The sequence below is a fragment of the Lapidilactobacillus bayanensis genome, assembly GCF_003946695.1.
In the GTDB taxonomy this organism is placed as follows: domain Bacteria; phylum Bacillota; class Bacilli; order Lactobacillales; family Lactobacillaceae; genus Lapidilactobacillus; species Lapidilactobacillus bayanensis.
In genome coordinates this window covers 57,672-115,342 of sequence record NZ_RHOX01000001.1, presented here as the reverse complement: position 1 = coordinate 115,342, position 57,671 = coordinate 57,672, and the positions used below count along the sequence as shown (strand labels likewise).

Genomic DNA, 57,671 nt, shown 5'->3' with positions numbered 1-57,671 from the left:
GACTTCGATTTTACCAGTCTTCATATTGTCGTTAATCGCCTTTTCGCCACGAGCAGCGACTTTGCCGTGAACACTAACCACGTATTCAGAACGCAAGGTTTCAGCAATCGCTAACGCGTCAGCATTGATCTCTTGACTGAAAACTAATTGGACGATACCTTCACGATCACGAAGATCAACGAAAACTAAGTTACCTAAACTACGACGTTTTTGGACCCAACCTGCTAAATCAATCTCTTGGCCAAGATATTGTTCATCAACTAAACCAGCATATGTTGTACGTTTTACCATAATAATTCCCCCAAACATTTTGGAAAGCTCTTTAAATCTTTCAACTTATTTTTGTAATTTTGCCAACACATCAGCAAAGTTATTTTCAAACGCAGCAATTTCAATTTCAATTTGTTCGCCAGTTGCTAAATTCTTGACGGGCACGTTACCTGTCTCCACTTCAGTTTCACCAACCGTAATCACGTATTGTGCATGCAGACGATCCGCATTCTTAAATTGACCTTTAACTTTGCGGGCTAAGTAATCTTGATCAGCACTATAACCGTTACGGCGAATCGCTTGTAATAATTTAAACGCTGAACTTTCAACGGCTTCACTCGTTTTAACCAGGTAGAAATCTAATGGTTTTTCTTGTAAAGCAGCATCTTGATCATCTAGTAGTAGCAACAAGCGTTCAACACCAATTCCAAAACCAATCCCAGGTTCATCCGGTCCACCGAATTCTTTCACCAAACCATCATAACGTCCGCCACCAATCGCCGTCATTTCTTGATTGTTAAAAGCTGGTGACGTCACCATGATCTCAAAGATTGTGTTGGTGTAGTAATCTAGTCCCCGCACCATCGTATGATCGATTTCGTAATCAATCCCTAAATTAGTTAAGCCAGTTTTGACCGCTGCAAAATGTTGTGCTGAATCTTCACTAAGGAAATCAAGAATCGTTGGTGCCTGGGCAACCAGCTCTTGATCATGCTGGTCTTTGCTATCCAGAATTCTTAAAGGATTGCTGGTTAAACGCCGCTGAGAATCCGCGCTTAACTCGGCTTGTAATGGTGTCAAATAATCAACCAAGGCTTGATGATAGGCTGCTTGTGTTGCAGCATCGCCCAGACTATTGATCACTAAATGCATGTCTGTTAATTTTAAGCGAGCTAATAATTGCATTGCCATGGCGATTGTTTCTACATCTAAGTCAGGTGACGTTGACCCAAAAGCTTCGACGCCGATTTGATGAAATTGACGTTGTCGTCCAGATTGGGGACGTTCATACCGGAACATTGGACCATGATAATAAACTTTATAAGGTTTAACCTGTTCAGGACCAAATAATTTGTTTTCGACATAGGCTCGAACGACGCCGGCCGTGCCTTCTGGACGCAGGGCAATATGGCGCTCACCTTTGTCATTGAAATCATACATTTCTTTGGACACGACATCCGAAGATTCACCTGAGGAACGTTCGAAAACATCATATGATTCAAAAATCGGTGTTCGAATTTCATGATAGTTATAAGTTTCAAAAACTTCTTGAGCAATATTTTCAACGTATTGCCATTTTTTAGCTTCAGCGGGTAAAATGTCTGCTGTCCCTTTGGGTTTTTGATAATGCATGCTAAACTCCTCCTAAATAATAACTGGTCATTACTCGATATCAATCTGGTTGCGAACAAATCATCACTTGACGATTGTTTAGGCAACTGTCAAGTGATGCCAGTCGCTTTAAAAAATACCAACAATATGGTGCAGTCGGTCAATTGCTACCCTAAGTTAATTCTGCTGTAAATAAAAAGCACCCTTAATCACAACTAAATTGCGATTAAGGGTGCGCAGTGGGCACGGTACCACCTTAAATTAACTATTGGATAACGTCGAATCGACGGAGCGATGCTCAACCTCGAAATGGTCGCTTCGTTCAATCCACCCTCTCAGCACTAGGCGGTCTCTGTTGTCTGAACTACTTCTCATTTGTCATTGGTTTAATATTCTCTCTTACTGTAACTGTCGATTTTCAGAAAGTCAAGGGCAGAATCATTATTTTTGCAACAAAAGCAACGATTCAAGTGATTAAGTTTTAGTATTTATTTAAGATTTAAATTAATGGCTAAGATTTAGACCAAATCAGACTATAATGAAGTATATATATACATAGCCACGAACTGTCATTTGTTCGATTCCAAGGAGTAATTTAATGTGATCAAAATAATCTTAAAAAAGATTTGGAAATGGCGTGTCGCGCTAACAATTTCTTTGGCAATTATCTTGTCAATCGGGACAACATTTGTCTTAGCAACTAGCCAACAAGTTGAAGTCCAAGCGAGCGTCTTAAATATTCGTAAAGGTCCTGGCCTGGCCTATGATGTCAGTGGACAAGTTAAGAAGGGGCAACGCTTAACGATTATTAGTGAGCGTAATGAATGGTATCAAGTTCGAATTAGCGATAACCAAGTTGGCTGGGTCGCCAGTTGGTTGGTTAAGAACACCGAAGTTAGTGCGACAACTAATCAAGTTGCCAGTGTCATTAGCGGTGGGACACCAATTTACCAGAGTAACAGTGAATCTGCCAAACAATTGACTAGTTTAGCGGCTGGTGTTAACGTGTCAATTCTATATCGTGAGAACGGCTGGTATGAGATTAAGTATGGCACTTCAGTTGCTTGGATCAAACAAAGTGCTGTTAAACTTTCGAGTCAAGTTGAAAGTGACGCTCAAACGGAAAATAACATCATCACAACCAATACCTCCAATGCCACACAAGTCGTCGTGATCAATGCCAATAACACCCACCTACGCACTCAACCAAATGCTAACGCCGCGGTTGTAGCTAATTTATCAGCCAATTCAACACTCACTTACGTTAAAACGGTCAATCAATGGTATCAAGTCAAAACTAGCTCTGGCAAAGTTGGTTATTTGGCCAGCTGGGTTGTCACACTCAAGGATAAAGGCACTTCAAGTAGCACCATGCCTAAAGTTGCATCCAACCTAGCCGAATCAACAATTGTCCTGGATCCTGGTCATGGTGGTAACGATTCTGGCGCCCTTTCTCAAACCAATCAATATGAGAAGACGTACACCCTAGAGATGGCTAAGGCAATTGCAGCGCGATTACGCTCTGCTGGCGCAAATGTCATTTTAACACGCAGTAGCGATGATTATGTTGGCTTGTCACAACGTGCACGAATTTCCAATAAGCTTAACGCTGATGCCTTCATTAGCCTTCACTTCGATTCTAATGACAGCGCCAACTCTGTCAGCGGCGTGACGACCTACTACTACAACAAAACGCGAGACGGTAAATTAGCTCGTTCACTGGAAGGACAATTATCAGCGTTACCACTAACAAATCGTGGTGCTGAATATGCCAATTACGAAGTTCTTCGTGAGAATACTCGTCCGTCTGTTTTACTGGAATTAGGCTATATCAATAACCAAAAAGACTTTAGTCAGATTAGTTCTACAAGTTACCGCCAGGCAGTCGCTAATTCAATCGTCAACGGTTTAACCGCCTATTTCAATAACTAAACCTAAAAAGAATGAGCCAATAGCGCAAAAAAACATCGGGACGTTTTCGTCTCGATGCTTTTTTGTGTTGTCGTTTATGTCGGCGTGTGTACGTTTTGCTGTGTACAAGTTGCTGCATGATGTCAGGGACGTTTAGTTCGGGGCCGTTCCTTACGCAAAAAGGAGCCCAGTTTTTCAGAGCGATCACTCAAGAAACGATACTTCCGCTCATGTTCATCGCCAACATAGAGTACCGGATTAAACGATGCACTCTGTAGCTTACCGTCCACAATCAGATCATCGCGAACTTCTCTCTTCTCAATATGAGCGGTGAAATTCGCATAGCCTTGGTAAACGCGTTCAAAGTCAATTCGCAAATACAGTGTCAACAGTGCCTGATCAATCACGGGTAGATCAGTTTGCTGATCAATGTGATACGGAATTGTCGCATTCAACTTTGCACGTGCATGCCGGAAGCCGGCTTTTTCGACGACTTGGAGTGCTTCTTCAGGCAGTAAGTTTAAAGTGCAGCGTTGATAGTGAGAGATCTGCGTTGCCGCATTGGTGTCTGCGCCCAAGCCGAACTGAACCATGCTGCCTAATGAATAGGAAGAACTGCAGGTTGTGATATTGTACTGATTTTGCGCATCTGGATAACCCAGAACAAAGATTGGGAAGCCATAATAAAGTTTACTGGTATTGATTACTTTCATTACTTAACCTCATTTTAATTAGCGTTAACTGGGTGTATTGCCACTCTCCTAGGCTATTAATTAATATCGTTCATTTTTAAAACTTAGATTGTCGTACTTGAGTGCAGGGCAACCATTGCGAATTTTGCTATCTCAAATTTAAGAGTTGCTGCAACATGTCGGTCTTGAATTAAGCGTTGTCTTGCGGTTTCAAATAAACAATCTCGGTTTCATCGACCATTCCTGCGTGCAAATACAAATGATGTGCAATATCATTCTCACCCTCAACTGCTAATTGAAACGGCAAAGGTTTTGCCCGCGTGACTTTTGCCATAATGCCTTGAATGAGTGCTGTGCCAATTCCTTGGTGACGGAAGGCGCGTTTCACGAATAGGCCGAAGAAATAATAAACGTCCGTCACATCTAGTGCAGTACTGGCCAGAACGTCGTTATTCTTATTCACTAACACGTATTGATCGACGGCTGGATCTGTCAGTGCAGAGCGTAAATAACGCGCTGCCATCTCAGGTGTACTGTCGAAGGCTTCCACTGAGGCACCAACTAAGCCTGCAATATCGGCTTCTTCTAATAAGCGTAACTGATATTGATTTGGTAATTGATACAGCTTGTTAGTTCCCGCTGATGCCGAGAGTTGAAATTCCGTTGTCAAATCTGTAAGCTGCCAATTTGTCTCAAAATCAGGATGTGCCGCCAAAAAAACTCGTTCTGTCACGTAGGTTACTTGCTGATAATTAAACTGTGCAAGCTCGCTTTTAGCAGCCGCAATCAACTTCGTGCCAATTCCTTCACGTCGCCTTTCGGGTGTCACGATCACACTTAACTCAGCCGCTTCATCTGGTCCTTCATCTGCATAGATCATCAAGAGGCCTAACATTTCCCCAGCCTCTTCTGCAATAAAAAAAGCTGCCATTGTTGGTTCAACGTTGAACTGATTGCTTAAATAAATTTTCTTATGAGTGTCATCGTATTCGTGAACCCGACGTTGAAGTGCCAAAAACGTGGTGATCTGCGCATCCGTCAACTTTGTCGTGCTGGTAATTTGCATGTATGTTTTACCTTCTTAATGTTTTGATAATTTCGTTGCGTTCATTTTTAAAATAATAAGTGCCGAGTATCTTAACCATACCCTTTTCAAGACCAATAAGTTTTGCGGCTGTCACTTTTCCAGAAAGATAATATGTTTGACGTACTAAATAAGTCATTGCCAAACTTGTTTGCGTCGTTCCTTGATGATTCATTAATGTCACGTGTGGTATAAATGGGTGTTGCTCTGGTAAAAGAATGTCACCATTAGCAAAGATTTTTTGGCGTAAATTTTGAATTGTCTCAATTTCACCAGGACGCAAAACAACGGTATCAGTGTTGGTGAATCGATCCAAAATGTCGAACGCCACGTCAAATTGGTATACATCATTGAATAAGGAAATTAAATCCTGATTAATATCCTGAATTGGGCGTTCACAAATATTTCCACCTAGCGTAAGGTGCGGAAACTTATCTGATCGGTTATGATAAGTGGATAATTTGCGTACTGCCAACGATTGCCAGATTCCTTCAAAGGATTTTGTTAGTGGTTCATCAAATGTCAAAACAACTCCTAAGTCCATTGCTAACTACCTCTTGATTCCTCAACATTTTGTCACATATTATCGCTGCAAAACCAAAATAATAAATTTGAATCAGACTTATCTACCTAAATTTTGTCATCTTGTTCGTAACCTCAACTTTACGCGAGCAACGCTAAAATATCGGCTAACTGATTAACTTGATAAGTTGCGTAAGGCGCGTCATTATAGCCATCGACGTTGAAATAAATTGTCTGAATCTGCGCGTTAAGACCAGCATCAATATCTAAGCGACGATCGCCAACCATCACTGTCGTTGCTGGATCCAACTGATATTGTTTAATGATCGCATTAATGGCGCTAGGATCAGGCTTACGGGGGAAATTCTGACTTGCATCTATCCCGCCGCTAAAATAGCCAGACAACTTGTTTTGCGCTAAATAGTCATAAACCGTCTGATCACGATGAGTATCTAAGAAATTACGACCACCATGTGCAATTACTGTTTGTAAAACCTCAGCTGCGCCAGGATAAGGTTGTGGTGTTTGCTGCGCTTGATGTTCAATTTGATGATAAGTTGTCGCTAAGTCAACAACAGAAAGTTGATTTTGATCGGCAATCGTTTGTTGGGCTGCGCGAACGGACCGGATTTTCAAATCACGGTAAAGTGCGCTCACGTCAATTTTAGTAACGCCAAATTTGTGCAAAGTCGTGACAAGAGCCTGAGTCATTACTGGATAAGTATCGTATAATGTGCCATCAAAATCCCAAATGAAGTCTTTTAATACCATCAAATATCGCCTTTCTCAATTGAACCATTCAACATCACGTTTAATTCAGTGAAGGTTCAATTAAAACTTTTCCTTATTTTACCACATTCACCGATCGTGTTTACTGGTTTATTTATCCGGGATAACAGGATGTGCGTTCTGATACTTCTTTTGATAAGCAGCCGTATAAAATGACGCTACCACGACTAAGAGCGAGCATGCCGTAAAAATTAGCCACGAGAACTTCGGTGTCATTGCATTGGCAATTCCGAGAAAGACGATCTGACCAACGGGGCCGCCAATCACAGACATGGTGTTTAGCACACTTAAAGTTGCGGCTAACCGCTTACGTTCAATTTTGGCAATAAATTGCGCAGATAATCGAGGATTAACTTTTCCTAAGGGATAACTAGCAGCGGCCATCAAAACAATCATGAGATAGCGATTCTCCCACCAGAACATATTGATGGCAAATCCTGTCACCCAAATCATGGCGATCCCGACCAAAACTGGAATTGAGACATCTTGCAAGCCATCGTGAGTAATTAGTGCGCCAGCTGTAATCGCCACCGAACTGACAATACTAATCAACGCCACGGTATTGCCAAAGTTCCCGAACCACAATGATTTCGTATTAACCAGCAGCACATTACTTAGGCCGTCCATGCCGATGCCAAGTGTATTCACCAACACAGCCAGAATCGTAATTGAAAAGATCAACTTGTCTTCATAGAAGAGCTTGAGTGAATGTTTCATGCTTTGAAAAAAGTTTTCCTTAGACTGTTGTTTAACTTCTGTTTGAACTGCAGCTTCATCTTCGGCAATTTCTTCTTGATCAGCCTGCTTAAATAATTGCTTCTGCTGAATTAAGACAATCCCCGCAAGTAAGAAGCTCAGCGCATTGATGATGCCAAAGAGGCTATAATTGTGATGAAGCAAAACGATTAAACTGGCACCTACACCCTGGAACACAATATTAATCACATTGTTAATACCCGTTTCAAAACTCGTTGCATCGTTGAGATCGGCATTAGCTACGAAGTGTTTGAAATATGGCAACACCAAACTACCGGTGAAGCTGGAAATAATATCTGATGCGACGTTGATCACTAACAGAATTGCAAAAATCCAGATCGACTGATTAAGCCCAATTAGAAGTGATAGCAACAAATATAGGCCAAACTGAACGAACTTGAACCGGAACATTAGATTGATCCGCTTCTTACTCTGATCTGCTAAGTATCCCATTGGCATCATGAAGAAAGTGGGAACCACCGTCGCAAAGGACACCAGTGAAACTGCCAACGTCTTATAAGGTAAACTACCAGCATAAATAATAAAGACGATATTGAACAATACTGACCCAATCGAACTCAAAAAACTCGAAAGTGTTAAAGTTTGATAAGGTTTATTTTTTAAGAAAACATGCATTTAAATCGCCCCTCATGTAAATTGACTTTTATTTGTGGTCAAAGACTTGTTAAGAATTGTAATTAACAATAGTCATCTTACCGTCAATTTATGCTAGACTAGGCATAAGTTACATATATGAAACTCAAAGTTACCGTCATTTCAATCAGGAGTTGTTCAGCTATGCCAGAAGAAAACTATGGTCAAGTTTATCGTCAGCTTAGACAGAATCGTGAGATCACATTGGCCGAAGTTGCCCATGAAACCGACCTATCGAAATCTTTTATTTCACGCTTCGAACGTGAGCAAACGGAAATCTCACTCAAAAATTTTTTGAAGCTTCTAAACGCAATCAATGTCGGTTATCTTGAGTTTTTTACGGAGACAGTTCTTAAGGATCGTCCAGAAGTTAAATTAACTATGAAAATACTTGATGATGACCCGCTTAAGTTAGCTGTCGGGTTACAACAAGCTCCATTCATGCAAGGATTTGCCAAGATTTCGACTGTTAGTGCGCTCAATCAACAGAATTATCGCCAGATTTTGCAACCACTAATTGACGAAAGTGAACAAATTTATCGCCAACATCCGAGCAAACAACATCATTTCGAATGGTTATTTTATCGCTGTCTTTATGAAGTCAATCGAACAGGACGAGAGCCGAACCAAACTGGCATACTAGCACAACCAGTACGTCACTATTTGCAGAACGTCGATAATTGGGGATTGTATGAAATCTATTTATTCCAATTCTTTGCGATGATGCTTCCTGCCGCTGAGAATTTACGTCTACTCAAAATTGGCATCAAAAAAAGCCGCCGTTTGTCGGTCGTTCGTAATTTTGAACACATCCCTTTTGCATTGTTGATCACTGATTTCACAATTTTTCTCTTCCACGAGAACTACCAGCAAGCTAACGAAGTGCTAACCATGATGAAAGAACTCCCCACCGAAAATGCGACTAATAAAATCAATCTTTATTTCTACGAAGGTTGGTATGAAATCAAGCATGGTCAACCAAAAAAAGGACAGCAACTCTGTCAAAAAGCGATTCAATTATTTCAAACCCTCGATTTGAACGAAACAGCAAAAAGTTTGCAAGCCAATCTTGATGTGATTTGCGACGAAAAAAGAGGGATGCTGATCATTCTTAAACTGTGATTAAAACTAGGTCAAGTTGATAACTGCCGCAATAAGCCCCATCAAAAGTTGGCCGTTTCTAGCACATTATTTTTAACCAATATCTAAACAAGCCAACCGCTATTGTTTTTTCACGAAGAGGGCTACTACGCAATAATTTCCAGTGTTGACGAAAGCTCTTCATCAATCCTGAAAATTATTAAATTTTTTGATGAGTAATTTTGTAATCGAAAACCTTAAGAATTTTGAACAAATCGATCACGACACGCTCTATTTCAAAATCTCAGTTTTGGTTATGCTATACTTTTGATATTCATCACAAATAATCTCACATCAAAAGAAAGTTGGTTTATCATGCTAAAAGCAAAAAATTGGAATATCGTCGCTGCAATCTGTCTTCTCACCGCACAATTTGGTGCTTCTTTCGTTTCTTTAAACTTGTTATTGTCAAACTTCACCCTCAGTCTACTCAGCACTGGAAATACGTCCAAAACGAATCTTATGACCGTCTTACCAGAATTGTTTTTGGACGGTATCGCATTGATTATTTTAATCACTTCTTTCAATTATGCAGCTAAGGCCCAGCGCAGCCACTTGGGGCACATGATTGGTTTCTTCGGTATTGGCTTTTCTTTCATTCGCATCATTTATCTGCTTGGCTTTGCCCCACAAATTACGACAAATCTTCATGATAATGCTAGCATAATCAATGCAGGTATTTCTTCATCGATTGGGTTGATTAGCTTCACACTAATTATCTTAAGTGCGATCTTCTTGTTCATGAATCAAGAAAAAGTTGACCAAAACTAACAGAATTGATTTATCTTATTTGAAATGATTATTCCAAATACTGATTGTATTGCGAAAAAATAATAATAAAATAAATGGCGCTGGGATGATTATCCCGACGCCATTTATTTTGTATTTTGAAACGTGCTACGAAGCGCAGTTAGTTCCGGTTAAGTTAAACCAGTTTAAATCTTAAAACCAAGATTTTAACTGGTTTGAACTTAATCCTCACTAACTACCCGCGCTTCTCAGCACTCTGATTTGAAACGTGCTGCGAACAACTGGCGGAAGTGACTTTAAGCGTGAATCTCCTTGCATTGACACGCAATGATCTTCCCACTTAAAGTCATACCGCCAACCCGTTACCTTTCGCACTCTAAATTAATCGTCACTGGGCCGTCATTTAGGGTGGTTATTTGCATGTTAGCACCAAACTTGCCTACTTGTACTGGTTGTCCTAATGCTACCGTTAGGCGTTGATTAAAGGTGTTATAAAGTGGCTCGGCCAAATCTGGTTTGGCTGCGTCTTGAAAACTGGGGCGATTGCCTTTGTGGGTATCGGCATATAAGGTGAATTGGGAAATTGACAAAATACCGCCATTAATTTGGTGAATATTTAAATTCATCTTTTCGTTTTCATCTTCAAAAATCCGCAGACTGACAATTTTATGGACCATCTTGTCCACTTGTTGTTCTGTATCGGCCGGACTAATTCCGACGAATAGTAACAAGCCAGTTTCAATTTGCCCGATAACTTGTTCGTTAACCGTGACTTGGGCTGATTTAACCCGTTGTAAAGTTACTCGCAAACGTCTTTACTCCAAACTATCTTTTAATGTAAACACTGAATTTAATCGTACTTAACCTTGGGCTCGTTTCACTTCATAAACATCTGGAATATTCTTAAGACCATCAATAATTGATTCCAAATGAGTCTGATTACGAACACCGACACTAACATAAATATGAGCCATCTTATTATGATCAACGCGACCATTGACGTTGTTCAAATTCTTACTCTTGCCGTTTAACAGTTGTAAAACTTCATTTAACAAACCATTGCGGTTATAGCCATAGATCTCCAAGTTTGCAAAATATGATTGTGAGACATCGTCATCTTCATCCCATTCAACTTCAATTAAGCGACCAGCTTCTTGTTCATGTTGAATATTGGGACAATCAGCACGATGAATCGTGACACCCCGACCTTTAGTGACATAACCGGCAATCGCATCTCCAGGAACGGGATTGCAGCACTTTGCCAATCGAATCAATAAATTATTGACGCCTTGAATGACCACGCCGCCTTCATGTTGAATCTTCATCTTTTCTGGCGTTTTCTGCTGCTTAGGTTGCGACGTTTCGGATTGCGTTAGGATTTGGTCTTCGTACTGGCGCTGTTCATTCTCGGCCTTTTCTTTACGCTCTTTTTCAGTGAGTTTGTTGGAGATAATTAAGGCAGAAACTTCACCGTAACCAATCGCACTCAATAATTCGTCTTCCGTATTGAAATTAACTTTACCAGAAACGGCCTGCAAATGGTCTTTATCCATAAATTCTTTGGGACTATAACCCATATCTTGCAGCTGCTTCTCTAAAGCCGTGCGGCCTCGCTCAATATTGACAGTCTTCTCTTCTTGCTTGAAATAACGGCGAACTTTATTCCGAGCACGACTAGTAAAGGCGATACTCGTCCAATCTTTACTTGGTGACGCCGAAGTGGATGTTAACATTTCGACAATGTCACCATTTTTCAATTGATAAGTTAGTGGAACAATCTTGCCGTTAACTTTAGCACCGGTAGTATGATTACCGACTTCGGTGTGGACTAAATAAGCAAAGTCAATTGGCACGGAACCTTTGGGCAACTCATAAACGTCACCCTTAGGCGTAAAGGCATAAACCCGATCACTGAAGATGTCGCCTTTGACGCTATCCATGAATTCTTTGGCGTCTGTTGATTCGTCCTGGATTTCTAAAATCTCACGAAAAATATCTAATTTCTGATCGGAGTTGTCTAATTGAACTTGTTCTCTGATACCTTCTTTGTAAGCCCAGTGTGCTGCCACACCATATTCAGCGACTTCATGCATTGCTTCGGTACGAATCTGAACTTCCAGGGGCTTGCCTTTGGGACCAATGACAGTTGTGTGCAACGATTGATAGCCATTAGCTTTGGGCATGGCAATATAATCTTTGAAACGGCCAGGCAATGGCTTCCATTTCGTGTGGATCGCACCTAAAACAGCATAGCAATCTTTAATAGAATCAACGACGACTCGAATCGCTAATAGGTCATAGAGCTCGCTAAATTGTTTATGTTGATCGCGCATTTTTTTATAGATTGAATAAATATGTTTGGGGCGACCATAAATTTCATAGTTAACATTCAAATCTGCAATCGCAGCTTTGATCTCAGTAATTGCTTCAGAAATGTAGCCTTCGCGCTCGCCACGTTTAGAATTCATTAAGTGCACGATTCGATAATATTGTTGCGGATTCAAATAATGTAGCGAAATATCTTCTAATTCCCACTTAATTCGGCTAATACCTAAACGATCAGCTAACGGTGCGTAAATTTCTAAAGTCTCATCAGCAATTCGGCGTTGCTTATCAGGACGTAAATGTTGTAGCGTGCGCATATTATGCAAACGATCAGCCAATTTAACCATGATGACTCGTAAATCTTTAGCCATCGCCAATAACATCTTACGGTGATTTTCTGCCAACTGTTCCTGATGTGACTTGTATTTAATCTTACCTAATTTAGTCACACCATCGACAATGACGGCGACATCGTTACCGAACAATTCTTGAACGTCACCGAGGGTAATGTTGGTGTCTTCAACAACATCATGCAAATAACCCGAGGCAACGGTCTCAGGATCCATTTTTAATTCTGCGAGAATTCCGGCGACCTGAATTGGGTGAATAATATACGGTTCACCTGACTGCCGCTTCTGATCGTGATGGACATAAGCGGCAAAATCATAAGCCTTGCGTACGAAAGCCAAATGATCCTCATTCATATATTCTTGGCAAAGTGCCATCACTTCATCTTGAGTTAAATCTTTCTGTTGAGACATGTTCAACACCCCTAGTAAAAGTAAAACAAAATTTAGTTATCACAAAGCTACTTAGTCCTCAATTTAACGATGCCTTCACCAAAATTCAAGAATTCCAGTCTCAGTTTTAATGAGTGACGGTTTTGGATTGACTTACTGGAATCAGCAAATAAGCAATTAAGCCTAAAATCAAGTAAACGCCAGCTAACCAATAATTGTATTGGGCAAAGCGCCACCAAATACTAATTGCAAAAACAGCCGGGAAGAAAAAGAGCCAGGCAAAATTCAGAGTAGCACGACGGATTAACCAGCCGCTTAAAATGCTAAGTAACGGATTGATTACTAAAAATAAATAGATAATACGATGTATCTTACTAATTCCCACGAAGCTAGAAAGCAGCGGCAAGGCAAAAGAGACAAATAAACCGGTCAAAATAATCAGTAACACTGGTTTAGAAAAAAGCTTTTTCATCTTATTCATATGTTCATCCATTTCGTTCATTTTAAGTCAATTATTAATCATTTTAACAATTCTAGCGCATAACTCAAGCTACTTAAGAAATAAAGTGGTGCTGTTTCAGTTCGTAAGATTCTCGGACCTAAGCCAACTGGCTGCACCGCCGCAGCTTTTAGTGCCGCCACCTCAGCAACACTCAACCCGCCTTCCGGACCAAAAATCATGCGCACAGTTTGCGGCTGTACTTGCAGTTGCTTAAAGGCTTTGACTAAACCAAAATCTTCATGCTGCTTCACTATCTCTTCATAAGCCACTAAGTTTAGACCGTGAGTGGGTAATTTGGCCAATAATTGCGGCCAATAAACAATTTCCGGTACTTTACGGCGATGTGATTGTGCTGCAGCGTCGTGGGCAATTTGTTGAAGGCGCATTAATTTCTTCTCGACCTGATTGGTGCGCCATTGCATAATCGAACGATTAGCAGCGAAGAAAATAATTCTAGTCGCACCTAATTCTGTCGCTTTTTGTACGATCCAGTCTGCTTTTTCACGTTTAGGTAAGCCACAAATAATTTCTGCTTGAAGCGGTAATTCCGTATTAGGCAAAGCTGGACCGTTAATTTGCGCAGCAATCGTTGATGTCGTGGAATCGATTTGGAAGATTATCGCCGGATACGCTGTGCCAGCATGATCAGCAATTTGAATCTCAGTGCCAACTTTCATCCGTAAAACTTGGACCGCGTGTTTAAAATCAGCTGCGGTTAGGGTAACCAATTGTGCGGGGTCAACCACGCTGTCAACAAAGAATAATTGCATCTATGCGTCCACCTCAACTTGCTTGAGTCGTAAGCAATACCAATCAGCCAACTTCAATTGTAGATCCACGCTGAAATGATGGGCAGTTACGGCGGCTTCAATTTTACCTAATTGAGCGGCAATTATCCCTGTTAAAATGACAGTACCATCTGCTTCAAGATGGGCAGCTAATTGTGGAATCAGAGGCAGCAATGTTTCAGGCAACATGTTGGCGACAATCAAATCGGCTCGACCGACAACGGGTGTTAACAAACTGCCTTGAATTAACTTAATCTGGTCGGTTAAGTGATTTAAGGCAATATTTTCTTGAGCAAAGGGTAAAGCAGCGGCGTCGTATTCAGTGGCTGTGATTGCATCTGCACCAAGTTTAGCGGCCGCAATGCTTAAAACACCTGAACCAGTTCCAACATCAAAAACTTTTTCGCCACCGCGTAAAGTTAACTCTAAACAAGATAAGGCTAACCGCGTCGTTGGGTGCATACCAGTACCAAAGGACTTACCCGGATTCAAACGAATGAGCTGCTCAAGATTAGACTGCGGTTGATAATCTTGCCATTGTGGAACGATTGTCAAATAACGGGTCACCTGCACTGGTTCATAATAATCTTGCCAGCTAGTGGTCCAATCATTTTCGTCAATATTTTTCGTCAAAATTTTTAAGTTAGGCGCCAGCCAACCTGCTTGTTGTAATTGCAAGACTCGCGTTTTAAGTTGGGTAATGAATTGCGTTTGATCAATCTCGGTTGTTAAATAAGCGCTGACGCCAACTTGACCATCGTTAAGATCCAGATCAGTTGCCACATCGTCACTAATTTGAACGCCACCTGCATTTAATTCCTCAAACAAGTTGGCCACGATTTCCATTTGCGCTGCTGGCATAATAAGTTTAATTTCTAACCAATTCATGATTCAATTTCCGTTCTCAATTAATATTTAGGATAACTTAAATAACCAGTAACACCGGCAGCAACAGCAGCTTGAACGGCTTGTTGATAAACATCCTCTTGCCAGGCCAAGATGAAGGTTTCAACACTCATCTCTGGATCAAGGAAGTCCATAAAGTTACTCATTCCGTCGGCGAGCCAGTCTTTGAGGTAAGCGAACAAACCATCCGCCACACTCAGCGGTAAACCTTGGCGGCCGTTAAAAGGAATCGTTGCGACGTAATTTTCGGCGTATTGTTTACCATCAACTTTAGTTTCGTCATAAATCAAAATGGCATCATCGTAACTAACCTCATCGTCTTTAAGCGCACCCTCTTGATCTTCGATTTCCATCTTGTTGGTCATGCCAGTCATGGTAATCTCTAATTCAAAAGAACGAATATCTTGATCCCAGTTCACATTAATGTCACCAGGAAAATCAAGTTGGTCAATCTGTTGGTCAAAATAAGTCATCATATCCATTAGAATTATCTCCATCCTTCATGTCTTACGATACTCAAAAAGCCAACAGAACAGCCTGTTCTATTGGCGTCAGAATTTCTGCACGTCATATCTTATATTATGACACAGAATATTTAGCTTGTATACGAACACAGACAGCTTAGGCCAAGTGGTTCGTAAAAGTTTAACCGGATAAATTAGCCGAAAGAAACCGTACTAATCTGTTGCAAATATTGATTAAGTTCAATCTTGCAGTTACGAATGTATTGTTCAGCTACACGTGCTTGGGCGTGGTTAATCCGATTATGCTCTGAATCAATTGCTGACAATAAATAATATTGACCCACTCCATATTTAGTTAGGGCCGCCGCAATCTTCTTTTGGAACTCTTGATAATGTTTATCAGCTAACTGAGGCACTTCATGATCAATAAAATGTTTAAAAGCGCCAAAGTTTCGCAACCAATCCTCTTTCAGAGCGGGTAAAGTTTCGGCGACAAGACAATCTCCTATTTCAATGCGCTCACTTGTTTCTGCAAACTCATGGAAAACATTATCGAAGATCAAAAATCTCTCCAAGAAATTATTGAATCGAATATAATAATTACCAATTTTAAAATTCTTTACTTGTGCTGCCATTACAACCACCTTCTCTTCCATTGAGGTAAACGCTTAATCTGAATCTTTATTAAAAGTATAACAAGTCTCAAATAATAATCAATATTATTTAATAGTTTTTATAAGAATTTTGTGTATTTATTTTTTTTGAGTTTTTTTTGGCACAACATCTCTGTAAAATACGCAATAATTTACAGATAACTGCTACCCTTATGGCAGATTTTTTTGACAAAAATAAAAACAGCTTATAAACGCGAGTTATCGACGTCTACTGGCTGCACTTAAGTCACATCTATTTTAAAATAAGATCAGACAAATTCAATTATATTTTGACGAGTTAACAATATCTGAAAAAATTTAAAACATCTTTCAGCGCAAAAAAGGCGAGCAGATTGAGTGCGATTATCATCAAGAAGACAATTAGCATCGGCAACCAATGTTGTTTAATCCGCCGCCAAGTTTCTTGGGGCGCTAAACTAACCCCTGCAATAATGAGTAGATCGATGCCTAACGTCATGAGCACAATGAAAGGACTGATATAGTCTAACCCTAGCTCCGAAAAAGTGGAGTCGATTTGCCAATTACTCTGATAACCGATTAAGCCCATCCACCAATCCAAAAGGCCATCCAATACAAATGGTCCGATCAGACAAATGCCAATTAACCGCGCATAGATCGGATGTTCCCGACTTAATTTTGATTTTGTTTGCTTCGTCATGGGGCGCACCTTCTTCGCTTGAGTTTAGCTGTTTAATTTGAACCACCCAATTTTAATCCACATCGTGATTCACAGTAGCGGCATTTTTTTGCCAAGTATCAGTGATCAGGTTTAAAAAAGTTTGTCGGTTAATGCCGAGGCGGTCAATGGGAATCATTAACACAACACCAGCAAATTCATTCTGAAAGTATTCTGGCCGAATGCCATGCCACCAACGTGCAACCTGTTCTTTTCCGCGTGCCGGCAGCAAACGTGTATTCAAATATTTTGCTGGATCTTTGGCAAAAACTAAAAGACAGGCCGCTTCTGTCTGACCACTCGGCACGAGGACGTTGGCAAATTTGACAATATCTGCCCAGGCAACAAAAAATTGTTGCCGCTGTTTTCGATAATAAATTCCTGAATGATCAAGCACCACAATCGGCCGTGCAACCCACTTCCAGATTAACCAGACAAGCACATCGATCATCACAAAGAGAACCATTACCAAACCCAGCGAAATAAACATGGGCGCCGTAGTTCCTGGTTGCGCACTACTCCTGGTGGTAAACCAAATAAAGAGATAAACACCGATAGTTGTAAAACCAACGATGGGAATTAACTTCAAAATAGAATCAGTATTGAAATAAAAACCAAACGGTAAGGTCGGGTTACCACCAGTCATCAGGGCATTCAGCTGCTTTTTTTCGACTTCATAACCATCTTTAATGCCAGTAATTTTTTCTTGTGGCTGCAGGCTTGTCGTTGCAACTGGTTCTAACTCGTCGCGCTGCTTCGGTCGTAAGAGCAATCGGTCTGCAACGAGCAACAATGGCGTAATGATAAAAAATAAAGTCATGAGAACGCCGGTTGAAATCATAATTGTGCCAATCAACGCTAAAATAGATCCAGTTGTCCGAAGGTTGTGCTTTCGAGACGAAATTAGTGAAATGATGGCTAACACCGCGCCAATGACTCCAGCACCGAGCAATGAATATAAGGGAATATTGAACCATTCACCACCGATTAGGATTGCAGACAAAAAGATGATGGGCACTGCAACGGCCAGCAAGAAGGTATAAAGTGCTAAAACGAGGTTGATCGGCAAATTTTTTACTGAAATCTGTGACCGATTTTGATTGACGTTTTTAGTTATAATTGGCCGAATGTAATGATCAATGCTGTCATTGGTAAATAATTCTGCTTGCAGTCGTGTCCGAATTTGTTCTATCACCTGGGCAGTCAGCATTTCTAAATCAGCGGCTGCTAAATTAAATGGCACACTAAACACAAACGGCTTACCGACACCGACGCGCTGGTGAATTTGTGCAACGTCTGCTGGTAGATTGACAAAATTCACTTGGATCGACATTGCTTCACTGGACGCGGTCACAACTTGACAATTTTCTGTGACTAATCTTTGCCGCACGCTGCGTACTAATGCACGGCTGTGACGATTCACCAGATAATAATCGAGAGTGTCAGTCGCGGCTAATTCCGGCTGTAATTTAGCTTGAATCTTACTCAAGATCCGCTCGGCTTCAGCCTCCCAATCGCCGTCCTCTAAATCATATGAAACGTTAAATGATATTGATCTGAGATGATCGCGATATTCTGAAGTTGTTTTCGTATAGGCAGCAAGATCCACAAAACTTATCTGAATCGTCAAGGTAGCCGCAGAATAGTAAAGAATTTGACAATTTTTAGAATTCAGTGATTCTTTTAGTCGATTAATAAAGTAGCCGAAATTTTCGTCTTGCATTGTAGCCATTTAAAGTCATCTCATCTTTTGTTGGTTTTGTTAGAGCGTAAGCTAGCACTTCGACGCTTAACGGGTAAAAACCAATTTTTTTGCTGGCGCCCTTTTTCTGTACACGCCCAATGACGATTGAACCAATGCACATAATGATCAATACCACGTAAAATTTCCAGCGCGAGCACCCACCAAGCTAATACACTAATGATCTGTGCGAGCGAGTTGAGCAAAGCATTTGCACTTCGAAATCTCGGTAATAAATAGACGATGACAATAGCATGACCATCAATATTCAATAACCACCAGCCAAATAATGTTGGTAACCACGAATAAAACGGTTCGTTAGTCGCTTGATCAGATTGTTGCTGATGATATCTTGTATTTAGCAAAATATTCATAACCGCCCATAAAACGGTCAAGCCAGCAATCCCCAGATAGAACATCGGTGAAAATTGGCGCGGTCGCCCGGAAAGGTCATCGTTTGCCACCAATGCCGTATTCAATAGCCAGAGTAGACCATACAAGATTCCTAACAGGCAAAAGAACCCACTTATTACCAGCAGTAGCACGATCATTGAATTGGTCTGATGTTCTCCTTTACGCCAGTAATCAAAGCGATAGGTTAAGACAGGCAAAAAAACAGCTAACAGGATGATAAAAAGCCAAGGAATCGCGTCAAAAAACATTGGGACACTTGTCATGAAGATCACCTATTTCAAGAATTGAACATCAGAAATATTGGCTTGAAGTAATAATCTTAAGTCCTCTAATTGCGCAACAGATAAATCAGCTTTAGAAAACATCTGGACTAATCCTGACGGTAGTTGCAACAAAAACAGCGCTTTAGTCTCGACGACCTTGCTGTATGCTGTCCAAATAACATGACGACTACCTGTGCTATCTTGGCTAAATATCCCCTCCGCGTTCATCTCAATCCCTAATTGCCGCGGAAATCGCAGGATTATGCTTAAAACCGCGCCGAGCTTTCCAAATACCATTAAATTTTACAATCAAGAATAAAACGCTAAATAAAATAATGTCAAAAATTAAAGTTGGCAGTTGCCGCTCGGTAATACTTTGTGCAATCGTTGCGCAGCCGATAACACCAACTACACCTAAAAGAATGTGTCTCAGTTTAGAACTTTTGCTGTGACGTAATGCCCAGCGATATCCCTCTAAATATTCTGCTTGAGTAAGTTTCGAAGTGAATTGCATTTTGAACCCTCTTTGGTTGGCTGGATTTTCTTGTTAATTAAGCGTGCTTCGTTAATTATTATACAATGACTTTAGACTTTTCGATATCACTAAAAACGCACTGAAACAAAGCCAATGCCACTGATTTTAGTGTTGTCGAGTGACTAAAAATTAAGTTAGTTCTTCTTTCACTCCAACCAGTTATCTAGCGGCAGTTTTGTTGACTTGAACTTTTCAATTGACGGTTTAATTCTATCTGCTACCTCATCCGGCAAATTCGCACTGAGAAACAACAACGAACTTTTCATCGACACCATAAACAAATTCTTACATAAAAGTAGTTGTATGTTTATGCACAGGTGGTTAGTCAAGGATGCATTGCAACGTTAAATTACCATTGCAAATACAAAATAGTTTTATCGCTGGGTTTAATCACCGAGTGAATGGAAGCAGCAACTGAGGAAAAAGATCCTAGGAAAAATAGAATTAGATAGTTGCTAATCCAATTCGGCCCTTCGAACTTGTAGAAAAACTTGTAGTGTTTCTATGGAATAAGCACTGACATACCAAGGCTTGTAGCACTAATCAATCAATAATAGAGTATTAAAATGAAAAAGTATTATTTAGTTATCAGCTCGTACAAATTTTCCTACAAGTTCAGTTTAGTCAGCATGCCATATCATGCAAATTAGAGTAGACAAAAACCGTATCAAGTCGGCATTTCTGCTAACATGATACGGCTATTTTTAATTCACAGGAGAGTACAGGAAATAAAAAACGACTTCTTAAAATTTAAAACGAGCTATAAATAGCGTCATAACAGCATTTTTCTATTAGGTTAAACCATAGCATTGAACCATACGTCATTGCAATCTACAACAATATCTACAACAAAAAAGTGCATGTCTGGGGTACATGAGTGAGTCTTCTCTAGCTGATTAGTTGGGGAAGACTTTTTACTCTGTAAGTCACTGCATATTGATAAGTTGATGAGGGTCTATGTGTCGAAACACAAGTCCTGACAATGTAACTTCAAATCGCATTGTTTTATTAGAGTGTAACTGATTATACTTCACGACAATCGTATAATCGGCATCTAAATCAAGAATTCGATTGGAATCAATCATTTGACTGGGAAACATTGGGATACTTAAATTCTTTAGACCATCACTTATGATTTGGTCACTAATATTAGTATGCTTGACGATTCGGAACTCCTGAACAATTGCTGTTGACTGACCAATATTTCTTAGCTGTACTACTTTAACTGGTGGTTTTTCAAAGCGAGACAAGGAAATACTATTGACTACTGTTGCTACCATTTGTGGTTTCTTATCATTCACCCGTTGTCGCCAATTAATGAACCAGCCCCCCAACGCAATAAATAAAGAGACAATAATTGTAATTGTTTGAATAATCTCTGATAATGACATACTATTCAGCCACCTCAAACTTGGGTAACTGCGAAACTAAGTCCAGCGTTTCCAGCGACACCGTAATAATCCGCAACAATAACTTATAGATATACTGTGGGTCATCACTATATTCATTTGGGTCATCAGTAATCTGGGAAGCCTTATCAGTTTTCACTTGGTACTGGTCCATAATCCATTCGATGGCCGAGCGTCCGTTCACCACATAGTCATAAGCGCGTTCAGGAATATTCGCAATTGTGATGTCTGAATTGAACTTAATCACACTGTGGTCAGCACGTGACTTGAACCGCATTTTCTGGACTCGATAGCTTGGCTTATCTGCGTGCATGGTTATCTTGCAACCAGAATACGGTTCAACATCTTCGTAGTTAATGTGTAGATCCAGCAACTGTTGACCAACCTCTACGTACTGGCGCACATTCTTAACCACGGGAATTCGGGCCAAATCCTTCTTAAGGTCGTTGGCATACTTCTGTTGATATTCGGGTGAGTTGAGCAATCCATAAACGTAGGCGTACGTTTCATCAGTAGTCAGGCCTAACCTAGCCGCAAATTCAGTGGAAACATTGTCGCGGTCTGGTTCAAGGATATTCTCGACAGAATTATTTTCTTCATTATTGTAGCGCATAAACCCTTGTGCTTTTTCAAGACAGTCCATGTTTGGAATCAAGTCAGTAGCAAGTGCTGAAAAGTCTTTCGACGCCCCGCGGCCAGTGGTAAAAATAACTTCATTGCTGTCCCCAAATTGAGTATAGTAGCGCCCCACACGATGAATCAGAGGCTTATCATAATACAACCATTTTTTCACAAACGGTCGATATAGGCCTAATTGTAACCGCGTGTCATCAAAACTAAGTTGCGTCCCCTTTAATACCGTCCTTTTTAACTCACTTGTCCATTTTATTTTTGTACCATCATTTGATAATTCTTGTGAACTAGTTATTTTCCCTGACTGAATTAGACTAGTTTGGTTATTTACATTTGAAATAAGTGTTTCAACTTTTTTAATCAACTTTAACTTCGAGAATCCATAAACCCATGAGTCTCGATTCGTCTGTATTCCTTGACCACCCGGAACAAATAAACCATTGTTCTCCTGGCTAATTGAAGTGAACCCTCGGTACTTCTTGTCTCGTTGGTTTATCCAATCATTATTGTCATCTGGTGTCAACTCTGTCCAGCCAATTCCATTAACCGATACGGCATTTGTAATTGAATCAAGCTTTTGCTGACGAGAAAGATTATCGCCTATATCTTTGTAGTACAAGTGATGTTTTTGAGATCCGTTCTTTACTAAAATTGAAATACAAACACCTGTTAATATATTAAATACGTTACCTCCTTCTTTTTTAGCTAAATCTCCATTTTTTCCACGCACAGCTCCTCTTAAGTTGTAAATGTACAGATAATTGAACTCATTGAAAAGGGATTTGCGAAACCCAGTTGCGGATCTAGAATCAAGCCAGCCTCCATTTGTAATAAATCCAATCACTCCTTGGTCACCTAGCCGATCGCTGGCCCAACGGAATGCCTTAATGTAACTGTCCATCAAGGAACTGTTATTCTTAGAGGTACTACCACTTGAATAAGTATCGCGAATTCTCTGCTCAAGTTTATCGTAATGCACATTTTGGTTGTTATCATTTTCGCTACGTTGCCCAACGGAATACGGCGGGTTACTTATTATCGCAGTGATCGGTACTTCTTGTTGTTTTTGCAGGCGCTTGTTATTGCCACCAAACATGTCTTCATCAAGCACCGAATTAGTTTCCGTGGACGCGAAGGTGTCAGCCAGTACAATCCCATCAAACGGAATGTAGGCTTCAGGACCATTGATTTCATCAAAGACAGATTCAATGTTAATCGCCGCGATATAATAACTCAACAACACAATTTCATTGGCGTGCAGTTCCTGCGTATACTTGCGGGTAATGTCAGACAGCGTAATCTTACCGGCTTGTATTTCTTGATTCAAATATTCAAGGGTACGCGCAATAAACGTCCCTGTACCGGTGAACGGATCCAAAATATGCACGTTCTCCGCATCAAGACCACGGCCAAAGTGTTCTTTTAACACCTCGTCCACGGACTTCACAATAAAGTCCACGATTTCCACCGGTGTGAAAACAATCCCCAACTTTTCGGCGGTGGCACTAAATCCGGTACTAAAGAACTTATCATACAAGGTGACGATGAATTGTTGCTTCGCCGCTGCGTTATCAATCCCCGTTGCCCGTAGCCTTACCGATTCGTAGAAAGGTTCCAAGGCTGCCTGCTCTTGGTCAAAGCCAGCCTTGGTCATCTGCTGAATCATGTCTTCCATCGCGCGCGAAACCGGGTTATCGTTGACGAAACTATACTGATCGAACAGCGCTTCAAAGATGGGCTTGGTAATCACGTGTTGCGCCAGCATTTCAATTGCTTGCTGGTCATCAATATCGCTATTAATGTTATGTTTCAGACTCTTCACATAGCGCTTAAACGATTTGGCGAATGGAGACTGCTTATCTGCAATTAGGTTCTGAATCCACCGAATGTGCCGTTCTGCCAGGGCTTGCACATCAGCCGTCCAGTCTTCTAGGTAACGGCGGTCACCCACTTTTTTAACAATGCGGCCATAGATGGCATCTTGAATTTCATGCCAATTCAGTTCCAATTCGGTTTGTTCAGCGCCGTGGCGGTCACCTGTGTATTCGTCAGAGCGGTCAAAGCCGTCATCTGGAGCGCCACCAACACCTATGACGTTCAGATTGCGTGGTTTCTTCTTATTTAGATCGAGCTTATTAACCGAGGCTTCAAAACGTTCGTCAATAGAGCGAAGGGCGTTCAATACTTGCCAAACCGCTTGATAGGTTTTGTTGTCATCTAATACGGTATCGGGATCTTGTCCAGACGGAACGACCACCGGTAGAATAATGTAGCCGTATTCCTTATCCTTATACTTGCGCATAATCCGGCCAACCGCTTGCACAATGTCAATCTGGGACTGTTTCGGCGCAAAGAAAATGATGGCATCCAGATTAGGCACATCAATCCCCTCGGTTAAGAACTTAACGTTAGATAGTACCCGCGCTTCATCATCGGGCAAATCAGCGGCTAGCCAATCAATAGCATCTTTCTTCTGCAAGGCGTTCATACTGCCGTCAACGTGCTTTACATCAACGTGAAAGTTATTCGAATTATCCGGCCCCAGATACTCGTTGACGACATGGCTGAACTCTTGTGCAATCTGTTTAGAACCAACTTTACCCGCACCGTGGCCGCGCTGATTATCAATCACGGAGGCAAACGCGATGGCTCGTTGCATTGGATTGCCCACAGTCTTGTTCGAGAAACTTTCGCGCTTCATCATCGCATTCCAGACGCCAATGATTTTACCAATATCATCAATGTTCAAGCCGTTTTCGGTGGCGAGACTGCTTTGTAGATCACGCTGAATCACGGCTTCATCAACGGCTAATACTTCTACTTTGTAATCGGTCAGAATGCCCTTAGCCACGGCGTCACCAAAACCAAGTCGGAAGATTTCATCACCGTACATATCCGCGTCATCCATGGACGCAATCACGATATTTTCTTCCTGACCTTTTTTCTTCGTGTCTTGGGAGTAAATCTTCGGAGTCGCCGTTTGATAGAGCCGGTGCCGCGCTTGCACAATCTTGTTATTGTGTACCTTAGTGAATATGCCAGCTTCTTCATTAGCCGCGTGTGAGCCAGTCGTGCGGTGGGCTTCATCCGCGATAATTAAATCAAATTCAGGGTAACCGAGTACTTGGGCTTGGTGAATGACGTCAATCGACTGGTAAGTACTGAAAATCACGGTAATTCGTTGGTCGTTAGTTGGTGTGAGTGCCTTGAAGTTCGCCATCAACTTATCAGCATTGGTTGAGGCAGGGAAGCCAATATCTTGAATGTTGATGTCACTGTCATCGTCATTGCTATATGTTCGCTTCTTAGACGCGTTTCGGTCAGAAGTAACGGCGAACGATACCAAATTCGTGGTTGGCGTCACGTCACTATTCCAGCTAAACAAAGTCTGCGACAACAACTGAATGCTTGGTACCAGATACAGCACAAAATAGTCTCGTTTCTGTTCATGTGCAGCCATAGCTTCCGCAATCTTGAGACTAGTGAACGTCTTCCCAGTCCCAGGGGCCATAATCAATTTTCCGCGTTCATGCTCATCAAAATAAGCCACGGTCTTATCAATGGCCTCATCTTGGTAAGCCCGTGGTTGTTTGTGACTGGCAGTGATTGCCTTGGCCGCATTACCGAAGCTAAACTGCGACCAGTCAAAGCTAGAGTGTTTGAGATCAGACAAACCGATGCGGTTAATATCTTTGGAGCCGTCATCTAAGGCCGCTTCGGCGTTCTTGTTCCAGTCGTCCGTGGTGGCAACTAATAAGCCGTCCGCATAGTAATTTTTGTTCAGTTCGGCAACATAACTGTTAATGGTATCCTTGCCAACTTTGCCGCGATAATACTTAACTTGTACGGCGGTTAATTCGCCCGAATCGCGATGCCGTGCTACAAGATCAACGCCAAGGTCTTTTTTAGGTATATGGTATTCGGCCGGAACTTCCCTTAATAACCACACATCATCATATAAGTTTTTGTATGCTGGTTCGTTCAGCAAATAGGACTTAACGACTTCTTCAAACATCGTGCCACGATCGCGCTGTACGCCGTTTGCACTAGTATCAATTTGGGAAATTAAATCGTCAAAATTACCTGTCTGTCTGTCTGTCTGTCTGTCTGTCTGTCTGTCTGTCTGTCTGTCTGTCTCATTATTAGAACCCTTTCACTTTTGTCAAGTAAATTAACCTTTTTATGTTTAATTATACACTTGAAACTCGATATAACTCAATAGAAACGTTGACGCGTTTTATGTAATAACACCCGTCATACGGGCGTTTGTGACTACCATGTGAGTTTATTCGGTCACTTGATATTTTCGTTTAGAAGTTCAATGCCCTCTGCTTTGTAATACATTGGATTGCCGGTCATTGAGGGCTGTAATTCTTGGAATTTGCATTTTGCACTGGCACGCTTCATAATTTCCTCATTGGTAATCGGCCGATTCAAATTGTTGATGGTCACTTGGGTAGACTTTTTACGAAATGGACCGTCCAGCATGGTTACCGAATATTTGTAACCCACGATTTCTTCGGTATTAAACTTACGCGGGCGGTTATCCTGACCCATGATTATTTTACCCTGATTGTCGACTCGTTCCTCGGTTTGAAATTTTGGTGTAACTTCGTCCAGTTCAAAGACATTACCGATATTTGAGAAATCAAAGTCGCGTAGATTTAACATTTTAGCCATAGTGTTTTCCTCAACTTTCGTATTTGATATAATTTAGTTGTAAATATTTTTTGTTAGTCGTTCACTTTTGCGGAGTGGACGATTTTTTTGTTCTGTCATGAATCAATGGAATCAGATCCATGCGTTTTCCCTTCGTTACAAAACCGATCAACTTGTTTGCCAAATCTTGATTCCAACAATATTCATCGCGTCTGTCTAACATCAGTGGCGGTACTTTGATATTTTCATTCGTTCTAATTTCAATGCCATTATTTGCCAAGAAGAACAGTGCTTGGGTGACCGCATACGGCCCCTGTACTTCAAACCAATGTAGTGTATCTTCAAAGACTGATTTTTCGTATCGCCGATGTACATTAGGAATAAAACTCGGTTTAAGAAAGTCCGACCAACAACGACAAATTGTTTGATAAGTGGTATCGCTATAAAAGTTCACTTCGGTACTGATGAAGCCACGAATTAAATTGGTCAAGTTTTCGTCCTTTGCCAGATAAGCAATCGTCATAAATAAATCACTCGCTGTATCTTTACGTGTTTCAGCTTCCAAACGAACTTGCGGTGCTACCCGCAACATTTGCTCCCGTTCAATTCCATCAAGTCCTAAAGCTAATTCTTTCCCTTTTTCATAAAAGCGAAACAGACACTCAGAACCACGCGATCCAATCTGCTGTGTTTTTGCACGCGTCTTTTTATCAAACTCACTATCGTACACGGTATTAGTACGGCCCTTTGAAAGAAATTGCTTTCGTCTGACTTTACCAACAATTAAGTCCAAGTCCCAAAATGGTCTTCCGTTATAATCGTCCAAAGCCAAGTCCAATCGTTTAACCTCAAAGCTGATGGTCGTGGCATTGGCTAAGTCGATAATCCGCAATGCTAATTCTTGAAATACGTTGCAATGAATATCATCAGCAAGATTGGCCCATTCATACATTGTGCAGGCTTGCCCACTTAAGACTAACGTACCGCGTTCAATCTGTTTTGCCGAATCGCTATACGTGAAGTACCGAATTGGCCCACAGCTGTATACAATATCGTAATCTTCATGTTTGAGTGCTGCCAATTCGATTGTGACACAGTCTAAACTGATTTGTAGTAACTTGGCATATACCGTTTGCCAGGTCACATCTTTAAGCACAATTTGCAGCCAATCAACTTTTCACAAAACATTATTTGAAATTGGCTTTGCTGTTGTAATTTTGTCCACCTCCTAAATTCCTACGGCAGACTCAAAGGCAACAAAATTTCACGCCGTCTTCGATATGTGGAAAGAAAACTACGAATACACGATTAAAGAAAGTACATTCGTCAAAACTGTTCTGCAGTACGAGGTACACATTCTATCCATATTTGGTGACAAATATATCGACAAAATTACGGTAGCGGAGCTACAAAAATTTGCCAATAAGAAAGTCAAGACCTATAAGAACTACCGCGACCTAATCAACGATATTTCCCGTATTTACGAGTACGCCATCAAAATGGAACTCATCAAAGACAATCCAACTAAACATATTACGATTCCACGGCGGAAAGAAGACGTGGGCATTGAAAAGCGACGTAATTACTATACTAAAGAAGAACTGAAACAGTTCTTAACTTTGTGTCAGGAACAGCAACCTTATTACGTATTTACCTTTTTCCAGTTGCTTTCAGCGTCAGGCTGTCGGCAAGGTGAATTGCTAGGTTTGGAGTGGCGCAATGTTGATTTTGAAAACAAGTGCATACATGTTGTCCAAACCCTAGCGCGAGGTAAAAATGACCGTCTTTACATGGAACAACCTAAGACGAAACATTCAAAGCGCACTGTTAGTTTAGATGACTATACGCTGTTAATTCTCAAACAGTGGCACATCGGTCAGAAAGAACGACTGGTCAAACTGGGTCATAAATCAAAAAAAGAACATCAGCTAGTTTTTGCCAATGAAGAAAACGAGTGTTATCAGTTATCCAGCCACGAGCGTGGATGTTGCAAAATATTTGCAAGAACGACCTATACGAGATCACCATTCACGGTTTCCGGCATACCCACGCTACCTTGTTGCTAGAGGCTGGTGTTGCGCCAAAGGTTATTTCTGAACGCTTAGGTCACGCCTCAATTCAAATCACACTAAATCTCTATGCGCATGTGACCGAAAAAATGGAGACTGCTGTACCAAATATTTTTGCAACCGTCATGGGAACAACAGCAATCTACAACAATCTCTACAACAGTCCACAAAAAAAGAACCGGCAAACGCTATAGTCCCTAACAAGTCAGCGTTTACACGGTTCTAATTTACAAATCAAAGGAGAGTACAGGAATTGAACCTGCGCGCCATTTTACTGGTTCGCCGGATTTCGAGTCCGGTGCATTACCACTCTGCCAACTCTCCACAACATTAGCTAGTATAGCAAAAATCATTGCTGAATTTCAATAGGTGTTTTGCAAAATTATGTCATGATCCTCTTGACTACTTATCCTGTGATTGACGTAATGAGATTCTAACATAGTTTTTTTCCAAATATCTGCCGTCTCTGTGACACACATTATATTTTGATCATTGAAGTTGATCATGGCATCATCTGTTTAAAAAACGCTATTAGCAATAAAATACTATTTATCTTCTGAGGCCGATTTATAGTTTTTGTTTAATTGAACGGTTCTTGATTATTTTTCCTTGATTTTGTGCTCCCCTCAAATTATACTTTGTGTACACGAAGTAAGGGCTTACCCCCTTACCTTGTTACTTTTTGAAGAGACCTAGCAGAGTGCCAATTGTCTGTATAGCGCCCAACGTTATCATGACTTTTTCTGGCTTTGCGAAGGTCTCTTTTTAATACTTGGATAGCAACTTTATCACGGTGCGGAATCGTAATAAGACGACGATGTTCAGTCACAATGTTACTAATTGTTAACGCGGAGTTTTCTGATTGATCTAATTGATCAACGTCATAACCAAACCAGTCTTCATGAGTTAACTTGATTGTTTCTTTGTCGATACCAATGTTTGAACGCGCGTTATCTTGATTGCGCTTGTATTGAGTTGCTTCAACAAAGCCGCTCATCTTGTTAACTCGCACTTCACTGGCACCAACGAAATCAGCTGCTGTAATGCTCTTGGCACCTTGACCTAATACGTCCCAGGCCTGAAAATCTGCACGTAACTCTTTATCGATTGTTGCTAAATCTTTGCTATCTAATACTAATCCCATATTACTCACCTAATCTTTCTTGAATTTTTTCTACAATCGTCTTGCCTGTTGGAGCACTTGGATTAGGATTACCATCAACGACGATATCAGGCGGTGTCGGCTTACCGGTGCCTGACTGGAATAAATAAGTCGTTATCTTTCTGAACGGCTTCTAATTGCTCCTTAAGGCCCGTTAACTGACCTTTATCGTCCAGCGTAATCTTTTCACCGTCGAGTAAAGCTTTGACATTCTTTGCACCAGCTTGCGTTAGGGCTAAGTCAGTTTGATAACCAACCTTAGTTTTGGCTAAATCTTCCTGATATTTCGTGGCAGCATTCTTATTTTCAGTTTGAAGTTGTTCAATTTGAGACTTCAGGTCCTCATCACCTTTATGGTCCTTCTTGATCGTGTCCAACTGACCATTAACGGTATCGAATTGAGTTTGTAAGCCATCGCGCTCACTAGTTAGCGTAGTAACTTGCTCCTTCAAACCATTAACATCACCACCGTGCATCGCCATCACACTACCGATTTGTTCGTCTGTTAGTCCTAATTCTTTTAAATCTTCTCTTTTCATTTGAAACTCTCCCTCACATTTTTTTACGTGGAACGACCACGATTTGGGCATAAAAATAAGCAGTTTAACGACATACTTAGGTCGAACTTGCGTATAAAAATAGCAACCGACTAATTAGCTGATTGCTTCTCGCTTTCATATATCTTCATTACTTCATCATAATCATGTTGCAACGCCTTAAAATAGGCCGGTGTTGCAATTCCATACTCATAACCATCAACCGTTAAACCGATATCACCAGTTAGTAACTTGTCAGCAGTTTTAGGATATTCTTTTTCAATCGTACTAGCCCATTCAGCAAGTAAATCAGGCCACTCAGCTGAGAAATCACTGACATTAATCTTCTGATGTAGTGCATTGTCAACCATTGTGAGTAACATTTCAGTTTTAGTCAATTGATTCCCACCGTCCTTTCGGCTTATCTAACTTGGTGATTGTGACAATTCTGCCGTCCACTTCTTCGATAAGTGCTAACCGATTATAGAAATGGATCAACCGACCGTCTTTCTTATCACGATAATTCGCTGGGTTGCTATGATTATTGATAATCGTATTGAAATTGTAATTTAGTTGACCGTTCTTACACCGAGAATGATAAACGTATTGTTCTAATGCATGGTCACTAATATTAACATCATGCTTCTTAAAATTAAGATATGTTTCAATTGCTGATTCACGTTGTTTAACAGTTTTTAAATTCGACTTGTTGCTATTAGCAATTGTGGTATAAACGTTTGCTTCTCTACGATTAGTATACTTCATTTTGCTGTATTCAGACAACGACTTAGGTGCGTATTTACCTAGGTTAGAAGCGATTGTATCATATTCCTTTAGAACCTTGGCACTTTCATTCTTAACCTTGTAGGTTGCTCTCTCTGATGCAGGACCATAAACTTTCTCACGACCATAATCACGTGCTAGAAAATCGTGATCGTTAACAAGCTTGCGCAATGCTGATTGATACTTACGTTTATCCAAACCATACTTCATACGACCGACATCATCGTCTAACTGATTGGCCAAATCTTCGTTACGTTTAAATTCGCGCACCTTGCGTTCCAGCCCACGTTGCTTCTGTTGCCACTTGTAACGTTCGATGGACTCTTGTGGATCGAATTGTTCTTGATCATTTGTATTAACACCAGGAATATACGGCCACATCATGTGATGGCAGTTAATGCCAAACGTGCCACTTGGTTCTTTATAGCCATGATTATCAAGTGGTTCAAACCATTCACCACTTTCAGGAGCAGTGAAACCAGTTAAACGCGTTGTAACCGTCTTACCTTGAATTGGCGCACACGCAGGACGACAAGCAGCGTGACTACTCATCACGAATGTATCAATGCCATTATCTGCTGCCGCAGTATTACGAACTGCTTGGAAGGCTCGATTGGAAGTTGTATCAATGACTGTACGCGTGTATCCTTCTAACGACCACTCATGACCGCCCTTATCAATTAATACTGGCGTTATTCCTTTATCCCGCCACTTGTATATCGTATCAGCTAAGGCGCGTTCAGGCGTCTTGCTACCAGCAATAACACTTGCAGTAGTCTCTTTGATGATTTGTTGATAGGTTTTCATCACCGAGTCGTGCGGGTAATTGAAACCAGCGAAGCTTAATCATTGTACATCAGAAATATCGTTTTGCGTTCATTCATGATAAGATGTTTGTATATACTTATGATTATGTATTCCCTCCAATGGTTGTTTTTACAAACACCATTTTACGGGGATTCAAATCATGAGTCTCTTTGTTGTGCTTTAAGTATAAATTCATTTGCCACAACGTTACTTCATATAATGGTACGTGAACTTGGCCATATCATTTTGCACGAAGGACTAAATAGCTACTATACTGGTATCACAAATGGGCATGATGAGCTGGAAAATGAGGCTAATAAGTTCGGTATTGGTCTAATGGGATTGCACTCTGTTGAAGATAATGATCGGTTGCCAGAAATAGTCGATGAGATTCAGCACGAGTGTAGAATTTATTCGAACACAAAAATATTACGTATGTAATACGTTGATTTACGTAGAAAATACGTGTATTATTATGAAAGTGGAAAGGAGCTAGCAGTGCAGAGAGATAAGTTTGAACGCAAGTTGCGTAAAGCAGGTTGGCATTTCGTCGAGCACGGTGGCAACCACGACATTTGGACAAATGGAACCGTCAAGATTCAAGTTCCGCGTCATCCAGATGTGAAAGAAAGTTTAGCACGCGGTTTGATTAAAAAATACAATCTATGAGAAAGGTGGGCGTAATCCCCCTTTCCATGTACTCGCATTACCCATACTGAAAGGATGGTTAGCATGAAAGATAAAATCGTAACATATCCGGTTATTATTCGTAAGGATGGTGGTGAAACAGACACGATGCCCTATTTGGTCGATATTCCAGCATTAGATGGTATGACAGAAGGCAGCAGTATTGATGATGCTTTAGCAATGGCAGCGGATTATATTGGTACGTACAGCCTTGACGAGGTAACTATGCCGGAATCAGTATACAAGTTACCTGCTCATAACGAAACAGATGTTGTCAGCTTAGTTCCAGTTAACATTTCCGAGTATCGACGTAAGAATGATAGCAAGGTAATTAAGAAAACTCTTTCTATTCCTAATTACCTCAACGAGCTCGGCAATGAACGTGGCGTTAACTTTTCGCTCATTCTAACGAACGCATTGAAGAAAGAATTAAACGTATAACTACCCAGTTCTCTGGGTGTACATAAAAATACCTCACTCATGGGCCGAGTAAGGCATTGGTGATCGTTCACGTAAATTAATCATACCAGAATAAGTCTGATGCTGAAGGAATTCTTGTTGATCTGCAGAAAGATGGACATGAACTTGTTGATGTCAAATTAGGCGTAATTCAGGATCAAGGTATTTCCAAATCTGCAGAAGGCTTCTACACAATGATTTTGTATAAATAAATAAATAGAAAAGTCATATCCTCCATTCGCCAAAGTAACAAGATATGACTAAACGGCAAATAAGTGTGAGAGTGACAAATGTGAATATCGAATTAGTTTCACTGATCGCAATGGTAACCGAATTTCAAAATCTCGTAGCCAACATTCTGTAATAAAAAAATAAGCCTACTCAATCCGGAGTAGGCTTAATAGTTACGTGATCAGCTTCTTGCTGATCGGCAACTGTCTCAACGCTTATGAGTATAACATACTTTCTCGCTTGTGAGCGTCGTTTGTCCTAAAATTTATTACCCTGCTTCAAACAATTCCGTTGCACACCATACTTGTGCTCGCCTAATCATGATCAACAAGTCAGTTGATAAACCATTCGTACTTCTTAATTATTTCACATCAGTAGTGCAAGTAAAATTTGGTTACACACAATAATGACTCAAGCTGCGTTGACCAACCGGTTTTTAGTGCAAACAAACAATATCATTAAGACACTCAAGTTGGCCCCCCTACACGCATGGCAATACAAATAGATAGCACTCAAATTTTTATCGTCGTTCTTTGACGCGATATCTTAGAGCATGGCTGCTTCCACAGACGCTTTTCTTTTTTGAGTAGATATGATATAAAAGATTGTCCCAACAATTAGCGACGGGCATGTTGAGATACTGAAACAACTGTGATTTTGAAATTGTCGACTTACCAGTAGTGATGTTGGTGCGGCTATTTTGCCATCAAATCAGCCATCAAATTCTGGTTGCGAACGCCAAACCTACTTAACTATTAAAACGATCAAATTTAACTTAAAGGAACACTCATGAGCTTAAAACAAAAATTTGTCAAACGGATCATCGTGATCATAATCGGCTGCCTATTAGTGGGCGTCGCGGCATGGTTCTTTAACCGACGAGCGGCCACGGCTCTAACACCAGCTCAACAAACACAGTTAGCCGTTTTCAGCCAAGTGCATTCTAAAGACAAGGTCACATCTGCGACGGATCATAAAAAAGAAATCGACATTAACGGTGACCTAACCGTGCCCAAGCATGTGATTAATGACGAGTATCCGTTGCTATTCAAAATGTGGTATGAATATAATGCCACGACGGCGCAATTGACCCTGCAAAGCCGTGATAGCAATGATTTATTGGTCTATGAGTTTGTCTTCGACTTCAAGCAACAACGGGTTTATTTTTATTATGATTATCAAGTGGATGTTGACGATGAGCGTGGCGTCGACTTTAAACGAACCTATCGCTTAACCGACAGTGGTACTAAATTGGTTGCTATCAAGAGTGAACAGCAGATTAATTATCGGTCCGCTAAGCAAAAAGCCGCAGCCAAAGCAGACATACAACAAGTGACACGCGAATATGAACGCGCGCTGAACTGGTTGCTTAAGAATCAAGCTAGCTATCCTGTTTTAAAAACCTATGCCACTACACTTGCTCACGACACCGACCAAGAAATAGCAGCCAAGCAGTCAAAGGCAAGCAAACAAAAGAAGCAGGCCAAAAAGGCATCGCGGCAGGCGCAAGCAAAAGAAGCAGATGATCAAGCTGCAGCGGATGTGCGTTCCTATCATGCTCATTTCACTGATACTCAATGGCGCAAATACATTTTATTACGCGCGCAATCACTTAAGTTAACCAATCCCACAATCACCGTTAAAACCTTGAGTGCGGCGGAAGAAGCGCAGTATTTTTCGGCATGGCATAATGGCACCGGTGGCGTTCCTAGATCGACCAAGCTGCCCTATGGCGCGTATTATTGGTTGCACGCTGCGGGTAAGGACTATGTCGTCACGCTCCCCACGATTTTTTACAACGAATCCTATTTGAAGGATCTGAATAATGATGCTTGGTATCCGCAAAAAATCACCGCCGACATGTTTGCCGATTATTTCAGTAACGCCGATTATCCCGATGATAGCTTGGATTTGCAGCCAACAAATTTTGTGCCGAAAACGCGTCAGCCAACAGTCGATGAAATTGTCTTAAATATCATGATTTGTGCGCCGACTAAAGATTCAGACTAAGTTGTTGCTTAGTGCAGTCAACAATTCGATTTAAGCAACGCTGGCGATGTCAAATGGCAACTTGCTAAATAAATAGGTCACCAGTAATTCCGAGAGTGTCAAACGGCGCATTGTTGAACAAAATTTCTAAGACAGCAACTATGCAGAATATTTAGACGTCAAACTTATCGGCGAACCAACAACGCTGAGTAAACTGCTTCAGAATGAGTTCGTTAGTGTCCGAGACAAATAGCAGACACACAAGAGGGGAATCAGGATTTATATCCCGATTCCCCTTTTGTGTGTTGTTATGACAAAAATTATTTTAACCACCCTGTACCGACCAACTAAAAGTTCTGACTGAACAGAACCAACTAGCCTAATCAGCAACGTAACACCACTTTTGTCCGGTATTTTTGAATTATTAATACTTACGCTATTTTTAGCGATTGGTTTAAGGCCGCCAGTAATTCGTCACGTTGATCCAGATCTTCATCGCATTCCAAATATGAGGCGTGTTCTAGCTGATTTAGTGGATCATTAAGGTCTTTATACTGTTGATCATAACTTTTAATACTAGCGGTCTTATTTGCCGCCGAATAATGAACGAGCAAACAACCGTCTGCAGGTTTATGTTGATGACTGAAGTCAATAATGAAAATATAATCCGTTTGTTGATTAGCTGCTTGAGAAATCTCGATTGAATGGGCAACTGTATGCGCAATATTTTTAATATTCATCGATAAACTACTTTCTAGATTAAGTCTGTTAATCTGCTTCTTGAGGTAATAGAATCGTTTGCGCCTGACCATCGTCGTAAACAAACAATGTTTGGGGGTAATGATTTTGATAGGCATATTCCGTATCAATGGCAATTGTGGCTTTTGTTTCATCGTCTTGATAAACATACTGCAAATGATCTTTTTGATCAGCTTGCAGTTTGAAGATTAAGACATTACCTTTCAGTGGGAAAACACCCTGTAAATTTTGGTCAATGATCAACCAGATTCGATCAATTAATTCATCGGGCAAAGCCGCAACAACACCAAAGCTGGCAAAACGATTAGCTGGTGCTTTAAACATCATCATTCCCCCCTGTTTCATTTTTAACGACTAAATCAACCACCGTTCCGTGGACAAAATCAACTAAATCTTGCGGGGCTAGTTTAACCGAACGTCCCAACTTACCCGATGAAACCATCATCGCAGGTAAATTTACAATCGATTGATCCAAATAAATTGGAAAGTGATCTTGATCATAAATACCGATTGGCGTATTAGCACCGTGAACGTAACCGGAAGTTTCTGCCAATTCTTTCAAAGGAATCATCCGCACGCGCTTATTACCTGAAGCTTCAGCCAATTTACGTTCATCTAAGTGATCATTTAACGGAATGACACCAACTAAAGGGCCAGTTTTTTCACCATGTAAGACCAGCGTTTTATAAATAATTGCTTGATCAGCCCGCTCAACTTCAGGGTGATCCAAGTTGAATTCTTTTTGCTCATAAGTAATCTTGGCGCGATCAAGAATTTTTTCGACCAATGTTTTTTGCAATTTAGCTTTCTTTTTGGACATGACTTTCACCTGATTCAATTAACTTAATATGTAAAAAACCGCCTAGTAGAATTTAGGCGGCTTAATTCTTGGCTATCAGCCTCATTGACTGTTTAAGCAATCAAACACGAAGCTGATGCCTTGAGCATCGAACAATTAGCCAAAAGACATCACCTCCCTTTCGTTAATTATCATAACAACAACTAACTGGAATTGCAAAAGTTTGATTTAGCTCAACTAACTTGTTGATTGCGGATCCTAAATTCGGCCACACAAAAAGCCTGACAGTCTTTGCCAGGCTTACTGAATCCAATAGTAAGATGATTTGCTCATTAAAGTTGGACTTTTTTTACAGCTTCTTGAATCGTGATGCCTTTTGCAGACTTCTTTGATTCAATATCAATAGCTGTAAAAATTTGCGTGTTCGTATTTAGTTGAATACGATATTTCATATGAAAAACCTCCGTTCATGTTTCCTAGATCTCGAACGGTCTTGGTAGCGAATGTCATTTACTATACGCGCAAACAGGAACAATGTCAAAGAAAAAGTTTTGGCCGCGTTTCGTCAATACATCACTTCTCACTTAGGTCGGCTTAAAGACGCGCTCAACGTTGCTAAAAACGTAGCTTTTTCGCGCCGATTGTGTAAAATAACCAATTTTTTAGTGGGCGCGTATTTTTGATAATAATCTTGCACCAACTGATAATTACGCCGTGGATAATCCCAGACAAACTTTAGAAATTGCCAGTATTCAACATTGAAATGCTCACTAAAGGCGGCTGCCATATCTGGACGTTGTTTATTAAACCACTTCTGACCCAGCGAACGCTGCACCACACGCATGACCGCCACGATGCGGGGAATCTGAAGCCAAATAATGAGATCTGCTCGCTGCAGGCGATCCGGCATTGTACTACTGTAATTACCATCGACGATACAATCCTGATGATCCTCTAAAAAACGATTTTGTTGCGCATTCAAGTTCAGTTTAGCTGCAGGACTATAATCCGTTTGATGCCAATGCTGGTCCAAATAAAAAATTGGATAATTAAGCGCTTGACCGATTGCCCGACTATAAGTAGATTTGCCACTTCCCGGCGAACCGATTATCATAATTTTCACTTCTTAGACCTCCAAACATTTCGCTAAGGCAGTTGTAAGCATCTACAGAATGCATTAAAATAAAGGTAATTTAAGTATTGGGTGTAGGTTATGAAATTATTTATTAAAAATCATTTATACGCTATTTTTGTAATTTTACTGATACTACTTGCTGGTGGTGCCTATCTCGTCAAGACAGACGCACCAATTGTTTCGGTTAGTAGTCAGCAGCGTCAATTCGTTCGTCATGAAAAAGACGAGAATCAATTAAATGCCGTCGAACGCTATTTTGAGAAACAACTCGCCAGTCATTTCACTGAGCAAGAGCTTAAAGAGATCGCCATAACCGTGATTGTGGCTGCTTTAATTCTCTTAATCTGTGAGCCGCTAATTCTCTGGTTCATTTATACTGGGCGTAAACCCAAAAAGCATGGCGCTGACGAATCTGCTGATCAACAACATCATCTGATTCATCACTACCAGAATCCCTACCGAATTGATCACGACACAGACAAAGATTTTAAAATATTCTAAACCAGCGATTGAACAATTAGCAGTAAAATAGCGTTGAGTTGTAGCAAAATTAGTCACTAAGTTTGTTTAATGCCGCTCACTTCAACAACAGAACATGCTGCAAAAATCTGATTGATCGGCCAAATTAAAATAACGAAGGAACTGGGACAAAAAATCCCAGTTCCTTTTTATTTTACCTTGTTGTGAAAAATAGTGTTGATGTTGGCTGATCTCAATTACGGCATTTTTTATTTGCAAAAAGTTTGATCAACGTAGCTTGCTAAATTGATTAGCAAACCCAACGCGCTTTTCATCTAGGTCTGATTTTAAATTGCTTAATATTTAAGTAATGAGAAAATATCGTAGTTTTTGATCTTGTCGCGGCCGTGTAACCCTTCTAATTCGATCAAGAAAGCAGCGCCAACAACGATGCCACCTAATTGTTCAACTAAATCGATAGTGGCAGCTACTGTCCCGCCAGTTGCCAATAAGTCATCAACGATCAACACTTTTTGCCCTGGTTTAACCGCATCTTTGTGCATGAATAATTCTGCTTCACCATATTCAAGTTGGAATTTAACGGAAACTGTCTCTCGCGGTAATTTACCTTTCTTACGAGCAGGCGCAAAGCCAACACCTAATTGATTAGCAACTGGACAACCAACAATGAATCCACGTGCTTCTGGCCCACAAATCATTTCAGTACCACGCGTCTTAGCAAAGTCAGTAATCCGATCAGTAGCCTCTGAATAAGCTTTACCATCAGCCATTAATGGCGAAATATCCCGAAAAATAATACCTGGTTCTGGAAAATCTGGAATTGAAGCCACATATTTCGAAAAATCAAAATCTTTATTTGCCATGATCTACATCCTATCTACCTTGACTTGATTTAAGGAACGTCCTGATCTGCGTCAAATCGCCAACTGCTAACTCACGATAACTCTTCTGCAACGCTTGTTGTTTCATGAAAGTCTTTGAGTCAGAAAGTTGCTGTTTGGACATTTGCGGTTGAGCGGTGATCTGTTCCTTATTTATTTTAACAAAGTTCAACTCAGAAAACACGCTTAATCCGAAACGCAGTTGCTGCACGGTAATGCGACAATGTTTGGCGAACTGTGTTAACTCAGAAACCGAAATCGTTTTCTGCTGGTATATTTCTTTTAATAAATTTCTTAATTGAGGGATCTGCATCTGTAGCCGTTCTTTCATTGCCGGCGAAGTATAGAACATTAAATAAATTCGCCGCGCGTTGGTGCTACTCAAATAACGCGTAAACAATTGAATGTCCGTTGGCAGATCAACGAACAGTAAATCTTGATGATCCGCTGCTAATTGAGTCAAAGTCGTGATCCGTGCCGAATCAGTATAGCGTTGCGCCAATTGATCTGCTAGTTTAGTGTTAAAGCAAACATATTGTCGTGGTGTTTGCCAAATCGTCTGGTCAAATTTTTTCTGACGCCAATCAATCAATTCCGCGTCAGGACTGGGCTTAACTGCCGACTTTGGCGCTGGTGTTGTTAAATCAACTGTAGTTTGTTGCGCAACTGGTTTGACAACTGCTGGTAAAATAAAATCTTCAATTTGCAATTGAACCGTTGTTTTACCTTGCCAATGATTTAACCCCAGTTGACCGACCGTCGTGACTCGGTTAACTGTCTGTAATTGTGCGGCCAGATCGCCTTGATGAAAGGCAATCCCACCAATAGCATTATTAAATGTTCCTTTGAGCGTTTGTTTAGTTTGCCCGATTGCCTGCCATTGTTGCCAGTGCAAATCTTGCAGCGCTACAATCGGTTCAGGATTGTGTTCACCATAAGGCTCAAGAATTTCACTGATTGCCGTGACCGACTCAACCGTGAGTTGGTCAATATTAGCCGCCGTATAAACAACATCGATTTGCTGGCGACTAGTTGCTTGAACCTTAGTCTCTTGCTGAGTTGCTTTCGTTCTTAAGTGTTCCCGTAGCGCTGTTACCTTATCGGCAGCTACTGTTAAACCAACGGCGCCTGCGTGACCGCCGAAATTAATCATTTGTGCGCGAAAGTCATCAAGTGCCGCAAATAAATCAAACTCGCCTACCGAACGGCCAGAGCCTTTCGCCTGTTGCGTCTCTGGATCAATGCTCAAAACGATCGTCGGACAATGATATTGATCAACTAAGCGACTGGCAACAATCCCTAAAACGCCTTCCGCCCAATTGTCACCAGCAATAACTAAAGCTGGTGGCGTCGTCGTGGTCGCTAATTGTGTTTCAACTTTGTCAATCACATCTTGAACCAACTTTTGTCGTTGCTGGTTGGTCTGTTCCGTTTCTACGGCAATTTTGGCGGCTGTTTCATCATCAAACGTCGTCAATAAGTCAACGGCTGGCCGGCCGCTTTTAACTCGTCCCAATGAATTTAAACGCGGTGCTAATTTGAAACCAATATCGTGAGCCGTGACGGCTTGTAAATCTAGCTTAGCTTGTTTTGCCAGTTCAACAAGTCCTAAACGTTCGCCGGTTCGCATTTGCTGCAAGCCATTAGCAACTAAAATGCGGTTGTCTGCGACTAACGGCATCACATCAGCGACAGTACCAATAGCGACCAAATCTAATAATTCAACTGGCAATTCACCGAGTAACCCCCAAGCCAAATAAAAAGCCACGCCGGCGCCGGCGAAATAACCAAATTTACAATCTGATTGGGGATGACGCGGATGAACGACGGCAAAAGCCGCTGGTAACTCAGTTGGTAGATCATGATGATCAGTCACAATCACATCAACACCATGACTTTGTGCATAGGCAACCTCGGTAGCACCAGAAATACCATTATCGACCGTAATCAATAATTGCGTACCATCAGCGACAATTTCGCGATAACGGTCCATATTAGGCCCGTAGCCGTCGGTAAAACGACTGGGAATATAATAGGCCGCTTCAATCCCCAACGTCGCCAGAGCCTCAACCATGATTGATGTACTGGTGACACCATCTGCATCGTAATCACCGTAGACGGTTATTTTCTCATTATGCTCAATGGCACTTTCAATTCGTGCAACCGCCTTATCTAGATCATAGAAATGATCTGGTGTTGTTAAATCAGCCAGATCGGTATCTAAAAACTGTGTAATTTTCTCAGCCGTGTCATAACCGCGCGCTACTAAAATAGACAGCACAGATTGGGGTAGTGCCAACTGTGCTGCTAAATTAGTGACAAGTTGCGGTTGTACTGCTTGTGGCTTTTGCCATTGTTCTTGCAAACGTAAAACTCCAATTCCGTTATGAAATCCCAATATTTTAGAAAATAGCTAACTTACTTTTGGTAGCAGTTGTCACCTTTTGTAACGTTCCTTGAACCGCCCAGCGCTTAGTCCCTGATTCAGCGCAAGTGATTAAGGTGATCATCTTCTTACCAGGAATATCACTGATAATGTTAATGCGTGTTGGTATAATGACTTGTTTATGGTCAATTCGATAAGTATAAACATGTTTTAAATCAGTCACATAGATTTTTTGACCAACTTTAGTTCTGGTAACTGGTGAGAATAAAATATTAGGATTAATCATGTGATGACCGGCCAGCGCGTAATTACCAACCCCCATCTTTTCGTTCTCTTTCATTGTTCCTGCACCAGTGGCTAGAGCCGACTTACTAACACCTTTAACGATCGGTAATTTCAACTTGACCGCCGGAATGGCGATTTTACCATAGTAGGCCAGATTAGCATCTGTTGCGGCCGCGGTAATTTGTTGAGCGTCGATACTACTAACCGCATCGAGATCATAACTAGCCTTCGCATTTTTAGCTTGTTTGATTTTTTGGCGATCAATTTGTGCTAGACGATTATTCGTGTTGTAACCAACAATCGCGTCCTTGATCTGCTGCCTAAAAATCAGCGTTAGACCAATGATTAATAATAAAGCGATCAAAACGATGCGTAACTTTTTTTTCAAAACTGCTGCCCCCCAGAAATAGCAAATTTCAAAAAGTTATTTATTCATTAAACGTTGTTAAAACTTCACTTACCTTTAATGTCATCGTCATTGATTTTTAAAATTGTCATAAAGGCTTCTTGTGGTACTTCAACATTTCCAATCGCCTTCATCCGCTTCTTACCAACCTTTTGCTTCTCAAGTAATTTACGTTTACGCGTGATATCTCCACCGTAGCATTTGGCCAAGACATTTTTACGATAGGCTTTAATCGTTGCTCGAGCCACAATTTTGGTGCCAATGGCAGCTTGGATTGGAACTTCGAACTGTTGTCGTGGAATAACTTCCTTCAACTTAGAAACAATTAAGCGGCCCCGTTCAGCAGCAAAATCGCGATGAACAATGAAACTCAAGGCATCGACTGCTTCACCGTTGAGCAAGATGTCCATTTTGACTAACTCACTGGCCCGATAACCGCTGATTTCATAATCAAGCGAGGCATATCCACGTGTACTGGATTTCAAATCATCGAAGAAATCATAAATAATTTCTGATAGTGGCAATTGATAAGTAACGTTAACCCGGTATTCGTCTAAATAATCCATCGTGACAAATTCGCCGCGCTTCTTTTGAGCCAGCTCCATAACAGCACCAACATAATCATTGGGTACCATAATCTCTGCTTTAACAAACGGTTCGCGAATTTCTTTAAGCGAACTCATTTCTGGTAGTTGAGCCGGATTTTCAATTGTTTGTTCAGTACCATCAGTTAACACGATGTGATAGTCAACCGATGGTGCGGTCATGATTAAATCCAGATCGAATTCTCGCTCCAAACGTTCCTGAATCACATCCATGTGTAACAATCCTAAGAACCCACAACGAAAACCAAAGCCTAAAGCTTGCGACGTTTCTGGCTCAAACTCTAAGGCAGCATCGTTTAGGCGTAACTTCTCTAAAGCTTCTCGTAAATCGGTGTACTTAGCATTATCGACGGGATACATCCCTGAATAAACCATCGGTGTAATTTTACGATAACCTGGTAATGCTTCTGCAGTTGGTTGATCCGTACTGGTAATCGTATCCCCAACATCGGTTTCTTGAACAGACTTAATCGCGGCAGTTAAATAGCCAACATCACCTGCCATTAAATAATCGCGCTGTAGTGCTTTGGGCGACATCACACCAACCTCTGTAACTTCATATTCACTATCATGGCGCATCATCTTAATATGATCACCAGGCTTAACCACCCCATCAAAAACACGAATGCTCAAAACAACACCACGGTAACTGTCATAGACGGAATCAAAAATCAACGCCTTTAAAGGAGCATTTAGATCACCAATTGGTGCTGGCACATCGCTGACAATCCGTTCCAATAACTCAGGAATACCCGTACCCACCTTGGCACTGGTTAAAACGGCATCTTGCGCATCAATCCCGATCATATCTTCGATTTCACTTTTGACCCGATCAGGATCGGCAGATGGTAAGTCGATTTTATTAATGACAGGCAAGATTTCCAAGTCATTGTCCAACGCTAAATAAACATTCGCCAGAGTCTGAGCTTCGACACCTTGGGCCGCATCAACCACCAGAATTGCCCCTTCACAGGCAGCCAATGAACGGGAAACCTCATAGGAAAAGTCCACGTGTCCAGGCGTATCAATCAGGTGAAAAATATAAGTTTCGCCATTTTTGGCCTGGTAATGTAGTTCAACCGCGTTTAATTTAATGGTGATTCCGCGTTCACGTTCAAGATCCATGTTATCCAACAATTGCGCTTGCATATCACGTTGGGCAACTGTATCGGTCATCTCCAAAATACGGTCGGCAATTGTTGACTTGCCATGATCGATATGAGCCACAATTGAAAAATTGCGGATATGTGTTTGACGCGCTTTCATTTCTTCTAAATTCATCTTTACACCAAACCTTTTAGTCTCAACAACCAGTATAACAAAAAAGCAGCTATGAAAAAAGCTGAACTGCTTTAACCATAACTACTTTCGTTTTGCTCAATTGTTAAATTTATCTTTCAAACGCGTGAATAAATTACTGTTTTGCGGATCAATCTTATCGCCGCCAGCTTGGACAAAATCCATTAAGGCTTGCTTTTGTTTGTCGTTTAAATGCTTAGGTGTCGTCACAGTGACAGTAACTGTTTCATCACCCATTTGCTTACTCCGCAAATGAGGAGCACCTTTGCCGCGTAACCGGAACTTAGTACCAGATTGTGTACCTGCCGGAATCTTCAAGCTAACTGGACCGTGGACGGTGTCAACCTTAATTTCATCACCCAAGGTTGCTTGGGGAAAACTAATCGGCATCGTCAAATAGATTTCAGCGCCATCACGTTGATACTTATCACTAGCCTGTACTCGGAAAACAATATACAAATCTCCGTAAGGGCCGCCATTTTCACCAGCTTCACCTTGGCCTTCAAGACGCATTTGTTGCCCATCTTCAACACCTGCAGGAACCGTCACTTTGATTTCGTGCGGTTGTTTTTCTTTGCCAGTACCATGACAAGTCTCACAAGGGTTCTCGATAATCTTACCTTTACCACCACAACGATCACAGACTTGACGTGAACGAATACGGCCAAGTGGTGATTGTTGTTCAACTTCTATAAACCCGGTTCCTTGACATTTCGGACAAGTAACCGGACTTGTTCCCGGTTTTGCGCCCGAGCCGCCACAAGTATGACAAGTTGCGTTACGTGAATAAGTAATCTTAGTTTCTTTACCGAAAATTGCTTCTTCAAACTTTAAATCCATTCGATATTGTAAATCTTCACCTTGACGCGGTGCATTTGGATTGGCTTGACGTGAACCGCCGCCAAAAAACTGACTAAAGATATCACCAAAGTCACCAAAACCACCACCATACTGCCCGCCTTGTGAGTATCCGCCACCAAATGGATTCCCACCAGCACCATCCATGCCGGCCTGACCGTATTGATCATATGAGGCCCGTTTTTGCGAATCAGAAAGTGTTTCGTAAGCCTCATTTACTTCTTTAAATTTTGCCTCAGCATCTGGTGCCTTATTAATATCAGGATGATATTTCTTTGATAATTGGCGATAAGCCTTCTTAATATCAGCCTCAGATGCATCTTTGCCGACACCAAGAACGTCATAATAGTCCCTATCTGCCATGTTGTTCCTCCTTGTCGGCTACTGCCGAATAATGTCCTGAGAAAAGGATAGCATAAACAAGTTAATTTGCAAAATCAGAGTGCGGAGAACAACGGGTTGGCAACATGACTTTAAACGGGAAGATCATTGCGTGCTAACGCAAGGAGATTCACGCTTAAAGTCACTGTTGCCAGTTGTTTTTCGCACGATTTTTCGTAGTCAGCCTGACGTTTTCCAGAGATTGATGCCACACTACAAAATAAAAATGCGGTCGGGACAAGATTACTTATCACCAACCCCATTTTTTTGAATTTTGCAATTCTAGTGATTTAACTGATTATTTCTTATCCTTATCAAGGTCTTCAAAGTCGCCATCAACAGTATCGTCATTTCCTTTGTCTTTGCTATCAGAGTTAGGTTTGGCATCACCAGTATTAGCATCGCCTTGAGCTTGTTGAGCCTCTTGAGCTTGTTGATATAATTTAACGGTTAAATCTTGCACGATTGTGTTTAATTCATCACGTTTTGTCTTCATATCTTCAATGTCATTAGCTTCTTGAGCTTTCTTCAATGCTGCTTTTGCATCTTCAGCTTTCTTGATTTCTTCATCAGAAACTTTGCCTTTAAGTTCACCTAAAGTCTTGTCAGTTTGGAAGAGCAATTGATCAACATCATTCTTCAGATCAACCTCTTCTTTACGCTTCTTATCTTCTTCGGCGTTCTCTTCGGCTTCTTTCTTCATCTTGTCAATTTCCTCATCAGAAAGGCCTGATGAACTCTTGATCGTAATCTTTTGTTCTTTTTGTGTACCTAAATCTTTGGCAGAAACATTAACGATACCGTTCTTGTCAATATCGAATGTCACTTGGATTTGTGGTACGCCACGAGGTGCAGCAGGAATGTCAGCTAATTGGAAACGACCCAAAGTCTTGTCGTCAGCAGCCATTGGCCGTTCGCCTTGCAACACATGGATATCAACAGCAGGTTGATTGTCAGCAGCAGTTGAGAAAACTTGAGACTTGCTTGTTGGAATGGTCGTGTTGCGATCGATTAACTTAGTGAAGACGCCGCCCATTGTTTCAATACCTAATGACAATGGTGTCACATCAAGTAAAACGACATCCTTAACATCACCGGTAATGACACCGCCTTGAACAGCAGCGCCGATAGCAACGGCTTCATCAGGGTTAATTGAATGATCTGGTTCTTTGCCAGTCCAGTTCTTAACCGCTTCTTGAACAGCAGGAATACGAGTTGAACCACCATTTAAAATAACTTTGTCAAGATCTGAATTTGATAAACCAGCATCACGTAACGCATTGTCAACTGGAACCTTCGTCCGTTCAACCAAATCAGCAGTCAATTGATCAAATTTAGCACGTGTCAAAGTTTCTTCCAAATGAAGCGGACCGTTAGCACCTGCAGAGATAAATGGTAAGCTAATTTGAGTTTGAGAAACACCTGATAAGTCTTTCTTAGCCTTTTCAGCTGCGTCCTTCAAACGTTGCATCGCCATCTTGTCCTGTGATAAATCAATGCCATTCGCATTCTTAAATTGAGCAACTAACCAGTCAATGATCTTGTTATCAAAATCATCTCCACCTAAACGAGTATCGCCGTTTGTTGACAAGACTTGGAAGACACCGTCGCCTAATTCAAGGATGGAAACATCAAACGTACCACCACCAAGGTCATAAACGAGCACCTTCTCATCAGCGTCACTCTTGTCCAAGCCATAAGCCAAAGCACTAGCAGTTGGTTCGTTGATAATTCGAGAAACGTTCAAGCCAGCAATCTTACCGGCATCTTTAGTTGCTTGACGTTGGGCATCATTGAAGTAGGCTGGAACAGTAATAACAGCATCTGTGACAGGCTCGCCAAGATAGTCCTCAGAGAACTTCTTAATATATTGTAAAATCATGGCTGAAATTTCTTGTGGTGTATAATCCTTGCCACCAACGTGAACCTTATAGCCTGCTTCACCCATGTGACGTTTGATTGATGAAACCGTATCAGGATTAGTAATTGCCTGACGCTTAGCAACTTCACCAACTTGGATTTCGCCATCTTTGAACGCAACAACTGATGGTGTCGTCCGATTACCTTCTGGATTTTCAATAATTTTGGGCTTGCCGCCTTCAAGAACTGCGACGGCAGAGTTCGTTGTACCTAAGTCAATACCAATAACTTTAGACATATTATTTACCTCTTTTATTTAAAAATTAATTTAATTATTTTGCAACAACAACCATTGCTGGTCGAATAACACGATCTTTTAATTGATAACCTTTTTGTAACACTTGCGAGATCGTATCCGCAGGGTGATCTTCGTCAGCAACGCTGGTCTGAACGGCTTGATGCTTCGTTGGGTCGAACACTTCGCCAACCTCACCTAATGGCTTAATGTCATTATCAGTTAAAGCGGTTTGGAAATGTTCTAACGTCATCTCAACACCCTTGTGAATCTGTTGGGCCTGTTCATTATCAGCATTAGCTGCCAAAGCACGTTGCAGATTGTCAACAACTGGCAAGATTGCCGTTGCCAACTTTTGCGCGGCATACTTCTGCAAGTTTTCTCGTTCTCGTTGATGACGCGTGTGCATGTTTTGAATCTCTGCTTGGGAACGTAAAAACTTGTCATCAAGTTCACTGCTTTTCTGTGTTAGATCAGCAACTTGTTGTTTTAAATCTGCAATCTGCTTTGCAGGATCACCTTTTAGTAGCTCATCTAAATCAGCCGTATCCTGTCGATCAACTACTTTCTTAGTTGCGTCTGGATCAGACTGGGCAGCTTTAGATGTTTCTTTTGCTTGCGCTTCTTTTTCCGCGAACTTCGGATCTTTTTCTGATGGGAAGTCTTTATCAATCTCTTTAGCCAAGTTGTTCCTCACTCCTTCGATTAACTATCATCATGAAATTTATTGTAATACTCAAACATCTTTTTAACGAGTTCATCAGAGAACAACTGCATTAACCCAATCAACTGTGAATATGGCATGCTAGTTGGACCAAGGATTGCAATGACACCACTACCATGATGACCAACATTATACTTCGCAGTAATCAAGCCGTAATCGCTGAATAATGAATTGTCGAATTCATCACCCAATCTGACCGAAATTGGCCCTAATGGACTATCTTGACTAGTAGTTACCCCATCATTGTCTAAATCCAACAATGAAGGTAAAACTGAATCTTTATCCAACAATTGATAGATCGACTTCAGCCGATCTAAATCGTCAGGTTGCACAAAGTTTAAAAGATTGGAACGACCACTAATGTAGAAATGTTCCGTTGCAGCATGACGTAAAACGTCGCCAAACAAATCAACAAAGCCATCAGCTGAATGCAAATACTGCGTCAATAACTGAGGAATTTCACTCTTGAGCTGTTGTTTGACTCGCACCATCGACATCCCCACTAATTGGTCATTAATAATCCGAACTGCTCTTTCTAAATCTTCTGAGCTTACATCTTGAGAAACATGATAGACACGGCTCTCGACGGTGCCCATACTCGTTGCTAAGATAGCAATAACCTGATCATCACCAAGCGAAATCAATCTGAACCCTGTCAACGTTACATCCGAAGATTCAGGCCCTAAGGAAATCGATGTGTAATTAGTCAAATTTGAGAGGATATTGGCAGATTGTTTAACGATGTCATTAATTTCATGATACTCATGATTAAAATCTTGAGCAATTGCAGAAAACGTTTGGGGTGAAACGGTACTTGGCTGTAATAAGTAATCCAAATAATACCGATAACCGGCAGTTGAAGGAACCCGACCTGATGATGTATGATTCTTCATCAACAACCCGGCCTCTTCCAATGCGGCCATTTCATTACGAATTGTCGCCGAACTGATTTGCATAGGTAATTGATTCATCAACGTTTTCGAACCAACCGGCTGACCAGTTTCATTATATAACCGGACAATTTCTGCTAAAATCAGTGCCTGACGTTTAGTTGGCATGATCATCACCTCTTTTTTAGCACTTAATGCTTATGAGTGCTAACAACAATATAAAATATAACAATGGTTGGCTTTAAAGTCAAGGAAACACCACCTTTTTTGTCCAAAAATGTTAAATTCAGGCTTGGGACTTAGACCGCCTTCATTCTTGCGAACAACTAGGTCAGATGCTCGACTTTTGAATTGTCGTATTGTGATTTTTGGTGTCAAAATAAAACTGAACTGGTGGCCCTAAAACTGTTGTACTGTGGTTGTTCGTGCCCGCGGAAAATACGCTGATGGAACACTGCGAGCTTGATTTGAGCCAAATCAAAACCAATTCGACTCAAATATAAACTTTCTTCTGAATACTAAGTCCTAAAACTGCTATGATTGCGCTTCTTCGTGCCTGCGGGAAATGCGCTGGTGGAACGCTGCGAGTTTGATTTGAGCCAAATCAAAGATCGATTTGTCTCAAATACAAACTTTCTTGTAAGTGGTAAACCACCAACAAGAATGCCGCGGCTGACCGCGATTTTCCTCCGGCACTGACGAAAATGATGATATGGTGTGATTTAATCGCAAATTTGTGCTTCTAAAAATTAGAAGATAATTCAACCACTCGTCAGTTCAGCGCTTGCGCAAAGGTTACCATCTTGCTTGTATAGTGAGGGAAAATAAATACCGCGCAGTGGTGAAATTGTTGTTAGTAATTTATTACTTACAAGACCTGTCTTGGAGACAATTTTGCAAAAAATTGGCTTCAAGCAGTGTCCACCACGTTCCAGCGAAAGTATTTATTTTCCCTCACGGTACTCGCTACACTCCGTATGCAACCTTTGCGTAAGCGCGAAGAACCACAACACAACAGTTCGAGTTCTCACTATTTTAATCTGCGCTGCTCACTACGTTCCAACAAAAACAGCATCGGATTTTAAACCCCATGCTGTTAAATACACGATCTTTCTGTTTTTAGACTAACATGAATTCGGCAAATACATCATTGCCGACAAAACGTCCGCGCTCAGTCAAATAATAGGATCGCGAATTTTCTGCTAATAATCCTTGCCTAATCAACTTAGGAATAATGGTTGGATAAACGGTCAATAAGTCCGTTCCAAAACGTTGCTTAAAGGTTGTCTTAGCGACACCAGCGTTCAAACGTAAACCTAAAAATAATTGTTCTTCGATCTGTTGATTACGCGTAATATTCTCAGACATCAAAATTGGTAATTGATTCTTAGCAAGTGGTGCTAAATACTGCTTAATCGGGCCAAAGTTTTGATAGCGTGTATCATTTAAATAACCAGATGCCCCAGCGCCAAAGCCAAAGTAATGCTGGTTATGCCAATACATTAAGTTATGCTGTGACTGATAACCAGGCTTAGCAAAATTACTAATCTCATATTGTGCCACGCCCTGTTTAGCAAATTCATCCATTGCAAGCTGATACATGTCTGCTTCCATATCTTGTGAAGGCAGTTGCAGTTTACCCCGGCGCATTAAATTGTAAAAGACCGTTTTTTGTTCGAGAATTAAGGAATACGTGGCATAATGTGGAATATCCAAGGCTAACGCCTGCTGCAAACTTCTGCCGAAATCAACCAAGTCTTGACCAGGTAACCGATAAATCAAATCAATAGAAAGATTATCAAAACCAGCTGCCTGAGCATTTTGCACGGCCTGAATAGCTTGAGCAGCTGTATGAGTCCGTCCAATTTTTTTCAAAACGTCATCGTTAAATGATTGGACGCCGATACTTAAGCGATTAACACGATTTTCTCGTAAAACTTGCAGCTTATCACCGGTCAATAAATCATTGGGGTTGGCTTCGACGGTAAATTCAGCAACTTGTTCGATTGGTAATAGTTCTTGCAACCCATTCAACAAATAAGCCAACTGTGTCGCCGAAAGTGCAGTCGGTGTTCCCCCACCAATATAAATGGTTTTAATCTCAGTATCAGGATGTTGTTGCCGTGATAATTTGATCTCCTTTAACAAAGCGGTCAAATAGTCATCGACTGGTTGCCCCTGAATGAAGACTTTATTGAAATTGCAATAATAGCAAATGTGTTCACAAAACGGAATGTGAATATAAACGCCAACAGACTGTTTCATGACCGGACTCCTCTAATTCTTATTTTTCAAGTTAAAATACTGACGACTCTTAATCTCGTCATCAGTCAACTGCGCAACAAGTGCATCGGCGTCAGTAAATTTTTCTTCACCACGCAACCAATGATTCCATCGCAACTTAATTGTCTCGCCATAAATATCTTGGTGAAAATCAAAGATATTTACCTCAACAGTTACTGGGCGGTGATCACCAAAAGTCACATTGTGACCGACAGACGTCATCGCTGGATACCAATGATCTTGCACTAAAATCTCCGTCGCGTAAATGCCAATTCCTGGTAAGCGCTCAGTATCTAACGTTTTAATATTAGCTGTTGGATAACCTAACGTTCGACCGCGCGCTTCACCGTGAACAACAATCCCGTCTGTTTGATAAACATAGCCCAATAAGGCATTAGCTCGGTCCACATCACCACGATTTAAAGCTTGACGAATGGTACTAGACGAAATCTTTTCGGTAAACTTTTTCTGTTCGGGAATTGTCACGATTTCAAAACGATCCTGCGCGTATTGAGGCAACGTTAGCATGTTCGCCGTATCTTTTTGACCATAAGTATAATCGAAGCCGGCCACAACGACTTGTGTGCCCAGAGCGACTAAATAATCATCGACAAATTGTTGTGGTGCCAAGTGACCAACCGTTGACGTAAAGTTGATCACATACATGATATCTACGCCTAATTCCTGCAATAGTTCAGCCTTGCGTTCCAACGTCGTTAAATATTCGAATTGAGCAGCTTCGATCTGACGAAAAACAATGCCTGGATATTTGTCAAACGTCATCACGGCAACGGGTAATTGCTGATCATGACCGATTTGAATAGCAGTCTTAATCACTTTCTGATGCCCCAAATGCACGCCGTCAAAAAAACCTAACGCCATGACTTTAGGTTTCGTATTGATTTTTATTAAATCTAAAGGGTAATTAAGTGGGATAACTTCCAAAAACAAATCCTTCTTTCAAACTTAAAGATTAAACTTGGTGAAATTAATCGTTGGTTAACATCATCGTCGCCGGGACGTAATTGCCTAATCGCGTTTTTTTAGATTGATAAATTGCTTTGATGTGATTTTGATAGCTCAAGGTTATTTCTGATGCAGTTAGTGCGGCAGTGATTGCCCCGCCATTTTGGACTTTTTCCCACTGTTCTGGAGATAAATCCAAGTTGGGCAAATCTGCTAAGACCGTTTCAATTGGGCGGATAACTTTTTCTAAGCTATTATTTGCCATTGCGGTTTCAATCTCAGTCAGTGTCACGGTTTGGTCCAAGGTGATGCCGCCACTTTTCAGACGTCGTAAGTTAGACATTACTGCAGGAATTGCCAATTTTCTACCAACATCAGTTGCAAGTGTACGGACATAAGTACCCTTGGAACAACCCACTTCAAATGTAAAAGTAGCGGTTTGACTAACCGCTTGGTAAATAACAGGCGATGTTCTCGCAAAATAGTCAACCTGAATTTGGCGGCTCGGACGTTCTATCGTCTCGCCAGCACGCGCATATTCATAAAGGCGTTTACCGTTAACCTTAACTGCAGAAAACATTGGCGGGATTTGGGTAACCGCGCCGACAAACTGAGCTAAACAATCATCGACTGTTTGCTCAGAGGGGGCGGCGGTTAAAGCAATCCGTTCAATTTCCTCACCAGATAAATCTTCAGTCGTCGTGGCAAAGCCAAGGGTAATTTCACCTTGATAAATCTTGCCGCTTGCTTGAATCCGGTTAACTAATTTAGTCGCCTGACCAACACAAATCGGTAAAACACCGTCAACATCAGGATCGAGTGTACCAGTGTGACCAATTCGACGTTCATGCAGAATCTTGCGTAACTGATAAACACAACCAGCACTAGTCATACCTTTTGGTTTAAATAAGGGAATAACACCATTCATCGATAATCCTCCAATTCAATCCTAATTAGTATATCATATCTGACAGCTTCAACTTAATGATGTTTTCTTTTCCAGACAACAAAAAAAGCTGCGACATTAGTCGGCAGCTTTTTTGAAAAGTTTTAATCCTGAGCGTTCATCTTACGAATTAATTCATCGATCCGTTCACCGTAACGAACAGATTCATCTTGAACAAATTCAAGTTCAGGGATCTTATAAATTTTAATTCTAGCGGCAAGCTCGCGCCGAATTAAGCCACTTGCTTTGTCTAAACCAGCTTGGGCATTCTCGACGTCACTAGCTTTGTTAGATAAAATACTGTAATAAATCTTGGCTTGTTGTAAATCGCCAGTTAAATCAACACCTGTGATCGTAACGCCCTCAACTCGGGGGTCACGCACTCGCTTGAGTAAGATGTCGTTAACTTCACGCTGAATTTCTTGTTCAACACGACCAACACGATGTTTCATGAGAACACCTCCAACTATTTAACAGGAACTTCTTCCATAACAAAAGCTTCGATTTCGTCGTCAACCTTAATGTCATTATAATTCTCAATCATGACACCACATTCAAAGCCTTGACGAACTTCTTTAACGTCATCTTTGAAGCGTTTCAAGGATGATAATTTACCTTCGTAAATCACAATACCATCACGGATCAAGCGCACGCCTGAATCACGTTGAATTAAGCCGGTATTAACCATACAACCAGCGATTGTTCCCAACTTAGAAACTTTATAAAGTTCGCGGACAATTAAATCGCCAGTAACTTTCTCTTCGTAAGTTGGCTCCAACATACCCTTCATGGCAAATTCGATCTCCTCAATGGCACGATAGATCACATTGTGTAGGCGAATATCAACATCTTCACTCTCGGCTTGTGCCTTAGCTTGCGGTGTTGGCCGAACGTTGAACCCAATAATGATGGCATTACTTGCCGAAGCCAAGGTGACATCACTTTCATTGATCGCACCAACGGCAGAGTGAATAATGTTGACGCGTACGCCTTCAACATCAATCTTTTGTAAACTCCCGGTTAATGCCTCAGCAGAACCTTGAACATCGGCCTTAATAATAACGTCGACTTCTTTAAGCTCGCCCTCTTTCATTGTTTCAAAGAGGTTATCTAAGGTTACACGATTAGACTTGTTTCGCTCTGCCAATTGTGCTCGTTTAGCACGTTCCTCACCGGCTGAACGCGCGGTCTTTTCATCATCAAAAGTAGCAAAATGATCGGCAGAATCCGGTACATCGTTCAACCCCGTAATCTCAACTGGTTCAGAAGGAAAGGCTTCTTTAACACGACGACCACGATCATTGGTCATAACACGGACACGACCGAAAGTATTACCAACTACGATTGGATCACCCACGTGTAATGTTCCTTGTTGAACCAATAACGAAGCAACTGGGCCTTTACCTTTATCCAAACGTGCTTCAATAACTGTCCCGACACCTTTTTGATCAGGGTTAGCCTTTAATTCAAGAACGTCAGCTTCAAGTAAGACCATTTCCAATAACTCATCAATGTTCGTTCCCATTTTAGCTGAAATCTCGACGAAAATGGTATCGCCACCCCATGATTCAGGAATTAAACCATACTCAGTTAATTGTTCCATAACATGATTAGGATTTGCACCGGGCTTGTCAATCTTGTTGACAGCAACAATAATCGGTGCATTGGCAGCCTTAGCATGGTTAATGGCTTCAATTGTCTGTGGCATGACACCATCATCAGCAGCAACAACTAAGATGATAATATCAGTGATATCGGCACCACGAGCACGCATATTAGTGAAGGCAGCATGTCCAGGTGTATCCAAGAAAGTAATCACCCGTCCATTAAGCTTAACTTGATAAGCACCAATATGTTGCGTAATACCACCAGCTTCACCAGCTGTTACGTGAGTATGACGTAAACGATCCAACAAGGTTGTCTTACCATGATCAACATGTCCCATGATTGTGACGACTGGCGGACGACTTTCCAAATGTGCTTTATTTTCAACTTCTTCATTGAAAATTGTATCGATATCAGAAATATCTTCTTCAACTTTTTGTTCGGCATTAATACCATAATCAGTCGCAATTAATTCAATCATATCTTTATCCAAGGATTGGTTTTGGTTAACCATGACACCCAACATGAATAATTTCTTAACGATTTCTGCTGGTTCGCGGTGTAATAACTTACCTAAGTCTTGTGCATTCATGCCTTCAGCATAAACCAATGTTTCTGGCAATGGTCGATCCTTACGTTGTGGCATTTCCTTTTTAACCTGGTGACGTTGTTGCGCACGTTGCTTACGCTTATTCTTCTTCCGGTTATTAGGATTAAATGGTGTTTGTGATGGGCCGGCCGAACGATCACGACGAGGGCCATTGTTATTATTATTTGAGCGGTTGCTACTCTTACGTGTATCAGTTGTCGGTTGCGGAACTGGAATTGGTGCAACTGATTGACTTGTAGCAGGACGCGCTTGTGGTTTAGCAGCAGGTTTTGACGTTGTTGTTGCCTGAGTATTAGTCGTTGTTGTCTTCTTGGCAGCAGCTGCCTTTTGTTCTTGACGACGTTTCTCATTGCGGCGTTTACGTTCGTTTTCACGTTGTTGCTTAATGTCAGCTTGAGTTTGTGCCGCTTGTTCTTTATATTGTTCCAAGTGACGCAATCCGGCATTTACAGGTCGTGAAGCTGGTGCTGGCCGCGATTGTGTATTGTTGCGTGAATTGTTGCTGTTTTGCGGACGCGACTTTTGGTTGTTGTTCCGTTGTTGGTTATTGTTGGCAGCACGTGGATTCGGACTGCCATTAACGTTGCGATGATCATTTGTGCGATGTTGATTGTTGGTTTGACCGGCATGCTGATCACGTTGTTGGCCTTGATTGTTGCGGTTTGGCCGTGAATTGTTTGACTGCGTGTTTGTCGGCCGCCGAATCGACGTGATTTTAATCTTAGTTTTGCCGCCTTGCTGGGACTTATGCTCCGTGTCAGTGTGTGCGGCTGACTTGGGTGTTGCATGATTAGCTTGGGTCGTCTTAGTTGATTGAACATGACGATCGGCTGATTGTTCAGTTTTAGCAACTGATCCATTAGTTTTAGCTGGTTTAGTCACCGGTTTAGCTACAACAGGTTGACTAACTGTTGACTTAGTTGTCGGTTTAGTCGCAACTGATTTAGCCGCACTAACGCTTTGCTTTAATTGACTCGTTAATTTAGTCACCTGTGTTTCATCTAAAGTTGACATATGATTCTTGACGTCATAGCCAGCTTCCTTCGCTTTATTAAGTACGTCTTTGCTAGGAATGTTCAGTTCTTTGGCTAATTCGTATACTCGCTTTTTCCCCATATTTCACACTCCTTAATTATTTATCTCATTAAACTCACCATACCTTTGGCAAAACCCGGATCATTAATACCAATGACCTTACGCGGTTGTCCAATTGCTTGAGTTAATTGTTGGGTCGTGAAAATTTCAATCACGGGAATATGATTAAAATTCGCTTTATCTCTAATTTTTTTCTGGGTATTAACACCAGTGTCGCTTGCCAGGAAAATCAATTTAATCTGTTGCTTGCTTAAACCGCTGACAACTAATTCTTCACCAGTTGTCAATTGGCGCGCGCGCTGGGCTAATCCTAATAATCCTAATAATTTTTGCTGCTGTGCTTGATCAATGGTCATTGCTGAGAACCAAATAATTCTTGACGTGCCTTTTGATGGTCAACATAAGCAAATAACTCATCGTAAAATTCGGGTGCCACAGTTTGATCAAAAACATGATCAATCGTTTTTTTAGCCTTGGCCGCTTTAACTGCCTCAGGATCTAAAGAAACATAAGCGCCACGACCAGCTTTTTTGCCGGAAGGATCAATACTTAGTGCACCGGTTTGATCGCGAACGATGCGGATCAAAGACTTCTTGGGCAACATTTCTTCTGTCAAAATATCTCGGCGCAGCGGAACTTTTCTTTTCTTCATTTTCTCATCACCTGTGAAAATTATTCTTCAGGATCTGATGTTGCTTGTGACTCATCATTAACTGATTCATCAGCAACATCGACATCATTATCGTCATCGTCAACAAACTCAACTTCAGA

General features: G+C 41.1%; 57 protein-coding genes, 1 tRNA gene and 1 pseudogene (2 of these 59 cut by a window edge). 10 read left to right on the top strand and 49 right to left on the bottom strand.

Going from position 1 to position 57,671, the window contains the following annotated elements; all coding sequences use genetic code 11:
• Together aspS and hisS are read right to left on the bottom strand one after the other, a co-directional pair.
• On the bottom strand, nucleotides 1–291 hold the 5' portion of the coding sequence (aspS, locus tag EKM65_RS00540; RefSeq protein WP_125604439.1) for an aspartate--tRNA ligase. It extends 1,488 nt beyond the left edge of the window; the window shows 291 of its 1,779 coding nt (coding positions 1–291); it begins with the start codon at nucleotides 289–291; its stop codon lies beyond the left edge, outside the window.
• A gap of 45 nt (nucleotides 292–336) precedes the next feature.
• Nucleotides 337–1,623: a histidine--tRNA ligase gene (gene hisS / locus EKM65_RS00535; RefSeq protein WP_125604437.1), complete on the bottom strand. Its 1,287-nt coding sequence runs from the start codon at nucleotides 1,621–1,623 to the stop codon at nucleotides 337–339.
• Between the two features lie 579 nt (nucleotides 1,624–2,202).
• On the opposite strand from hisS, the gene EKM65_RS00530 reads away from it, so the two are divergent.
• Entirely contained in the window at nucleotides 2,203–3,534 is a 1,332-nt protein-coding gene (locus EKM65_RS00530; protein ID WP_125604435.1) for an N-acetylmuramoyl-L-alanine amidase, read from the top strand.
• 122 nt (nucleotides 3,535–3,656) lie between these two features.
• On the opposite strand, the gene EKM65_RS00525 is transcribed toward EKM65_RS00530, so the two are convergent.
• The 5 genes from EKM65_RS00525 to EKM65_RS00505 all read right to left on the bottom strand — a co-directional run bounded on the left by EKM65_RS00525 (nucleotide 3,657) and on the right by EKM65_RS00505 (nucleotide 7,992).
• Nucleotides 3,657–4,226 (bottom strand): PNPOx family protein, encoded by a 570-nt coding sequence (locus EKM65_RS00525; RefSeq protein WP_125604433.1) that lies wholly within the window; start codon nucleotides 4,224–4,226, stop codon nucleotides 3,657–3,659.
• A gap of 169 nt (nucleotides 4,227–4,395) precedes the next feature.
• Nucleotides 4,396–5,271 carry a GNAT family N-acetyltransferase gene (locus tag EKM65_RS00520; RefSeq protein WP_125604431.1) on the bottom strand — a complete coding sequence of 292 codons (876 nt, stop codon included), beginning with the start codon at nucleotides 5,269–5,271 and terminating at the stop codon, nucleotides 4,396–4,398.
• Nucleotides 5,272–5,278: 7 nt separating this feature from the next.
• Nucleotides 5,279–5,833 carry a 2'-5' RNA ligase family protein gene (locus EKM65_RS00515; protein ID WP_125604429.1) on the bottom strand — a complete coding sequence of 185 codons (555 nt, stop codon included), beginning with the start codon at nucleotides 5,831–5,833 and terminating at the stop codon, nucleotides 5,279–5,281.
• Between the two features lie 119 nt (nucleotides 5,834–5,952).
• A complete protein-coding gene (locus EKM65_RS00510) occupies nucleotides 5,953–6,582 on the bottom strand; it encodes an HAD-IA family hydrolase (RefSeq protein ID WP_125604427.1) in 630 nt (209 codons plus the stop codon).
• 108 nt (nucleotides 6,583–6,690) lie between these two features.
• Nucleotides 6,691–7,992 (bottom strand): MFS transporter, encoded by a 1,302-nt coding sequence (locus EKM65_RS00505; protein WP_125604425.1) that lies wholly within the window; start codon nucleotides 7,990–7,992, stop codon nucleotides 6,691–6,693.
• Nucleotides 7,993–8,154: 162 nt separating this feature from the next.
• On the opposite strand from EKM65_RS00505, the gene EKM65_RS00500 reads away from it, so the two are divergent.
• Nucleotides 8,155–9,132, top strand: coding sequence for a helix-turn-helix domain-containing protein (locus EKM65_RS00500; RefSeq protein ID WP_164506753.1), 978 nt, complete (start codon nucleotides 8,155–8,157; stop codon nucleotides 9,130–9,132).
• A gap of 333 nt (nucleotides 9,133–9,465) precedes the next feature.
• Nucleotides 9,466–9,921, top strand: coding sequence for a hypothetical protein (locus EKM65_RS00495; protein ID WP_125604421.1), 456 nt, complete (start codon nucleotides 9,466–9,468; stop codon nucleotides 9,919–9,921).
• Between the two features lie 341 nt (nucleotides 9,922–10,262).
• Here the strand turns inward: EKM65_RS00495 and dtd are convergent, their stop codons facing one another.
• The 16 genes from dtd to EKM65_RS00415 form a co-directional block, all read right to left on the bottom strand.
• Nucleotides 10,263–10,709 carry a D-aminoacyl-tRNA deacylase gene (gene dtd / locus EKM65_RS00490; RefSeq protein ID WP_125604419.1) on the bottom strand — a complete coding sequence of 149 codons (447 nt, stop codon included), beginning with the start codon at nucleotides 10,707–10,709 and terminating at the stop codon, nucleotides 10,263–10,265.
• Between the two features lie 51 nt (nucleotides 10,710–10,760).
• Nucleotides 10,761–12,986: a RelA/SpoT family protein gene (locus tag EKM65_RS00485; protein ID WP_125604417.1), complete on the bottom strand. Its 2,226-nt coding sequence runs from the start codon at nucleotides 12,984–12,986 to the stop codon at nucleotides 10,761–10,763.
• A gap of 106 nt (nucleotides 12,987–13,092) precedes the next feature.
• Nucleotides 13,093–13,446 (bottom strand): hypothetical protein, encoded by a 354-nt coding sequence (locus EKM65_RS00480; RefSeq protein WP_125604415.1) that lies wholly within the window; start codon nucleotides 13,444–13,446, stop codon nucleotides 13,093–13,095.
• Between the two features lie 38 nt (nucleotides 13,447–13,484).
• Entirely contained in the window at nucleotides 13,485–14,237 is a 753-nt protein-coding gene (locus EKM65_RS00475; protein ID WP_125604413.1) for an RsmE family RNA methyltransferase, read from the bottom strand.
• Nucleotides 14,238–15,143 (bottom strand): 50S ribosomal protein L11 methyltransferase, encoded by a 906-nt coding sequence (prmA, locus tag EKM65_RS00470; RefSeq protein ID WP_125604411.1) that lies wholly within the window; start codon nucleotides 15,141–15,143, stop codon nucleotides 14,238–14,240.
• A gap of 20 nt (nucleotides 15,144–15,163) precedes the next feature.
• Entirely contained in the window at nucleotides 15,164–15,643 is a 480-nt protein-coding gene (locus tag EKM65_RS00465) for a DUF3013 family protein (protein ID WP_164506752.1), read from the bottom strand.
• Nucleotides 15,644–15,819: 176 nt separating this feature from the next.
• Nucleotides 15,820–16,260 carry a hypothetical protein gene (locus tag EKM65_RS00460; protein ID WP_125604407.1) on the bottom strand — a complete coding sequence of 147 codons (441 nt, stop codon included), beginning with the start codon at nucleotides 16,258–16,260 and terminating at the stop codon, nucleotides 15,820–15,822.
• A 316-nt stretch (nucleotides 16,261–16,576) separates the two neighbouring features.
• The gene (locus EKM65_RS00455; protein WP_125604405.1) at nucleotides 16,577–16,957 is read right to left on the bottom strand and encodes a hypothetical protein; all 381 of its coding nucleotides are present in this window, start codon (nucleotides 16,955–16,957) and stop codon (nucleotides 16,577–16,579) included.
• 52 nt (nucleotides 16,958–17,009) lie between these two features.
• On the bottom strand, nucleotides 17,010–18,707 hold the full coding sequence (locus EKM65_RS00450) for a hypothetical protein (RefSeq protein WP_125604403.1): 1,698 nt from the start codon (nucleotides 18,705–18,707) through the stop codon (nucleotides 17,010–17,012).
• Between the two features lie 11 nt (nucleotides 18,708–18,718).
• Nucleotides 18,719–19,393, bottom strand: coding sequence for a hypothetical protein (locus EKM65_RS00445; protein WP_125604401.1), 675 nt, complete (start codon nucleotides 19,391–19,393; stop codon nucleotides 18,719–18,721).
• Nucleotides 19,394–19,402: 9 nt separating this feature from the next.
• On the bottom strand, nucleotides 19,403–19,621 hold the full coding sequence (locus tag EKM65_RS00440; RefSeq protein ID WP_125604399.1) for a YcxB family protein: 219 nt from the start codon (nucleotides 19,619–19,621) through the stop codon (nucleotides 19,403–19,405).
• A gap of 1 nt (nucleotide 19,622) precedes the next feature.
• On the bottom strand, nucleotides 19,623–19,907 hold the full coding sequence (locus tag EKM65_RS00435; RefSeq protein WP_125604398.1) for a hypothetical protein: 285 nt from the start codon (nucleotides 19,905–19,907) through the stop codon (nucleotides 19,623–19,625).
• A gap of 947 nt (nucleotides 19,908–20,854) precedes the next feature.
• Nucleotides 20,855–21,319, bottom strand: coding sequence for a hypothetical protein (locus tag EKM65_RS00430; RefSeq protein WP_125604397.1), 465 nt, complete (start codon nucleotides 21,317–21,319; stop codon nucleotides 20,855–20,857).
• A 1-nt stretch (nucleotide 21,320) separates the two neighbouring features.
• Nucleotides 21,321–25,985: a type ISP restriction/modification enzyme gene (locus EKM65_RS00425; RefSeq protein WP_225420353.1), complete on the bottom strand. Its 4,665-nt coding sequence runs from the start codon at nucleotides 25,983–25,985 to the stop codon at nucleotides 21,321–21,323.
• 278 nt (nucleotides 25,986–26,263) lie between these two features.
• Entirely contained in the window at nucleotides 26,264–26,650 is a 387-nt protein-coding gene (locus EKM65_RS00420) for a hypothetical protein (protein WP_125604395.1), read from the bottom strand.
• A gap of 61 nt (nucleotides 26,651–26,711) precedes the next feature.
• A complete protein-coding gene (locus EKM65_RS00415) occupies nucleotides 26,712–27,794 on the bottom strand; it encodes a replication initiation factor domain-containing protein (RefSeq protein WP_263853599.1) in 1,083 nt (360 codons plus the stop codon).
• Between the two features lie 115 nt (nucleotides 27,795–27,909).
• Here EKM65_RS00415 and EKM65_RS00410 point away from each other — a divergent pair, with 115 nt between their 5' ends.
• Nucleotides 27,910–28,695, top strand: coding sequence for a tyrosine-type recombinase/integrase (locus tag EKM65_RS00410; protein WP_263853597.1), 786 nt, complete (start codon nucleotides 27,910–27,912; stop codon nucleotides 28,693–28,695).
• On the top strand, nucleotides 28,614–28,892 hold the full coding sequence (locus EKM65_RS11520; protein ID WP_263853596.1) for a tyrosine-type recombinase/integrase: 279 nt from the start codon (nucleotides 28,614–28,616) through the stop codon (nucleotides 28,890–28,892). Before EKM65_RS00410 ends, EKM65_RS11520 begins: the two co-directional genes overlap by 82 nt.
• 44 nt (nucleotides 28,893–28,936) lie before the next feature.
• On the opposite strand, the gene EKM65_RS00405 is transcribed toward EKM65_RS11520, so the two are convergent.
• The 5 genes and pseudogenes from EKM65_RS00405 to EKM65_RS00385 all read right to left on the bottom strand — a co-directional run bounded on the left by EKM65_RS00405 (nucleotide 28,937) and on the right by EKM65_RS00385 (nucleotide 31,986).
• Nucleotides 28,937–29,022: transfer RNA gene (locus tag EKM65_RS00405), tRNA-Ser, on the bottom strand.
• Nucleotides 29,023–29,464: 442 nt separating this feature from the next.
• A pseudogene (locus EKM65_RS00400) lies at nucleotides 29,465–29,842 on the bottom strand (capsid protein); the annotation flags it as partial.
• A gap of 101 nt (nucleotides 29,843–29,943) precedes the next feature.
• Complete coding sequence (locus EKM65_RS00395) at nucleotides 29,944–30,399, bottom strand: phage scaffolding protein (RefSeq protein WP_164506751.1); 456 nt, start codon at nucleotides 30,397–30,399, stop codon at nucleotides 29,944–29,946.
• A 110-nt stretch (nucleotides 30,400–30,509) separates the two neighbouring features.
• Nucleotides 30,510–30,794, bottom strand: a complete 285-nt coding sequence (locus EKM65_RS00390) for a hypothetical protein (RefSeq protein ID WP_125604391.1) — start codon at nucleotides 30,792–30,794, stop codon at nucleotides 30,510–30,512.
• Nucleotides 30,787–31,986, bottom strand: a complete 1,200-nt coding sequence (locus tag EKM65_RS00385) for a phage minor capsid protein (RefSeq protein WP_125604389.1) — start codon at nucleotides 31,984–31,986, stop codon at nucleotides 30,787–30,789. The genes EKM65_RS00390 and EKM65_RS00385 overlap by 8 nt, the downstream gene beginning before the upstream one ends.
• 219 nt (nucleotides 31,987–32,205) lie before the next feature.
• Between EKM65_RS00385 and EKM65_RS11100 the strand changes: the two genes are divergently transcribed.
• From EKM65_RS11100 to EKM65_RS00370, 4 genes are all read left to right on the top strand, one after another.
• Nucleotides 32,206–32,427, top strand: a complete 222-nt coding sequence (locus EKM65_RS11100) for an ImmA/IrrE family metallo-endopeptidase (RefSeq protein ID WP_164506750.1) — start codon at nucleotides 32,206–32,208, stop codon at nucleotides 32,425–32,427.
• 57 nt (nucleotides 32,428–32,484) lie between these two features.
• Nucleotides 32,485–32,655 (top strand): type II toxin-antitoxin system HicA family toxin, encoded by a 171-nt coding sequence (locus EKM65_RS00380; RefSeq protein ID WP_125604387.1) that lies wholly within the window; start codon nucleotides 32,485–32,487, stop codon nucleotides 32,653–32,655.
• 63 nt (nucleotides 32,656–32,718) lie between these two features.
• The gene (locus EKM65_RS00375; protein WP_125604385.1) at nucleotides 32,719–33,114 is read left to right on the top strand and encodes a type II toxin-antitoxin system HicB family antitoxin; all 396 of its coding nucleotides are present in this window, start codon (nucleotides 32,719–32,721) and stop codon (nucleotides 33,112–33,114) included.
• A gap of 1,038 nt (nucleotides 33,115–34,152) precedes the next feature.
• Nucleotides 34,153–35,373 carry a hypothetical protein gene (locus EKM65_RS00370; RefSeq protein ID WP_125604383.1) on the top strand — a complete coding sequence of 407 codons (1,221 nt, stop codon included), beginning with the start codon at nucleotides 34,153–34,155 and terminating at the stop codon, nucleotides 35,371–35,373.
• A 410-nt stretch (nucleotides 35,374–35,783) separates the two neighbouring features.
• On the opposite strand, the gene EKM65_RS00365 is transcribed toward EKM65_RS00370, so the two are convergent.
• The 4 genes from EKM65_RS00365 to EKM65_RS00350 form a co-directional block, all read right to left on the bottom strand.
• On the bottom strand, nucleotides 35,784–36,092 hold the full coding sequence (locus EKM65_RS00365) for a hypothetical protein (RefSeq protein ID WP_125604381.1): 309 nt from the start codon (nucleotides 36,090–36,092) through the stop codon (nucleotides 35,784–35,786).
• Nucleotides 36,093–36,120: 28 nt separating this feature from the next.
• Nucleotides 36,121–36,435 carry a DUF960 domain-containing protein gene (locus EKM65_RS00360; protein ID WP_125604379.1) on the bottom strand — a complete coding sequence of 105 codons (315 nt, stop codon included), beginning with the start codon at nucleotides 36,433–36,435 and terminating at the stop codon, nucleotides 36,121–36,123.
• Nucleotides 36,428–36,931, bottom strand: a complete 504-nt coding sequence (locus EKM65_RS00355; protein WP_125604377.1) for an aminoacyl-tRNA deacylase — start codon at nucleotides 36,929–36,931, stop codon at nucleotides 36,428–36,430. The genes EKM65_RS00360 and EKM65_RS00355 overlap by 8 nt, the downstream gene beginning before the upstream one ends.
• Before the next feature lie 559 nt (nucleotides 36,932–37,490).
• On the bottom strand, nucleotides 37,491–38,033 hold the full coding sequence (locus EKM65_RS00350; RefSeq protein WP_125604375.1) for a P-loop NTPase family protein: 543 nt from the start codon (nucleotides 38,031–38,033) through the stop codon (nucleotides 37,491–37,493).
• 90 nt (nucleotides 38,034–38,123) lie between these two features.
• Here EKM65_RS00350 and EKM65_RS00345 point away from each other — a divergent pair, with 90 nt between their 5' ends.
• Nucleotides 38,124–38,546: a hypothetical protein gene (locus EKM65_RS00345; protein ID WP_125604373.1), complete on the top strand. Its 423-nt coding sequence runs from the start codon at nucleotides 38,124–38,126 to the stop codon at nucleotides 38,544–38,546.
• 314 nt (nucleotides 38,547–38,860) lie between these two features.
• Here the strand turns inward: EKM65_RS00345 and EKM65_RS00340 are convergent, their stop codons facing one another.
• The 17 genes from EKM65_RS00340 to nusA form a co-directional block, all read right to left on the bottom strand.
• Nucleotides 38,861–39,388, bottom strand: coding sequence for an adenine phosphoribosyltransferase (locus tag EKM65_RS00340; protein WP_125604371.1), 528 nt, complete (start codon nucleotides 39,386–39,388; stop codon nucleotides 38,861–38,863).
• Between the two features lie 10 nt (nucleotides 39,389–39,398).
• Nucleotides 39,399–41,771 (bottom strand): single-stranded-DNA-specific exonuclease RecJ, encoded by a 2,373-nt coding sequence (recJ, locus tag EKM65_RS00335; protein WP_125604369.1) that lies wholly within the window; start codon nucleotides 41,769–41,771, stop codon nucleotides 39,399–39,401.
• Between the two features lie 37 nt (nucleotides 41,772–41,808).
• The gene (locus EKM65_RS00330; protein ID WP_125604367.1) at nucleotides 41,809–42,465 is read right to left on the bottom strand and encodes a class A sortase; all 657 of its coding nucleotides are present in this window, start codon (nucleotides 42,463–42,465) and stop codon (nucleotides 41,809–41,811) included.
• A 65-nt stretch (nucleotides 42,466–42,530) separates the two neighbouring features.
• A complete protein-coding gene (gene lepA, locus EKM65_RS00325; RefSeq protein ID WP_125604365.1) occupies nucleotides 42,531–44,369 on the bottom strand; it encodes a translation elongation factor 4 in 1,839 nt (612 codons plus the stop codon).
• 96 nt (nucleotides 44,370–44,465) lie between these two features.
• A complete protein-coding gene (dnaJ, locus tag EKM65_RS00320; RefSeq protein WP_125604363.1) occupies nucleotides 44,466–45,608 on the bottom strand; it encodes a molecular chaperone DnaJ in 1,143 nt (380 codons plus the stop codon).
• 316 nt (nucleotides 45,609–45,924) lie between these two features.
• Nucleotides 45,925–47,784 carry a molecular chaperone DnaK gene (dnaK, locus tag EKM65_RS00315; protein WP_125604361.1) on the bottom strand — a complete coding sequence of 620 codons (1,860 nt, stop codon included), beginning with the start codon at nucleotides 47,782–47,784 and terminating at the stop codon, nucleotides 45,925–45,927.
• Nucleotides 47,785–47,818: 34 nt separating this feature from the next.
• Nucleotides 47,819–48,466 carry a nucleotide exchange factor GrpE gene (grpE, locus tag EKM65_RS00310; protein WP_125604359.1) on the bottom strand — a complete coding sequence of 216 codons (648 nt, stop codon included), beginning with the start codon at nucleotides 48,464–48,466 and terminating at the stop codon, nucleotides 47,819–47,821.
• Between the two features lie 20 nt (nucleotides 48,467–48,486).
• Nucleotides 48,487–49,563 carry a heat-inducible transcriptional repressor HrcA gene (gene hrcA / locus EKM65_RS00305; protein ID WP_125604357.1) on the bottom strand — a complete coding sequence of 359 codons (1,077 nt, stop codon included), beginning with the start codon at nucleotides 49,561–49,563 and terminating at the stop codon, nucleotides 48,487–48,489.
• 593 nt (nucleotides 49,564–50,156) lie between these two features.
• Entirely contained in the window at nucleotides 50,157–50,309 is a 153-nt protein-coding gene (locus EKM65_RS11095; RefSeq protein WP_164506749.1) for a hypothetical protein, read from the bottom strand.
• 205 nt (nucleotides 50,310–50,514) lie between these two features.
• The gene (gene hemW / locus EKM65_RS00300; RefSeq protein WP_125604355.1) at nucleotides 50,515–51,660 is read right to left on the bottom strand and encodes a radical SAM family heme chaperone HemW; all 1,146 of its coding nucleotides are present in this window, start codon (nucleotides 51,658–51,660) and stop codon (nucleotides 50,515–50,517) included.
• Between the two features lie 12 nt (nucleotides 51,661–51,672).
• A complete protein-coding gene (gene ribF / locus EKM65_RS00295) occupies nucleotides 51,673–52,623 on the bottom strand; it encodes a riboflavin biosynthesis protein RibF (protein ID WP_191987303.1) in 951 nt (316 codons plus the stop codon).
• Between the two features lie 43 nt (nucleotides 52,624–52,666).
• Entirely contained in the window at nucleotides 52,667–53,572 is a 906-nt protein-coding gene (gene truB, locus EKM65_RS00290; protein WP_125604352.1) for a tRNA pseudouridine(55) synthase TruB, read from the bottom strand.
• A 122-nt stretch (nucleotides 53,573–53,694) separates the two neighbouring features.
• The gene (rbfA, locus tag EKM65_RS00285; RefSeq protein WP_125604350.1) at nucleotides 53,695–54,042 is read right to left on the bottom strand and encodes a 30S ribosome-binding factor RbfA; all 348 of its coding nucleotides are present in this window, start codon (nucleotides 54,040–54,042) and stop codon (nucleotides 53,695–53,697) included.
• A 14-nt stretch (nucleotides 54,043–54,056) separates the two neighbouring features.
• Nucleotides 54,057–56,921, bottom strand: coding sequence for a translation initiation factor IF-2 (gene infB / locus EKM65_RS00280; protein ID WP_125604348.1), 2,865 nt, complete (start codon nucleotides 56,919–56,921; stop codon nucleotides 54,057–54,059).
• Nucleotides 56,922–56,941: 20 nt separating this feature from the next.
• On the bottom strand, nucleotides 56,942–57,256 hold the full coding sequence (locus tag EKM65_RS00275) for a YlxQ-related RNA-binding protein (protein WP_125604346.1): 315 nt from the start codon (nucleotides 57,254–57,256) through the stop codon (nucleotides 56,942–56,944).
• Complete coding sequence (gene rnpM, locus EKM65_RS00270) at nucleotides 57,253–57,552, bottom strand: RNase P modulator RnpM (protein WP_125604344.1); 300 nt, start codon at nucleotides 57,550–57,552, stop codon at nucleotides 57,253–57,255. The genes EKM65_RS00275 and rnpM overlap by 4 nt, the downstream gene beginning before the upstream one ends.
• 20 nt (nucleotides 57,553–57,572) lie before the next feature.
• Nucleotides 57,573–57,671, bottom strand: the 3' end of a protein-coding gene (nusA, locus tag EKM65_RS00265) for a transcription termination factor NusA (RefSeq protein WP_125604342.1). The gene runs 1,020 nt beyond the window's last position; 99 of the gene's 1,119 nt are visible here — the last part of the coding sequence; its start codon lies beyond the right edge, outside the window; it ends in the stop codon at nucleotides 57,573–57,575.

Bases quoted from the DNA above. Each gene is read 5' to 3' on its own strand.
- hisS (WP_125604437.1), bottom strand. From the start codon at position 1,623: ATGCATTATCAAAAACCCAAAGGGACAGCAGACATTTTACCCGCTGAA.
- EKM65_RS00525 (WP_125604433.1), bottom strand. From the start codon at position 4,226: ATGAAAGTAATCAATACCAGTAAACTTTATTATGGCTTCCCAATCTTT.
- EKM65_RS00520 (WP_125604431.1), bottom strand. From the start codon at position 5,271: ATGCAAATTACCAGCACGACAAAGTTGACGGATGCGCAGATCACCACG.
- EKM65_RS00515 (WP_125604429.1), bottom strand. From the start codon at position 5,833: ATGGACTTAGGAGTTGTTTTGACATTTGATGAACCACTAACAAAATCC.
- EKM65_RS00510 (WP_125604427.1), bottom strand. From the start codon at position 6,582: ATGGTATTAAAAGACTTCATTTGGGATTTTGATGGCACATTATACGAT.
- EKM65_RS00505 (WP_125604425.1), bottom strand. From the start codon at position 7,992: ATGCATGTTTTCTTAAAAAATAAACCTTATCAAACTTTAACACTTTCG.
- EKM65_RS00500 (WP_164506753.1), top strand. From the start codon at position 8,155: ATGCCAGAAGAAAACTATGGTCAAGTTTATCGTCAGCTTAGACAGAAT.
- EKM65_RS00495 (WP_125604421.1), top strand. From the start codon at position 9,466: ATGCTAAAAGCAAAAAATTGGAATATCGTCGCTGCAATCTGTCTTCTC.
- EKM65_RS00485 (WP_125604417.1), bottom strand. From the start codon at position 12,986: ATGTCTCAACAGAAAGATTTAACTCAAGATGAAGTGATGGCACTTTGC.
- EKM65_RS00480 (WP_125604415.1), bottom strand. From the start codon at position 13,446: ATGAATAAGATGAAAAAGCTTTTTTCTAAACCAGTGTTACTGATTATT.
- EKM65_RS00475 (WP_125604413.1), bottom strand. From the start codon at position 14,237: ATGCAATTATTCTTTGTTGACAGCGTGGTTGACCCCGCACAATTGGTT.
- prmA (WP_125604411.1), bottom strand. From the start codon at position 15,143: ATGAATTGGTTAGAAATTAAACTTATTATGCCAGCAGCGCAAATGGAA.
- EKM65_RS00465 (WP_164506752.1), bottom strand. From the start codon at position 15,643: ATGGATATGATGACTTATTTTGACCAACAGATTGACCAACTTGATTTT.
- EKM65_RS00460 (WP_125604407.1), bottom strand. From the start codon at position 16,260: ATGGCAGCACAAGTAAAGAATTTTAAAATTGGTAATTATTATATTCGA.
- EKM65_RS00455 (WP_125604405.1), bottom strand. From the start codon at position 16,957: ATGACGAAGCAAACAAAATCAAAATTAAGTCGGGAACATCCGATCTAT.
- EKM65_RS00450 (WP_125604403.1), bottom strand. From the start codon at position 18,707: ATGGCTACAATGCAAGACGAAAATTTCGGCTACTTTATTAATCGACTA.
- EKM65_RS00445 (WP_125604401.1), bottom strand. From the start codon at position 19,393: ATGACAAGTGTCCCAATGTTTTTTGACGCGATTCCTTGGCTTTTTATC.
- EKM65_RS00440 (WP_125604399.1), bottom strand. From the start codon at position 19,621: ATGAACGCGGAGGGGATATTTAGCCAAGATAGCACAGGTAGTCGTCAT.
- EKM65_RS00435 (WP_125604398.1), bottom strand. From the start codon at position 19,907: ATGCAATTCACTTCGAAACTTACTCAAGCAGAATATTTAGAGGGATAT.
- EKM65_RS00430 (WP_125604397.1), bottom strand. From the start codon at position 21,319: ATGTCATTATCAGAGATTATTCAAACAATTACAATTATTGTCTCTTTA.
- EKM65_RS00425 (WP_225420353.1), bottom strand. From the start codon at position 25,985: ATGTTTGAAGAAGTCGTTAAGTCCTATTTGCTGAACGAACCAGCATAC.
- EKM65_RS00420 (WP_125604395.1), bottom strand. From the start codon at position 26,650: ATGGCTAAAATGTTAAATCTACGCGACTTTGATTTCTCAAATATCGGT.
- EKM65_RS00410 (WP_263853597.1), top strand. From the start codon at position 27,910: ATGTGGAAAGAAAACTACGAATACACGATTAAAGAAAGTACATTCGTC.
- EKM65_RS11520 (WP_263853596.1), top strand. From the start codon at position 28,614: ATGTTGCAAAATATTTGCAAGAACGACCTATACGAGATCACCATTCAC.
- EKM65_RS00395 (WP_164506751.1), bottom strand. From the start codon at position 30,399: ATGAAAAGAGAAGATTTAAAAGAATTAGGACTAACAGACGAACAAATC.
- EKM65_RS00385 (WP_125604389.1), bottom strand. From the start codon at position 31,986: ATGAAAACCTATCAACAAATCATCAAAGAGACTACTGCAAGTGTTATT.
- EKM65_RS11100 (WP_164506750.1), top strand. From the start codon at position 32,206: ATGGTACGTGAACTTGGCCATATCATTTTGCACGAAGGACTAAATAGC.
- EKM65_RS00375 (WP_125604385.1), top strand. From the start codon at position 32,719: ATGAAAGATAAAATCGTAACATATCCGGTTATTATTCGTAAGGATGGT.
- EKM65_RS00370 (WP_125604383.1), top strand. From the start codon at position 34,153: ATGAGCTTAAAACAAAAATTTGTCAAACGGATCATCGTGATCATAATC.
- EKM65_RS00365 (WP_125604381.1), bottom strand. From the start codon at position 36,092: ATGAATATTAAAAATATTGCGCATACAGTTGCCCATTCAATCGAGATT.
- EKM65_RS00360 (WP_125604379.1), bottom strand. From the start codon at position 36,435: ATGTTTAAAGCACCAGCTAATCGTTTTGCCAGCTTTGGTGTTGTTGCG.
- EKM65_RS00355 (WP_125604377.1), bottom strand. From the start codon at position 36,931: ATGTCCAAAAAGAAAGCTAAATTGCAAAAAACATTGGTCGAAAAAATT.
- EKM65_RS00345 (WP_125604373.1), top strand. From the start codon at position 38,124: ATGAAATTATTTATTAAAAATCATTTATACGCTATTTTTGTAATTTTA.
- EKM65_RS00340 (WP_125604371.1), bottom strand. From the start codon at position 39,388: ATGGCAAATAAAGATTTTGATTTTTCGAAATATGTGGCTTCAATTCCA.
- lepA (WP_125604365.1), bottom strand. From the start codon at position 44,369: ATGAATTTAGAAGAAATGAAAGCGCGTCAAACACATATCCGCAATTTT.
- dnaJ (WP_125604363.1), bottom strand. From the start codon at position 45,608: ATGGCAGATAGGGACTATTATGACGTTCTTGGTGTCGGCAAAGATGCA.
- dnaK (WP_125604361.1), bottom strand. From the start codon at position 47,784: ATGTCTAAAGTTATTGGTATTGACTTAGGTACAACGAACTCTGCCGTC.
- hrcA (WP_125604357.1), bottom strand. From the start codon at position 49,563: ATGCCAACTAAACGTCAGGCACTGATTTTAGCAGAAATTGTCCGGTTA.
- hemW (WP_125604355.1), bottom strand. From the start codon at position 51,660: ATGAAACAGTCTGTTGGCGTTTATATTCACATTCCGTTTTGTGAACAC.
- truB (WP_125604352.1), bottom strand. From the start codon at position 53,572: ATGAATGGTGTTATTCCCTTATTTAAACCAAAAGGTATGACTAGTGCT.
- rbfA (WP_125604350.1), bottom strand. From the start codon at position 54,042: ATGAAACATCGTGTTGGTCGTGTTGAACAAGAAATTCAGCGTGAAGTT.
- infB (WP_125604348.1), bottom strand. From the start codon at position 56,921: ATGGGGAAAAAGCGAGTATACGAATTAGCCAAAGAACTGAACATTCCT.
- EKM65_RS00275 (WP_125604346.1), bottom strand. From the start codon at position 57,256: ATGACCATTGATCAAGCACAGCAGCAAAAATTATTAGGATTATTAGGA.
- rnpM (WP_125604344.1), bottom strand. From the start codon at position 57,552: ATGAAGAAAAGAAAAGTTCCGCTGCGCCGAGATATTTTGACAGAAGAA.